The 56,558-nt window shown below is 67.1% G+C and carries 52 protein-coding genes and 1 pseudogene (2 of these 53 only partly in view); 24 read left to right on the top strand and 29 right to left on the bottom strand.

All coding sequences use genetic code 11. The annotated features are described in order from the left end of the window. Positions 1–345, top strand: the final stretch of a protein-coding gene (locus ASE35_RS15585) for a hypothetical protein (RefSeq protein ID WP_057164425.1). 591 nt of this gene lie to the left of the window's left edge; only the last 345 of its 936 coding nucleotides appear in the window; the start codon falls outside the window, past its left edge; its stop codon occupies positions 343–345. A 48-nt stretch (positions 346–393) separates the two neighbouring features. Here ASE35_RS15585 and ASE35_RS15580 read toward each other — a convergent pair whose 3' ends face one another. From ASE35_RS15580 to ASE35_RS15560, 5 genes and pseudogenes are all read right to left on the bottom strand, one after another. Next, positions 394–1,605, bottom strand: a complete 1,212-nt coding sequence (locus tag ASE35_RS15580) for an MFS transporter (RefSeq protein ID WP_057164424.1) — start codon at positions 1,603–1,605, stop codon at positions 394–396. 223 nt (positions 1,606–1,828) lie between these two features. Further along, on the bottom strand, positions 1,829–2,602 hold the full coding sequence (gene tatC, locus ASE35_RS15575) for a twin-arginine translocase subunit TatC (RefSeq protein ID WP_056177626.1): 774 nt from the start codon (positions 2,600–2,602) through the stop codon (positions 1,829–1,831). 145 nt (positions 2,603–2,747) lie between these two features. Beyond that, positions 2,748–2,984 (bottom strand): annotated as a pseudogene (gene tatB, locus ASE35_RS22095) (Sec-independent protein translocase protein TatB); the annotation flags it as partial. 53 nt (positions 2,985–3,037) lie between these two features. After that, entirely contained in the window at positions 3,038–3,262 is a 225-nt protein-coding gene (tatA, locus tag ASE35_RS15565) for a Sec-independent protein translocase subunit TatA (RefSeq protein WP_056177630.1), read from the bottom strand. 99 nt (positions 3,263–3,361) lie between these two features. After that, complete coding sequence (locus tag ASE35_RS15560; protein WP_082576422.1) at positions 3,362–4,204, bottom strand: lipid-binding SYLF domain-containing protein; 843 nt, start codon at positions 4,202–4,204, stop codon at positions 3,362–3,364. Between the two features lie 174 nt (positions 4,205–4,378). Between ASE35_RS15560 and hemH the strand changes: the two genes are divergently transcribed. Then, positions 4,379–5,404: a ferrochelatase gene (hemH, locus tag ASE35_RS15555; RefSeq protein WP_082611310.1), complete on the top strand. Its 1,026-nt coding sequence runs from the start codon at positions 4,379–4,381 to the stop codon at positions 5,402–5,404. A gap of 29 nt (positions 5,405–5,433) precedes the next feature. Further along, the gene (locus ASE35_RS15550; protein WP_057164540.1) at positions 5,434–6,309 is read left to right on the top strand and encodes an alpha/beta hydrolase; all 876 of its coding nucleotides are present in this window, start codon (positions 5,434–5,436) and stop codon (positions 6,307–6,309) included. Between the two features lie 113 nt (positions 6,310–6,422). Here the strand turns inward: ASE35_RS15550 and ASE35_RS15545 are convergent, their stop codons facing one another. The 4 genes from ASE35_RS15545 to ASE35_RS15530 form a co-directional block, all read right to left on the bottom strand. Continuing rightward, positions 6,423–7,217 (bottom strand): SprT family zinc-dependent metalloprotease, encoded by a 795-nt coding sequence (locus ASE35_RS15545; protein ID WP_057164423.1) that lies wholly within the window; start codon positions 7,215–7,217, stop codon positions 6,423–6,425. 628 nt (positions 7,218–7,845) lie between these two features. Beyond that, on the bottom strand, positions 7,846–8,751 hold the full coding sequence (locus ASE35_RS15540; RefSeq protein ID WP_056177633.1) for a recombination-associated protein RdgC: 906 nt from the start codon (positions 8,749–8,751) through the stop codon (positions 7,846–7,848). 51 nt (positions 8,752–8,802) lie between these two features. After that, positions 8,803–9,732 carry a tRNA 2-thiocytidine(32) synthetase TtcA gene (gene ttcA, locus ASE35_RS15535; protein WP_056177635.1) on the bottom strand — a complete coding sequence of 310 codons (930 nt, stop codon included), beginning with the start codon at positions 9,730–9,732 and terminating at the stop codon, positions 8,803–8,805. Positions 9,733–9,888: 156 nt separating this feature from the next. Then, entirely contained in the window at positions 9,889–10,221 is a 333-nt protein-coding gene (locus tag ASE35_RS15530) for a hypothetical protein (RefSeq protein ID WP_057164422.1), read from the bottom strand. 238 nt (positions 10,222–10,459) lie between these two features. Here ASE35_RS15530 and ASE35_RS15525 point away from each other — a divergent pair, with 238 nt between their 5' ends. The 4 genes from ASE35_RS15525 to ASE35_RS15510 all read left to right on the top strand — a co-directional run bounded on the left by ASE35_RS15525 (position 10,460) and on the right by ASE35_RS15510 (position 12,651). Then, entirely contained in the window at positions 10,460–10,666 is a 207-nt protein-coding gene (locus tag ASE35_RS15525; RefSeq protein ID WP_056179808.1) for a DUF465 domain-containing protein, read from the top strand. Positions 10,667–10,796: 130 nt separating this feature from the next. Continuing rightward, a complete protein-coding gene (locus ASE35_RS15520) occupies positions 10,797–11,411 on the top strand; it encodes a hypothetical protein (RefSeq protein ID WP_057164421.1) in 615 nt (204 codons plus the stop codon). Then, complete coding sequence (locus tag ASE35_RS15515; RefSeq protein ID WP_057164420.1) at positions 11,408–12,040, top strand: hypothetical protein; 633 nt, start codon at positions 11,408–11,410, stop codon at positions 12,038–12,040. The genes ASE35_RS15520 and ASE35_RS15515 overlap by 4 nt, the downstream gene beginning before the upstream one ends. Next, complete coding sequence (locus ASE35_RS15510; RefSeq protein WP_057164419.1) at positions 12,037–12,651, top strand: hypothetical protein; 615 nt, start codon at positions 12,037–12,039, stop codon at positions 12,649–12,651. Before ASE35_RS15515 ends, ASE35_RS15510 begins: the two co-directional genes overlap by 4 nt. 31 nt (positions 12,652–12,682) lie before the next feature. Here ASE35_RS15510 and ASE35_RS15505 read toward each other — a convergent pair whose 3' ends face one another. Beyond that, entirely contained in the window at positions 12,683–13,942 is a 1,260-nt protein-coding gene (locus tag ASE35_RS15505) for a hypothetical protein (RefSeq protein ID WP_057164418.1), read from the bottom strand. Positions 13,943–14,050: 108 nt separating this feature from the next. Between ASE35_RS15505 and ASE35_RS15500 the strand changes: the two genes are divergently transcribed. Next, on the top strand, positions 14,051–14,875 hold the full coding sequence (locus tag ASE35_RS15500; protein WP_057164417.1) for a DUF4198 domain-containing protein: 825 nt from the start codon (positions 14,051–14,053) through the stop codon (positions 14,873–14,875). Between the two features lie 168 nt (positions 14,876–15,043). Here the strand turns inward: ASE35_RS15500 and ASE35_RS15495 are convergent, their stop codons facing one another. The 7 genes from ASE35_RS15495 to ASE35_RS15465 all read right to left on the bottom strand — a co-directional run bounded on the left by ASE35_RS15495 (position 15,044) and on the right by ASE35_RS15465 (position 25,166). Beyond that, on the bottom strand, positions 15,044–16,210 hold the full coding sequence (locus ASE35_RS15495; RefSeq protein ID WP_057164416.1) for a hypothetical protein: 1,167 nt from the start codon (positions 16,208–16,210) through the stop codon (positions 15,044–15,046). Positions 16,211–16,306: 96 nt separating this feature from the next. Next, positions 16,307–19,210 carry a glycerol-3-phosphate 1-O-acyltransferase PlsB gene (gene plsB / locus ASE35_RS15490; RefSeq protein ID WP_235570090.1) on the bottom strand — a complete coding sequence of 968 codons (2,904 nt, stop codon included), beginning with the start codon at positions 19,208–19,210 and terminating at the stop codon, positions 16,307–16,309. 97 nt (positions 19,211–19,307) lie between these two features. Further along, positions 19,308–20,216 (bottom strand): hypothetical protein, encoded by a 909-nt coding sequence (locus tag ASE35_RS15485; RefSeq protein WP_057164414.1) that lies wholly within the window; start codon positions 20,214–20,216, stop codon positions 19,308–19,310. Positions 20,217–20,657: 441 nt separating this feature from the next. Beyond that, the gene (locus ASE35_RS15480; protein ID WP_057164413.1) at positions 20,658–21,599 is read right to left on the bottom strand and encodes a 5'-nucleotidase, lipoprotein e(P4) family; all 942 of its coding nucleotides are present in this window, start codon (positions 21,597–21,599) and stop codon (positions 20,658–20,660) included. 515 nt (positions 21,600–22,114) lie between these two features. Continuing rightward, positions 22,115–22,579: a Rid family hydrolase gene (locus ASE35_RS15475; protein WP_082607171.1), complete on the bottom strand. Its 465-nt coding sequence runs from the start codon at positions 22,577–22,579 to the stop codon at positions 22,115–22,117. A 74-nt stretch (positions 22,580–22,653) separates the two neighbouring features. Next, positions 22,654–23,163, bottom strand: coding sequence for a GNAT family N-acetyltransferase (locus ASE35_RS15470; RefSeq protein ID WP_057164412.1), 510 nt, complete (start codon positions 23,161–23,163; stop codon positions 22,654–22,656). A 23-nt stretch (positions 23,164–23,186) separates the two neighbouring features. Continuing rightward, on the bottom strand, positions 23,187–25,166 hold the full coding sequence (locus ASE35_RS15465; RefSeq protein WP_057160071.1) for a UvrD-helicase domain-containing protein: 1,980 nt from the start codon (positions 25,164–25,166) through the stop codon (positions 23,187–23,189). A 133-nt stretch (positions 25,167–25,299) separates the two neighbouring features. On the opposite strand from ASE35_RS15465, the gene ASE35_RS15460 reads away from it, so the two are divergent. The 7 genes from ASE35_RS15460 (at position 25,300) to ASE35_RS21305 (ending at position 35,501) form a co-directional block, all read left to right on the top strand. Beyond that, positions 25,300–26,103 carry a sel1 repeat family protein gene (locus tag ASE35_RS15460; protein ID WP_057160072.1) on the top strand — a complete coding sequence of 268 codons (804 nt, stop codon included), beginning with the start codon at positions 25,300–25,302 and terminating at the stop codon, positions 26,101–26,103. A gap of 422 nt (positions 26,104–26,525) precedes the next feature. Next, positions 26,526–27,275, top strand: coding sequence for a sel1 repeat family protein (locus tag ASE35_RS15455; protein ID WP_057164411.1), 750 nt, complete (start codon positions 26,526–26,528; stop codon positions 27,273–27,275). Positions 27,276–27,529: 254 nt separating this feature from the next. After that, entirely contained in the window at positions 27,530–28,150 is a 621-nt protein-coding gene (locus ASE35_RS15450; RefSeq protein ID WP_057164410.1) for a thymidine kinase, read from the top strand. A gap of 320 nt (positions 28,151–28,470) precedes the next feature. Next, the gene (locus tag ASE35_RS22090; protein ID WP_235570089.1) at positions 28,471–33,507 is read left to right on the top strand and encodes an RHS repeat-associated core domain-containing protein; all 5,037 of its coding nucleotides are present in this window, start codon (positions 28,471–28,473) and stop codon (positions 33,505–33,507) included. Beyond that, complete coding sequence (locus ASE35_RS21315) at positions 33,485–34,006, top strand: hypothetical protein (RefSeq protein ID WP_157489511.1); 522 nt, start codon at positions 33,485–33,487, stop codon at positions 34,004–34,006. Before ASE35_RS22090 ends, ASE35_RS21315 begins: the two co-directional genes overlap by 23 nt. A 445-nt stretch (positions 34,007–34,451) precedes the next feature. Further along, the gene (locus ASE35_RS21310; protein WP_235570087.1) at positions 34,452–34,871 is read left to right on the top strand and encodes a hypothetical protein; all 420 of its coding nucleotides are present in this window, start codon (positions 34,452–34,454) and stop codon (positions 34,869–34,871) included. A gap of 195 nt (positions 34,872–35,066) precedes the next feature. Beyond that, positions 35,067–35,501: a hypothetical protein gene (locus ASE35_RS21305; protein WP_157489509.1), complete on the top strand. Its 435-nt coding sequence runs from the start codon at positions 35,067–35,069 to the stop codon at positions 35,499–35,501. A 615-nt stretch (positions 35,502–36,116) separates the two neighbouring features. Here the strand turns inward: ASE35_RS21305 and ASE35_RS21300 are convergent. After that, entirely contained in the window at positions 36,117–36,374 is a 258-nt protein-coding gene (locus ASE35_RS21300) for a hypothetical protein (protein ID WP_235570085.1), read from the bottom strand. Positions 36,375–36,483: 109 nt separating this feature from the next. On the opposite strand from ASE35_RS21300, the gene ASE35_RS21295 reads away from it, so the two are divergent. Next, the gene (locus ASE35_RS21295; RefSeq protein ID WP_157489508.1) at positions 36,484–36,822 is read left to right on the top strand and encodes a hypothetical protein; all 339 of its coding nucleotides are present in this window, start codon (positions 36,484–36,486) and stop codon (positions 36,820–36,822) included. Positions 36,823–37,000: 178 nt separating this feature from the next. On the opposite strand, the gene ASE35_RS15435 is transcribed toward ASE35_RS21295, so the two are convergent. From ASE35_RS15435 to mutM, 3 genes are all read right to left on the bottom strand, one after another. Beyond that, positions 37,001–39,823 carry a serine/threonine-protein kinase gene (locus tag ASE35_RS15435; protein WP_057164407.1) on the bottom strand — a complete coding sequence of 941 codons (2,823 nt, stop codon included), beginning with the start codon at positions 39,821–39,823 and terminating at the stop codon, positions 37,001–37,003. A gap of 12 nt (positions 39,824–39,835) precedes the next feature. Then, positions 39,836–40,399 (bottom strand): ECF-type sigma factor, encoded by a 564-nt coding sequence (locus ASE35_RS15430; RefSeq protein ID WP_056177672.1) that lies wholly within the window; start codon positions 40,397–40,399, stop codon positions 39,836–39,838. A 95-nt stretch (positions 40,400–40,494) separates the two neighbouring features. Further along, entirely contained in the window at positions 40,495–41,307 is an 813-nt protein-coding gene (gene mutM / locus ASE35_RS15425; RefSeq protein ID WP_057164406.1) for a bifunctional DNA-formamidopyrimidine glycosylase/DNA-(apurinic or apyrimidinic site) lyase, read from the bottom strand. 60 nt (positions 41,308–41,367) lie between these two features. Here mutM and ASE35_RS15420 point away from each other — a divergent pair, with 60 nt between their 5' ends. The 5 genes from ASE35_RS15420 to ASE35_RS15405 all read left to right on the top strand — a co-directional run bounded on the left by ASE35_RS15420 (position 41,368) and on the right by ASE35_RS15405 (position 45,282). Further along, a complete protein-coding gene (locus tag ASE35_RS15420; RefSeq protein WP_057164405.1) occupies positions 41,368–42,261 on the top strand; it encodes a CHAD domain-containing protein in 894 nt (297 codons plus the stop codon). Positions 42,262–42,567: 306 nt separating this feature from the next. Continuing rightward, complete coding sequence (locus tag ASE35_RS15415) at positions 42,568–43,773, top strand: fatty acid desaturase (RefSeq protein ID WP_056177678.1); 1,206 nt, start codon at positions 42,568–42,570, stop codon at positions 43,771–43,773. Between the two features lie 208 nt (positions 43,774–43,981). Continuing rightward, a complete protein-coding gene (locus ASE35_RS21550; RefSeq protein ID WP_057160079.1) occupies positions 43,982–44,575 on the top strand; it encodes a redoxin family protein in 594 nt (197 codons plus the stop codon). Then, positions 44,572–44,745: a hypothetical protein gene (locus ASE35_RS21285; RefSeq protein ID WP_157489505.1), complete on the top strand. Its 174-nt coding sequence runs from the start codon at positions 44,572–44,574 to the stop codon at positions 44,743–44,745. The genes ASE35_RS21550 and ASE35_RS21285 overlap by 4 nt, the downstream gene beginning before the upstream one ends. A gap of 186 nt (positions 44,746–44,931) precedes the next feature. Continuing rightward, complete coding sequence (locus tag ASE35_RS15405; RefSeq protein WP_057164404.1) at positions 44,932–45,282, top strand: EF-hand domain-containing protein; 351 nt, start codon at positions 44,932–44,934, stop codon at positions 45,280–45,282. Positions 45,283–45,300: 18 nt separating this feature from the next. Here ASE35_RS15405 and ASE35_RS15400 read toward each other — a convergent pair whose 3' ends face one another. Both ASE35_RS15400 and ASE35_RS15395 read right to left on the bottom strand, forming a co-directional pair. Beyond that, positions 45,301–45,813, bottom strand: a complete 513-nt coding sequence (locus ASE35_RS15400) for a hypothetical protein (protein ID WP_057164403.1) — start codon at positions 45,811–45,813, stop codon at positions 45,301–45,303. Positions 45,814–45,892: 79 nt separating this feature from the next. Next, positions 45,893–46,516, bottom strand: a complete 624-nt coding sequence (locus tag ASE35_RS15395) for a CGNR zinc finger domain-containing protein (protein ID WP_057164402.1) — start codon at positions 46,514–46,516, stop codon at positions 45,893–45,895. 79 nt (positions 46,517–46,595) lie between these two features. Between ASE35_RS15395 and ASE35_RS15390 the strand changes: the two genes are divergently transcribed. Next, complete coding sequence (locus ASE35_RS15390; protein WP_200957042.1) at positions 46,596–47,696, top strand: arginase family protein; 1,101 nt, start codon at positions 46,596–46,598, stop codon at positions 47,694–47,696. Here the strand turns inward: ASE35_RS15390 and ASE35_RS15385 are convergent. The 4 genes from ASE35_RS15385 to ASE35_RS15370 form a co-directional block, all read right to left on the bottom strand. Next, positions 47,693–48,091, bottom strand: coding sequence for a cupin domain-containing protein (locus ASE35_RS15385; RefSeq protein ID WP_057164401.1), 399 nt, complete (start codon positions 48,089–48,091; stop codon positions 47,693–47,695). The two genes, ASE35_RS15390 and ASE35_RS15385, sit on opposite strands and share 4 nt — an antisense overlap. A gap of 1 nt (position 48,092) precedes the next feature. After that, entirely contained in the window at positions 48,093–48,431 is a 339-nt protein-coding gene (locus ASE35_RS15380) for a DUF2695 domain-containing protein (protein WP_057164400.1), read from the bottom strand. Between the two features lie 198 nt (positions 48,432–48,629). Further along, positions 48,630–50,294 (bottom strand): MFS transporter, encoded by a 1,665-nt coding sequence (locus tag ASE35_RS15375; RefSeq protein ID WP_056177695.1) that lies wholly within the window; start codon positions 50,292–50,294, stop codon positions 48,630–48,632. Between the two features lie 18 nt (positions 50,295–50,312). After that, positions 50,313–51,713, bottom strand: coding sequence for a DcaP family trimeric outer membrane transporter (locus ASE35_RS15370; RefSeq protein WP_056177697.1), 1,401 nt, complete (start codon positions 51,711–51,713; stop codon positions 50,313–50,315). Between the two features lie 257 nt (positions 51,714–51,970). On the opposite strand from ASE35_RS15370, the gene acs reads away from it, so the two are divergent. After that, positions 51,971–53,923 (top strand): acetate--CoA ligase, encoded by a 1,953-nt coding sequence (gene acs, locus ASE35_RS15365; protein ID WP_057164399.1) that lies wholly within the window; start codon positions 51,971–51,973, stop codon positions 53,921–53,923. A gap of 179 nt (positions 53,924–54,102) precedes the next feature. Here the strand turns inward: acs and ASE35_RS15360 are convergent, their stop codons facing one another. Further along, positions 54,103–54,465 (bottom strand): endonuclease domain-containing protein, encoded by a 363-nt coding sequence (locus ASE35_RS15360; protein ID WP_057164398.1) that lies wholly within the window; start codon positions 54,463–54,465, stop codon positions 54,103–54,105. Between the two features lie 89 nt (positions 54,466–54,554). On the opposite strand from ASE35_RS15360, the gene ASE35_RS15355 reads away from it, so the two are divergent. Next, the gene (locus ASE35_RS15355; RefSeq protein ID WP_056177704.1) at positions 54,555–55,223 is read left to right on the top strand and encodes a response regulator transcription factor; all 669 of its coding nucleotides are present in this window, start codon (positions 54,555–54,557) and stop codon (positions 55,221–55,223) included. Between the two features lie 54 nt (positions 55,224–55,277). On the opposite strand, the gene ASE35_RS15350 is transcribed toward ASE35_RS15355, so the two are convergent. Continuing rightward, positions 55,278–56,558, bottom strand: partial view of an alpha/beta fold hydrolase gene (locus ASE35_RS15350; protein WP_057164397.1) — the 3' portion only. Its footprint extends 15 nt past the window's final position; only the last 1,281 of its 1,296 coding nucleotides appear in the window; its start codon lies beyond the right edge, outside the window; its stop codon occupies positions 55,278–55,280.

Below are 56,558 nucleotides of genomic sequence, written 5' to 3'. Positions count from 1 at the left end.
CTGTTCTCGGGCACCGGCCTGGTCGACGCGGTCAAGGCCAGCCTGCGCGCCTCGGTGTCCAACGTCGCCGCCAATCTGCTGGCCGGCGGCCTGTTCATGGCCGGCACGCTGGTCGCCGCGCTGATCGTCGGCATTCTCGGACTGCTGGCGGCCCTGATCGGCAGCTTGATCCATCCCCTGCTGGGCGCTTTGTTGTCGGTGGTGCTTTACGCCGGCTTCGGCGCCGCCATCCTGGTGGTGCTGGTCGGCGGCAGCTATCTGGCCTGGCGCGATACGTTCGGCGACGAGGATGCGCCCACCGCGAAGCCGGTGCCGCAGGCCAGTAACGGCCATATCGAGGCCTGAGCCTCGCCGCGTGGCCGCTCGCGGCCGCGCCGCCGGATCACCTGCCGCTCAGGCCGGCGACTCCAACGGCGCCGCGCGCCGCAGATCGCGACGCGCCCACAGATAGATCAGCAGGCCCGCCACCGCGGTCGCGGCGCCGATGTAACCGGTCGAGGTCCAGCCGTAGCCTGCGGTGATGGCCATGCCGCCCAGCCACGGGCCGAGCGCGTTGGCGGCGTTGAAAGCGGAGTGGTTGGAGGCCGCGGCCAGGGTCTGGGCGTCGGCCGCCACGTCCATCAGATGGGCCTGCAGCACCGGCGCCAGCGCGCCCATGGTGCCGACCGCGATCACCGCAGGCAGGATCGTCCACATCGATTGCGAAGCGATCGGGAACAGCAGCAACACCAGCGTCGACCACAGCAGCACCGCCGCCGCGGCGCGGAACTGCAGGCGGTCGAACAGCCAGCCGCCGGCGAGATTGCCCAGGATGCCGCCGATGCCGAACGCGATCAGCGCGAACGGCGTCCACGACTCGGGCACGCCGGTGACGTGGATCAGGGTCGGGGCCAAGTAACCGAACACGCAGAACATGCCGGCGAAACCGATCGCGCCTATGCCCAGGGTCAGCCACACCGGCGCGCGATTGAAGTCGCGCAGTTCGCGGATCGGGTCCTGGCGCGGCTCGGCCGGATCCGGCGGCAGCAGGCGCGCGACCAGCACCACGGTCAGCACCGCGATCGCGGTGACCAGGCCGAAGGCGTAGCGCCAATCCAGCGCCTGGCCCAGCCAGGTCGCGAAGGGGTTGCCGATCAGCAGCGCGATCGCCAGACCCAGCAACGGCCGGCTGACCGCGACGCCGCGCTGCTCGGGCGGGCTGATCGCCGCGGCCACCAACGCCGCGACGCCGAAATAGGCGCCGTGCGGCAGGCCGGCGATGAAACGGAACAGCAGCATGGTCGGATAGTTCGGCGCCAACGCGCTGGCGACATTGCCCAGCGCGTAGAACGCCATCAGCGCCAGCAGCAGCGAACGTCTGCGCAGGCGCGCGCCCAGGATCGCCAGCAGCGGCGCGCCCACCACCACGCCCAGCGCATAGGCGCTGATCACATGGCCGACCTGCGGCTCGGTCACCGCCAGGCCGCGCGCGATGTCGGGCATCAGGCCCATCACCACGAACTCGCTGGTGCCGATGGCGAAGCCGCCCATCGCCAGGGCGAACAGGATCAGTCCGATCTGGCGCGGCGACAGCGTGGGCGACGTCGGGATGCCGGAGTCGGGCATGACGGGTCCGAGGCAGTGAGGGGTATCGCATTATTGTGCATTGCAGCAATCGCGTCAGCGGCGTGCCTGCATCGCAGCGTCTCGCCGGTGACGCGGGAAGGCGGTACGGGCGCGCGGATGCGCGCTCCGCGGGCGCGGCTTTGCCGAGTGTGGCGATTGCGGGCGGGTGGTGGTGGCGCGGTCGCGGCTCACGCCGCTCCTACCCCAAAGCCTTACGGCGGGATCAACTCTCGGCGGCTTCGCGCGGTTTGATCCAGCTGGCGGCGACGATGCCCAGCTCGTAGAGCACGCACATCGGGATCGCCAGCATCAGCTGCGAGACCACGTCCGGCGGGGTGATCACGGCGGCGATCACGAAGATGCCGACCACCGCGTAGCCGCGCGCCTCGCGCAACTGCTGCGGCGTGACCCAGCCCAGCAGGACCAGGATCACCAGCGCCACCGGCAGCTCGAAGCTGGCGCCGAAGGCCAGGAAGATCACCAGCACGAAGTCCAGGTACTTGCCGATGTCCGGCGTCATCGCGACCACGGACGGGGTGAACTTGACCAGGAAGCCGAACACCGCCGGCAGCACCAGGAAATAGGCGAAAGCGCAGCCGGCGTAGAACAGCGTCACCGCCGAGGCCAGCAAGGGCAGGGCCAGGCGCTTCTCGCGCTTGTACAGGCCGGGCGCGACGAAGGCCCAGGCCTGGTAGAGCAGCCAGGGCACGGTCGCGAACAGCGCGGTGAAGAACGCCAGCTTGACCGGGACGAAGAAGCCGCCGGCCGGATCGGCGGCGATCAGCTTGCCCGACGCCGGCAGCTTGCCCAGCAGCGGGCCGGCCAGTGCGGAGAAGATCTCCGAGGCGAACGGCATCAGCGCCAGGAACACGATCAGCAGGCCGACCACCGCGCGCAGCAGGCGCGCGCGCAGTTCGATCAGATGATCGAGCAGGCGCGGTTCGGCGGCGGCCTCGTCCTCGGCCGACGCGGCGGCGCGCGGGTCAGCGTCGCTCATCGTCTTGGACCGATGCGGTGGAGGCGGCGGGGAGCGCGGTCGGCTCGGCGGTCGGCGTGGAGGCCGGAGCGTCGTTCAAGGCGTCGACGCTGCGTTCGGCGTCGCGCAATTCGCGCTGGACGGTGTCGCGGCTGTCGTGGATCTGGTTGCGCAGGCTTTCCTGTGCCTCGCGCAGATCGGCCTGGGTCTGGCGCAGGCTGCGGCGCAGTTCCTCGTCGGCCAACTCGTTTTCTAGCTCGGACTTCACCGAATACCACTGCGCGCGCGCGCGCCGCACCCACAGACCGGCGAAGCGCGCGGCCTTGGGCAGTCGCTCGGGGCCGAGCACCAGCAGGGCCACGACCGCGATGACGAAGATTTCGGAAAAGCCGATGTCGAACATGACCGCGCGCCGGGAACGCCCTTGAGACCGCCGTGGGGAACGCTAAAGGCGTATCAGCGCGGGGTTTGTTCGTCGTTGCGCGTCTGCGCGTTGGCGTCGTCGCGCCGGGTTTCGTCGGGGAGCTGCGCGGCCGGCTTGTCTTCGTCCTGCACGCCCTTCTTGAAGCCCTTCACCGCTTCGCCGAGGTCCTGGCCCACGTTCTTCAGGCGCTTGGTGCCGAACACCAGCACCACGATCACCAGCACGATCAGCCAGTGCCAAAGACTCAAACCGCCCATGTGTGATTCCGCCAGAGTTGGGACGCTGAGGATACCGCAAGCCTTGTTACGGAACCCGTGACCGCAGGCATGGTGGGCCTGAATGGGCCGCCGCGGCGCTTAGGGCAGCGGCTCGACCTTGGGCTGGTTGGGATCGTTGACCGGTTCGGTCGGCGCAGCCGGCTGGGCCACGGGCGCAGCCGGTGCGGCGGCGGCCGGGGTCGAGGGGTAGACGGTGGCGCCGGTGGCCGGACGCGGTTCTTCCTGACGGTTGGCGCGCGCGGTCGCGCTGGCTTCCTCCAGGCGGTCGCGGAAATCGACCACCGCCTCCGACGGCGCCTGCGCCGAACGGCCTTCGAAGATCATGCGCGGGGTGGTGCCGTTGCCGTACACGACCTGGTTGGCCTGGTCGTCGATCTGCAGCACCGCGCCGTCCAGCGCCACGCCCGCGAACAGGCCGCGCGCGCGCGACCAGGACCAGATCTCGGCCTTGAGCTGGCCGTCGGTGGCGGCCGCGGCGCTGCGCCCGACCGGACCGGCGGCGACGCCGGCATCGGCGCCCAGGGTGACCTTGCCGTTGACGATCGAATCCAGGCCGCGCTCGCCGCGGAACACCAGCACGATGTCGGAGGACTGCACGCCGGCCTGGAAGCCGACGCTGCCGCCGGTGAGCTTGACGAAGCTGGGGTTGGACCAGGTGCCGTCGGGATTCTTGACCGAGACCAGACCATGGCCGCGGCGGCCGCCCACCACCAGGCCGATCTTGAGCGTGTCGGGCACCACGACTATCGCGCGCGCCTCGTCGAACAGCTTGTCGGGAATTGCCGACTCCGGAATCTGCTGGATGTCGCCGAGCACGCGTACCGCGTTGCGCGCACGGGCGTCCTCATCGGGGCCGGCGACGGCGGATGCGGCGAAGCTCAGGCTGAGCACGAGGACGGCGAGACGCGACGGACGGGACATGGACGGACTCCGGCGGGGGAATGCGGGGAAGGCGGACGGACGCAGCGTTCGACCGCGCGAGCGCGCCAGGGTTCAGGCTAGTGACGCGGCGATGAATCGCCACGGAACCGTCGCCAGCGGGCGACGCGACCCGCGCATGCTGCCCGGCCGCGCCGGTGCTGTCATCCTATAGGCATGCCCGCCGACGCCAGCATCGCCCCCGCGACCTCCGACACCCACGCCGCCTCCGTTTCCGGAGCCGCGCCCGACACCGCCGTGCTGCTGGTCAATCTCGGTACGCCGCAGGCGCCGACCGCCGCCGCGGTGCGCCGTTATCTGGCCGAGTTCCTGCACGACCGCCGCGTGGTCAGCCTGACTCGCTGGCTGTGGTGCCCCTTGCTGCACTTCGCGATCCTGCCGCTGCGCTCGTCGCGGGTCGCGCACAAGTACGCCAGCATCTGGATCCCCGGCGAGGACGGCGGTTCGCCGCTGGCCGTGTACACCCGCCGCCTGGCGCGCGCGCTGCAGCGCGAACTGCCGCAAGCGCGCGTGCTCGATGCGATGCGCTACGGCGAGCCCTCGCTGCGTCGCAGCCTGCAGCAGCTGCGCGCCGATGGCGTGCGCCGGCTGCTGGTGCTGCCGCTGTATCCGCAGTACTCGACTTCGACCTCGGCCTCGGTGGCCGACGTGATCGCGCGCGGCGAAGGCCCGACCACGCGCATGGTCGACGACTACTACCGCAGCCCGGACTGGGTCGCCGCGGTGGCCGACTCGGTGCGCGCCCACCGCGAGGCCAAAGGCGCCGGCGAGCACCTGCTGTTCTCCTTCCACGGCCTGCCCCAGCGTCTGGCCGACCAGGGCGATCCCTATCCGCAGCAATGCGAGGCCAGCGCGCGCGCGATCGCGCAGGCGCTGGGCCTGGCCGACGACGCCTGGACCCTGAGCTACCAGTCGCGCTTCGGGCGCGAGCGCTGGCTGGAGCCGGCCACCACCAGCACGTTGGAAGCGCTGGCCGCACGCGGCGTGCGCCGCGTCGACGTGGTCGCGCCGGGTTTCGCGGTGGACTGCCTGGAGACGCTGGAAGAGGTGGCGATGATGCTGGCCGAGGAGTTCGCCCATCGCGGCGGCGAGCTGCGCTACATCCCCTGCCTCAACGACAGCCCCGCGCATGCGGCCGCGCTGGCGACGATCGCGCGCGAGCAGTTGGAGCGCTGGACGTGAGCGGCGACGGCAATCCGGCCGCGCCGGCGCTGCGCGAGTTCGTCGTCGACACGCCGTTCGGCCGCCTCGGCGGCTTGCGCAACAACGTGCACGGCGCGCCGCGCCTGCTCGCCCTGCACGGCTGGCTCGACAACGCGGCCAGTTTCGTGCCGCTGGCGCCGCATCTGGCCGGTTTCGACCTGGTCGCTCCGGATCTGCCCGGGCACGGCGTCAGCGCGCACCTGCCGCCGGCCGCCGAATACACCCTGATCGCCGCCGCGCGTGCCGCATTCGCGGTCGCCGACGCGCTGGGCTGGGACCGTTTCGCCCTGCTCGGTCATTCGATGGGCGGCGCGACCGCCAGCTTGATGGCCGCCGCGGCGCCGCGACGGATCGAGCGCCTGCAACTGATCGAGGCCCTGGGCGGCTTGTCCGAAGCCGAAACCCGCACCGCCGCGCGTCTGCGCGAGGCTTTCGCTGATCAGGCCGCGCTGTCGGGCAAGCAACTGCGGGTGTTCGGCGACATCGCCACCGCGGTGCGCGCGCGCATGCAGGCCAACGGCCTGAGCGAACCGGTGGCGCGGCTGCTGGTGGAGCGTGGCATCGCGCCGGTGCCGGCCGGCCGCTACGCCGACGATGCGGCCGGCGGCTACGTCTGGCGCAGCGATCCGCGCCTGACCCTGGCCACCGCGGTGCGCATGACCGAAGCCCAGGTCGGCGACGTGATCGCGTCCATCGCGTGCCCGACGCGAGTGATCTACGTCGAGCCCGCGTTCCAGTACTTCAACGCCGAGCTGCGCAACGCGCGCCTCGCGCTGCTGCGTCACGGCGAAAGCGTAGCCGTGCCCGGCGGGCATCATCTGCACATGGAAGACCCCGCCGCGGTCGCCGCCGCGATCGGCGATTTCCTGACCCGGCCGCTTTAAGGTGCGGCCTGCTTCCTGTGGGAGCGGCGTAAGCCGCGATTTCGGCGGCCCGCGATCCGGTCCGAAGCTGCGCGGTCGCGGCTTACGCCGCTCCTACCCCAGCGCCGGGGCGGTCAGGTCTTGCCGCACAGCGCGTTCAACGTCGCCTTCAGGGGACGGCCCTCGGCGCGGAAATACTCGCGCTGGTCGCGCCAGCGCGGACAGCGCGCTTCGACTTCGCGCCAGAACGCGCGCGAGTGGTCGGCATGGATCAGGTGGCACAGCTCGTGCACCAGCACGTATTCGAACGCGGCCGGCGGCGCCAGCACCAGCGCCAGGTCCAGCGACAGCGCGCCGTCGGGCGACAGCGAGCCCCATTGCGAGGACATCACCCGCAGGCGGATGCGCGCGGGCGCGCGCGGCAGACCCTGCAGGTATTTCGGCAGCCAGCGGCCGATGTCGGCGCGGGCCTGGGCTTCGTAGAAATCGCGTAGCGCGCGGCGCAGCGCGGCCGGTGCGACCGCCTCGGGCGCGACGATGGCGATGGCGCCGTCGGCGTCCTCGGCGATGCGCAGGTAGCGGCCGACGCTCCAGCGCAGCGGCCGCAGCTCGCCGCGCAGCGGCAGTTGCGCATCCACATGCGGCTGCAGCGCGGCGTGCTCGCTGCGGGTGCTGTCCAACTGCGCGGCCAGCCAGGCGCCGTGCTCGCGCACGAAGCGCTCGCCGGCGCGATCGCTGGCCCGCATCGGCAAGGTCAGGCGCGCGCCGCGTTCGTCGACGCTGAGCTTGAGCCGGCGCGCGCGCGGATCGCGCACGCGCAACAGTTCGACGCTGCGGCCGTCGTCGAGCACGACGGTGATCGTTTCGCGCTCGACGCCGCGCGCGACCGGACGCGACTGGCCGGTGAGCAGGCGCAGCAGGCTGGTCATGGGTGGAAGTCCGCCATGCGAAGAGGATAGCGCGCGGGGATGACGGTTGCGGGGCGGGGTGCGGCCCTCACCCCAACCCCTCTCCCGCGAGCGGGAGAGGGGCTAAAGCGTAGGCACGATGGAAGGCGTAAGCGTGCTGGAAGGCGCAAGCGCGATAGGAGGTTTGCAGTCCCTTCTCCCGCTGGCGGGAGAAGGTGCCCGTAGGGCGKATGAGGGCAGCGCCTGCGGTGGAGGTTCAATRCGCGAGCCGGCCCTCACCCCAACCCCTCTCCCGCGAGCGGGAGAGGGGCTAACGCGTRGGCGCGATGGAAGGCGTAAGCGTGCTGGAAGGCGTAAGCGCGATGGGAGGTTTGCAGTCCCTTCTCCCGCTGGCGGGAGAAGGTGCCCGTAGGGCGGATGAGGGCAGCGCCTGCGGTTGAGGTTCAATGCTCGAGCCGGCCCTCACCCCAACCCCTCTCCCGCGAGCGGGAGAGGGGTTAACGCGTAGGCGCGATGGAAGGCGTAAGCGCAATGCGAGGTTTGCAGTCCCTTCTCCCGCTGGCGGGAGAAGGTGCCCGTAGGGCGTATGAGGGCAGCGCCTGCGGCGGAAGTTCAGCGCGCGGGCCGGCCTCACCACAGGCTCAACCCATCAAGCCTCGGCCTTGCTCAACTTCAACGCCGGCTCCAGCACATTGAACAAGCGCTTGACCTCGCCGCTCATCAGCGCGAAGCGCGCGTCGAGTTCGGCGCGCAGGTCGTCGCGCTCGGTGTTCTCCAGGGTGTCCACCGCGCCGTCGAGCAGCTTGAACTTGCGGATCACCAGGTCTTCGCCGAGCACGAACGACACGTGGTCGTCCAGGTTCAGCGCCAGGCGCGTGACCTGTTTGCCGGTTTCCAGGTGCTTGTTGATCTCGTCGCCCTGCAGCTCCATGCGTTGGCATTTGACCACCGCGCCCTGTTCCATCGGGTCGCGCAGCTCGCATTCCTCGCCCAGGGTCAGGCCTTCGGGCAGCGGTTCGCCGGCGAGCCAGCCGGTCAGGATCGAGCGCGGCGCGACTTCGGCGTTCAAGGGCAGGGCCGGGAAACTGCCGAGCGCGCGCCGGATCTCGCTGACCACGTTCTCGCCGCTCTTGCGGCTGGAGGTGTCGACCACGACGATGCCGTGCTCCAGATCGAGCAGGGCGTCGGTGCGGCTGGGCTTGATGAAGGCGCGCGGCAGCAGGTCGACGATCAACTCGTCCTTGAGCCGCTTGCGGGTGCGGCTGCCGGGCTTGCGGCCTTCCTTCTGCTCGATCTCGGCCAGCTTCTTGGCCAGCATGTCGTTGACCACCGAGCCCGGCAACAGCCGGTCCTCGCCGCCGACGCTGACCCAGATCGCGTCCTGGATGCGGTTGGACATGGCCTCGGCGTCGCGCCCGAACGGCGAGATGAAGCCGCGCGAGGACAACTCTAGCGGGCCGACCGGCTTGAGTTTGCACTCCTCCAGGCCGGCTTCGAGTTCGTCGAGTTTGGTGGTGGTCGGGAAGCGGAACAGCGTCAGATTGCGAAAGAACATCGAAGTCCCGAAAAGTGAGGAAGGGGAACGGGGCGGAGCCGCGGCCGGGTCTTACATGGCCGCAGGCTCGGTGCCCGTTTCCTGTTCGTGCGGTTCGCCGGCCAGCCATGCATGCGCGTCCGGCAGCGGCAACTGGCCGAGGCGGCCCAGGGCGAGAAAATCGAACAGCTTGGGATCGGACAGTTGCGAAGGGCGGATATCGCCCAGGGCGCGGGCGATGGTCTCGATCCGGCCCGGGGTGTCGCGTTCCCAGGCGTCCATCATCTTCTTGACCTGCTTGCGTTGCAGGTTCTCCTGCGAGCCGCACAGATTGCAAGGGATGATCGGAAATTCGCGCGCCGCGGCGTATTGCGCGATGTCGTCCTCGCGCACGTAAGCCAGCGGACGGATCACCACGTGCTTGCCGTCGTCGGACAGCAGCTTGGGCGGCATGCCGCTGAGCTTGGCGTGGAAGAACAGGTTGAGGAAGAAGGTCGCGACCAGGTCGTCGCGGTGGTGGCCCAGCGCGATCTTGGTGAAGCCTTCCTGCTCGGCGTAGGTGTACAGGGCGCCGCGACGCAGGCGCGAGCACAGCGAGCACATGGTCTTGCCTTCGGGCACCACCCGGGTCACCACCGAGTAGGTGTCCTGCTCGAGGATCTTGTAAGGCACGCCCACCGATTCCAGGTAGGCCGGCAGCACGTGCTCGGGGAAATCGGGCTGCTTCTGGTCCAGGTTCACCGCCACCAGTTCGAACCGGACCGGCGCCTTCTTCTGCAACTGCAGCAGGATGTCCAGCAGGGTGTAGCTGTCCTTGCCGCCGGACAGGCAGACCATGACCTTGTCGCCGTCCTCGATCATGCCGAAATCGGCGATCGCGCGGCCGACCTGGTGGCGCAGGCGTTTGCCCAGGCGCTGATGTTCGTGGCCGCGGCGCTGGTCGGCGCGGACGTGGCGCTGGGGTTCGGCTAGGGGCAGGATCGTGCTCATCAGACCGTCCATTCTACGGGCAGCCATGGGGCGGCTGCGATCCGAGCCTGGGCCGCGACCGGTCCGCGCCCAAACGAACGGCGCGGTGGACCGCGCCGTCGTGGCGGCAAAACCGACGCCTGCCGCCGAAAGCCGCCGCCCGTTCTGCGGGGCGGTCGGCGGGAGCGATCATTTGCGCGCGGGTACTTCCTTGCCGCTAACCGGGGCCGGGCTCTCCTCCGCCACCGGCTTCAGCGTCAGCTCGTGGCTGTCGCGCACGGGCGCCTGGGTCGGGGTGATGCTGGGGTCGGGGGCGATCACGATATTGAGCTTGCAGTCGGCGCCCAGCGGAACGCCGGCCGGGAATTGCTTGCAGTCCGGGCCCTTCTTGCCGTCCGGACAACACCAGCGGGTGCCGCGTTCGCCCTGGATGACCACGTTCTTGGCCAGGGCCAGCGGCGAGGCGCAGGCGAGCAACGCGAAAGCGGATATCAGAACCCAGCGATTCGAAAACCGATCCATCGACCTCTCCTTAGGTGCGCGGGCGATCCGCGGTTGCAGGATAGGCAAACGATCTTATAACTAAATATGAACGAAATTTTTACTATTCAGTCGGCGGACAGGCGTCGGCCGCGTGCCGCTCGGGTGCTACGGGTGTGGCGGTTTTACGCATCCGATGCGGCGCGCGGAGGGCGGCGCGTAAGGCGATGAGCGACGGACATATGGCGACGCCATCGCCGCGCGTTAAGCTCAGCGCATGATCGAAAGCGACGATCCCGCCGAAATAGCACGCAAGCTGGCCGAGCTACGGCTGGAACATCGCGACCTGGACGCAGCCATCGATCGCCTGGCCCAGGACACCGATGCCGACGAACTCACGGTCAAGCGTTTGAAGAAGCGCAAGCTGTGGTTGAAGGACTGCATCGCGCGTCTGGAAAGCGCCTTGATTCCCGACGAACCGGCCTAGGCGCCGCTCGCGAAAGCCGCCGCCGGCGCCGTGCGCGCATGGCGGCCGTCGTGCGCATTTGGTGACGTGCGTGGCTGCAGCCGGTCGCTAGCCCTGTGCTACGGTGCGTGCACTCGCAACGGGCTATTGCATGGCGAACAAGGATGAACTGATCGGCGCGGCGCGCAACCCGTGGTGGCAAGCCGCCGCCGCCCTCGCCGCGGTGGCGCTGGTCGTCACTTTCGCACTGGGCGGATTCAAGCGGGCCAAGAGCCAGACCAAGCCCCTGCCGCAGTACTCGGCCGGCCAGCGCGTGCAATCCGGCGCGATGGCGGTGACGCCGCTGCGCGCCTGGGTGGCGCGCTACCGTCCGGGTGGGCAGGTCGAACCGAACCAGCTTTACCTGGTGCTGCAAACCGATATCGAGAACCGCACCGGGCGCAGCTTCGGCGGCTTCGGTTATCCGCACAAGGACCTGATCCTGGTATCGGCCCAGCGCGAGCCGGTGCAGGCCGACAATCTGCTGATGGCCGACGACCACAGCGTGATCGCCGATCTGCATCCGCGCATGACTCAGCGCGTGGATCTGGTCTGGAAGCTGCCGCCGGATTACGTCTACGCGTCGCGCCAGACCTTCGGCCTGTTCGCGCGCGACTACAAGGCCAAGGCCCATCTCAACGACGAGGGCGCCTGGATGCAGGGCGAGCCCTTGGCCAAACTCGATCTGCCCGTGCAGGACCTGCGCGACCGGCGGGTGGCGCCGTGACCGCGTCGCAGCCCGCCGCCGCGCCGCGCCAGCCCCTGCTGCGTTGGCGTTGGCGCGACGCGCTGTGGATCGCGCTGGCGCTGGTCGCGGTGGTCGCGCTGCGCAAGGGCCAGTCCGATTACGAACAGCGCGATGCGCCCCTGCTGCAATCGGCGCCGGCCGCGCGCGCGGTCGGGCGCAATTTCGCGGTCGAGGTCGGCCGGCTCAAGGTCGCCCATGCCTATCTGCTCAAGGGCGACTACGGCGATTCCGAGGACCGCACCCTGCGCAGCCCCGGCGTGTGGCTGTCGGTGCTGGCCAAGGTCGAAGCGATGCAGCGTCCGGGTTACCTGACCGCGCAGCTGCGCACCCGCGACGGATTGGTTTACGTCGCTTCCAACAAGGAACGCCCCAAGCTCAAGGGCTTCAACCTCAGCGAGCGCGAACTGGCGCCGGGCCTGGCCGAGGAAGGCGCGTGGTTCTTCGAGCTGCCGCCGGAGCAGATCGAGGGCGCGCATCTGCAGTTGTATTGGGGCAACGGTTTGCCGGTGGGGGGCGACAGTCTGGTCGATGTCGACTTGGGCTTGGATAAAACCGCCGCCGGCAAGCTGATCGCTGACGCCAAACCCGTATTGGACCTGCGCCTGTGAACGCCACACCGACGACGACGAAAGCTGCCCCCGCGACCGGCTGGTGGCGAGGCAACGCGGGCTGGCTGCTCGGCACCGCCGTGCTGGGCGCGCTGGCGCTGTGGCTGCCTTATCGCGATGCGCTGCGGCAGTATCGCGAACGCAATCCCAGCGTGGCGGTGACCGCGGCCAAGGGCGATTGGACCGCCTTCGCCGGCGCGCGCTGGAAGTTGATCTCCGCCGAGTCGATGATCGCCGGCGATCCGCGCCTGCGCGGCCCGCTGCGCAAGGATGCCGAGGTGCTGCTGCTGCGTTACGAGGTGATCCCCGATCCCGACACCAAGATCAGCGATCTCGACCTATGCCGCGGCGCGATCGTGGATGCCCAGGGGCGGCGCTGGGACACCGGCGGCGCCGCGCTGCCGCGCCTGTCCGGGCCGCGCCTGCCGGAGACCTGCGGCAGCGGTTACGACGACGCGTTCAAGCGCGTGATCGCGGTGCCGGCGCAGCCGTTCGCGTTCCAGCACGCATTCGTGCTGCCGCGCGGTCAGCGCCCGGACGCGCTGCGCGCGCGCATCGAGTTCAAGAACACCAAGAAAGCCGACGGGCGTTATCTCGATTTTTCGTTGTAAGAGCGCGGCGCGAAGTCCGTGAGCGATCGTTTCAGCCCGCGCGCGGCAAGCGCGCGATCGCGCGGTCGAAGGTCGCCGCCAGCAGTACCACGCGCAGCACGTCGGTCAGCAGCGAGGTGCGGAACGATAGCGGCGTGTTGAGGAACACCGCGTAGATCTGGCCTTCCACGCTCTGCCAGGCCGGATCCTTGGGGCCGACCAGCTGCTGCATCCAGCGCCACGACCACGAATCCAGATACGCCAGCAACTGCCAGCACACGCACAGCGTCAGCAGCGCCGGCAGGCCCGCGCGCAGCACCAGGCGCAGGCTGTTGACCACCGGCACGCCCTTGCTGGTCCAGCCCGCGCTGGCCTTGTCGGCGAGCATGCGCAAGGTGAAATGCATGGACTTGAAGCGCGCGACCGCGCGCTCCAGCGGCGCATCCGCCTGGTCCAGGCGCTGGGCCTTGCGCAGATCGATGCCGTACACGATCGCGGTGATCGCCAGCCAGATCAGCGGCAGCGCCACCGCGCCGGCGGCGGTGGTCAGGAAATCCCACAGCGGCGCCAAGGCGCGCTTGGCCGGCGCCAACAGTTGGAACAGCGCGGTCGGGCTTTCCCACCATTCGCCCACCGCCACGTACACCGCGCGTTCGTGCCACCAGTCCTTGCCGGTCTGGATCGCCTGGCCGATCGCGGCCACGCCCACGAACACCCAGTAGGCCTCGCACACCGTCGCCAGTACGTTCCACGAGACATGGCCGGTGGCCTTGACGCGGCGCTGGCTGAACCAGCGCACCGCCCAGGCGATCGCGAGCGCGATCCACAGGCCCTTCAGGCTGAGCACGTGCAGCAGGTCCTCGCGTTCCCATACGCTGAAGAGGTAGGCGGTGGCGAAGTAGCGGCGCAGGCCTTCCAGCAATCCCCAACCCACGTAGTAGGCGAAGAACGGCAGCAGCGCGATCGCCAGCGCGGTGATCCATTGCTTGCGCACCGCCTTGGTGTCCGGCGTGACCGCTCCGTGGGCCAGCATCGGCAGCGACGGGCGCAGCGACTGGAACATGAAGATGGTGCCGACCAGCTGGGTCACGATCAGCACCGACAGCGCGGCGAAGGACATCAGCACCGAGCGTTCGCCCAGCTTGACCGCCAGGTTCATCAGCAGGTCGTAGCAGACCCGCTGGGCGAAGAACCAGAACGCCAACGCCGGCCAGTGCCGCCACAGCAGGCGCGCGGACAGCAGCGGGATTTCCAACCAGGTGTGCTGCGCGGGTGCGCGCTCGGCGACCGGGCTGGCGGTGGAAACGCTCATCGGATCCTTCCTGGCGGGCGACGTCGCATCCTAGCAAGCGCGCACCGAGCTTGGGCCGACCAGCGTCTAGAATCGTCGGCGCGATTCCCTCCCCATTCCGGACCCCCCATGACCCGATTGAAGACCGCCTTCGGTGGCCTGGCCCTGTGCCTGGCGACCGCGTCCGCCGCCGCGCACGTGCCCTTCCTCAAGCCCAACCAGTTCAACGTGCTCAACCCACGCGTGCAGGTGGAATCGGCCTTCACGGAGTTTCCGTTCCAGGCCGACTTCGCGATGGACTCGCCGAACTTCTCGATCACCGCCCCGGACGGCACGCAGGCGGCGATCAAGGCCAGTGCGAAAACCCGCGGTGCGGTCTATCTGGAACCGACCCTGGCGCACGACGGTACCTACCGGATCAGCACCGGCGTGCGTCCGGGGCCGACGTACAAGGCCGTGGAAACCGCGGACGGCAAGCTCTATTTCTCCGACGACATCGCGCGCAAACAGGGCGCGGCCACGTCGCTGAAATACTTCAGCAGCGCGGACACTTATCTTGCCAAGGGCGAGCCCGCGTACACGCCGCGTCCGTCGAACGCCGGCGTGGAGATCGTGCCCTTGTCCTCACCCAACCGTCTCATGCTGGGCGGCAAGCTGCGCCTGCGCGTGCTGCGCGACGGCAAGCCGGTGCCGAACGCGCGCATGGTGGTGGTGGCGGACAACGAGCACTACGTCACCCACCGCGACGGCGATCTGTACGACGTGGAAAACGCGCGCGACAGCAACCTGCGCTCCGACGCCGCCGGCGAGATCGCGTTCCGTCCGAGCCAGGCGGGCCTGTACCTGCTGTTCGTGACCCTCCACGAGAAGATCGATCCGACCTTGTGGGAAAGCCACAACGCGTCGCTGACGCTGGAAGTCGGCCTGCCCGAGGCGAAGGCGGCTCATCCCTGAGGGCGCGCCGCGCCGGCGACGATCGCAACGTAAGGGCGTCGCCGGACTCTCTCCCGCGGACGATGCCTCATCCTGGAAGCCGGCGTGTTCCAGCGCCGGACCCAGCCGGTACCGCAAGACTGCGATGGATGCATAGCGGCGAAGGCAGGCGCGCCGCGACCATCGGCATCAGTCGGGCATCAAGTAATGGCGGTTAGCCAAGTCCACGGCGAGCTTCTCGTTGCGGGAAACGTACAGCCCGCCAGGAAGTGCATAGATATAGCGCTGGCCCGACGAGGTGGCCGCTTGCGTGGCTTCCGCTGGCGCTTTTTCCAGCGGGAGTTTCTGCGCGTACAGGGCGCCGAGCATCCGACTGATCTCCTCCGTGTTGCGCACCAACGCGTCCCGCGTGCGCGCACAGTCGTTCTCCGCCCACAGTTGGCTGCTGCGCAATCCCCTCGCGTCCGGCGACCATTCGGTTTCCGCGGAGACCTTCAGGTTCTGCTTGTGCATCGTTGCAGCCACAGTGGCCTTTCGTCGCTCGGTCTTCTCGGCGTAGAAGCCCGCGTTGTTGACTTTTCTGACCAGGGCCTCATTGCCCGTGAGGGCGTAACGGCTGTACTCGGCCCGGGTCATGGCGTCTATGTCCGCGGTTGTTTTCGCATCCAGCTGTATCGGATCCGAAACCGCCACGAAGCTGTAAAGCCATCGGGATTCGCGCTTCCAGGCAGAGCCGGAACCTTCGGGAGCGTAAGCGAGCACGTCCACAGTGGTCATCAGATGGGCGAAGTCGACGGAAAAGCCGGCGCCTACGACGAAAACCAATCTGGGTTCATCCTTGGGAGGCAAGCGCTTGCGGTCGAGCGAGCCGTCGACGAAAAAGTCGGTTTTCGCATTGGTCGTGGCGCCCCATGAGGATCGTCGTATGGAGTCGACCACCGCCCTCTGCAGGTCATCGACCGGTAGATCGCAGCGGGCTTGCTGGACCGCGTCGAAATTGCGTTGCGCGCGTCCGCGGCCTTGTTCCATTATGACCGCAGCCGAGAGCACTTGCGCCCCAGCGCCGGCGCCCACGAGGGCGCTCAGGCTGGCGGCCTCGGCGGGCGGGAATCCGGTGATGGTGAAGTTTCCGATATGGCCCATGCTTGACGCATGCGGACCGGACACCGAGGTGATGAACATCTGAGGGCGCAGGCGCGGGTGCTGCGGTATCACATAGACGGGCAAGCTTGCGGCCAGCCGCGTTTGCTCCTCCGTAAAGCCGTGTTGAGCGTCGTCGTTGGCGAGCGCTGGCGAACAGGCCGCGAACGCATACAGCCCAATGACGGGCGCGACAAGAGCCACGAGTCGTTTCATAAGGTCCCCATTGATCTGCGCACGCTGAAGGGCGCAATCGTATGTCGAATCGTTGTCATCGAGGCTTCGCGCGCGAAACGAAGCCAGCACGCTTTCTTAGGCCGGTTCGACGTTATCCGTCGCGGCCGGCTTGGCCATCTCGGGGCTGATCTTCTCGATGGTGTGGCGCAGTTCGCGGCCGAGGATGACCTTGGCGTCCTTGGCCCAGGCATCCAGACGCGCGTCGAAGGCGAGCTTGCCGTTGCTGTCGGGCCAGACCAGCTTGAGCTCGCGCAGCTTCTGGATGAAGCCGCGGAACAGGGTCTTGTCGAAGAACTCCGGGGCGGCCGGCGCGTACAGCAGCGACAGGCGCTGCGCGGCCAGCTGGCACTGGCTTTCCAGTTCGCCCGCCGACATCGTGCCCGGGCCGTTCTTCACCAGCACCGAAATGGCGATGTAGTAGCGCTCGAAGGCTTGTTGCAGCGAGTGGCCGATCGCGCGCAGGCGGAACACTTCGTCGGTCTGGCCGGCGTTGCGTGCCAGGATGCCGCCGTCGTCGTCGCTCACGCGTTCCAGCAGGCCTTCGCGGATGAACACCTCGACCGTCAGCGTCAGGCGCTGGGCGAATTCGTCCTCGGTCCAGGGCAGGAACAGCTCGGCCTGCAGGAACGGGTACACGCTGCGGCCCAGGCGCAGCACGCCGGCCAGGCTCATGCGGCGGTTGTGCTGGAAGCAGCACGCGATCCACGACGCCCCGGTGAACAGGTGCAGCACATTGTTGCGGAAGTAGCTCAGCAGCACCGCTTTGTCTTCGCCGTCCACGCCCAACACGTCGCCCAGCGGATGGGCGATGCGCTCGAGCACGTTGATCTCTTCGCCGTGGGCGACGATTTCCTGCGGCGTGTGCGGGGTGACGGTGACGCGGTCGGAATACGGCAGCTCGGCCAGCAGGGTCTTGGACAGCGCGATCTGGGCCAGCAGGTCGGCCTCGCCCATGGCGTGCTTGGGCGTGGACAGCAGGGCCAGCGCCAGCAGGTTGATCGGATTGACGTCGGCGGCGCGGTTGACGTTGACCTGGATGCGTTCGGCCAGCGCGGCGACGGTGTCCGACAGCCACTGCGGTTTGTCGTCCTCGCCGACCGGTCGGCCGTCCCATTCCGGCGCGTGCTCGGCGAGCACGTCGTTGAGCCGGATCGGCTCGCCGAAGTTCACCACCACCTGGCCGTAGTTGGAGCGCAGCACCTTGGGGATGCCCCACAGCAGCTGCCAGATCGATTCCTTTTCCTTGGGCTTGCCGGACAGCTCGTCGAGGTAGCTGTTGCCTTCCATCAGCTTCTCGTAGCCGATGTAGACCGGCTGGAACAGCACCGGCCGGGTGGGCTGGCGCAGGAAGCCGCGCACGGTCATCACGATCATGCCGCCCTTGGGCGGCAGCAGTCGGCCGGTGCGCGAGCGCCCGCCTTCGATGAAGTATTCGATCGAATAGCCGCCCGCGACCAGCTGCGCCACGTATTCGGAGAACACCGCCGAATACAGCGCGCTGCCGCGGATGCTGCGACGCAGGAAGAACGCGCCGCCCTTGCGCAGGATGGTGCCGACCACGGGCAGGTTGAGATTGGCGCCGGCGGCGATGTGCGGCGGCACGATGCCCTTGGTGTAGAGCAGGTAGCTCAGCAGCAGATAGTCCATGTGGCTGCGGTGGCAGGGCACGTAGACCACTTCGAAGCCGGGCGCTTCCTGCTTGAGTTTGTCCAGGTGATGGACCAGCACGCCGCGGTAGATGCGGTTCCAGACCGGAGTGAGCAGGAAGCTGGCCGAGCGCACCACCGGATGCGAATAGTCGGCCGCGATCTCGTAGGCGATCGCGTGCGCCTTCTTCCAGGCGTCGACCGGCGAGCTGTTGTCGCGTCGGGCCTGGTCGGCGATCGCGTCCTTGACCGGTTCGGACGCGAGCACCTGATCGACCAGCAGGCGGCGGGTCGACAGATCCGGGCCGATGACCGCGGCGCGGATGCGGCGGAAGTGGGTGCGCAGCACGCGCGAGAGTTTGCGCACCGTGCGTTCGGCCGGCAGGCCTTCGCCGACGATGCCGCGCAGCGAGACCGGCGGCGAAAACCGCACCAGGGTATGGCGGCCGTTGAGCAGGATCGCGAGCAGGCGGCGGAAGCGGCCGACCAGGGTCCAGTTTTCCGAGAACAGCACCGAGAACCAGCCCGTGCTGCGATCGGGCGCACGACCGACGAAGATCGACACCGGCACCAGTTGCACGTCCAGTTCCGGATCGGCGCGGTGCGCATCGAGCAGGCGCGCGAGCGAGCCGGAGTGGGTCTTGGCCGGCGGCGGTTGCGGCGTGGCCGCGCCCAGCGATTCGCCCAGGGATTGCAGCGGCGCCAGGGTGCCGCCGGCGTTGCGGCGCGACAGCGCGACATAGGCGCGCTTGCGGCCGAGCGGATCGCCCGGCAGCGGTTGCAGCGGCGAGGGCAGGCCGCTCTCGCGGCAGGCGCGCTCCAGGATCAGCGCATTGGACAGGCCGTAGTCCTCGAGCACGTAGCAGACCGGGCGGCCGTTCCATTCCTCGGCCACATGCTCGGACGGCGACTTGGGCTCGATGGTCAGCTGCACCCACGGCGCCATCAGGCGGCCCAGCAGCTTGGCCCACCAGGGGCGGCGCGCCGGCGGCAGCGCACGCGTCTCGACCACGGGCGGCGGAGGCGGCGGCATCGGCAGTTCGGGCTGGTCCGGGTCGTGCTCGGTAGCAGCGCGGTCGGCGGCTGCGATTTCGGCGGCCGGCGGCCGCTCGGCCTCTGCCGGGGCGTGCTCTGGCGCTGCGGCGTCCGCGCTTACGTCGGCCAACGTGCCGGCTTCGGCGGTGAAGATGTCGGCTTCGCTGGCGTCAGGCGCGGTCGCCGGGTCGGCTCCGGGCTCGACCAGACTGTCGTCGGCGGTGGTCGCGCTGGGCGTGGCGCCGTCCGGACGGGCCGGCTCGGCGTTGGGGAAAGGCAGGGGCGTTTGTTTCGGCATCGGCGCCATTATGCCCATTCGGATTGGGGCTGCTCGCGGGGACGCGACGGCGTCGCGCGACGCGGGCATCGCCATGCGCGCGCTGGCCGCGCGCGACCTAGGGCGCGGTCTTGGCGACGGGCGCGTGCGGCTGGGCGCTGCGCGCGCTGGCGGTGCGGCTGGCCTCGGCCTCGGCGTGGCGCAGCACGTCGCTGAGGTACCAGCGGCCGTCGTGGCGTTCGACCCGCACATAGGCGTCGATCGGTTGGTCGGCCATGGTGTAGCGGATGCGCACGCGTGCTCGCTCGCCGGTTTGTTCGGCCAGGGTCGCCTCGACCCGGTCCAGGCTGGCGTCGATGTTCAGCCCGTAGCCGACCAGGGTCTGCTTGAAACGGCCGAAGAACGGGCCCAGCCGTTCCAGGCTGCGGTCCATGCCGGTCAGGCGCAGCGCGTCGGCGCCGGTCAGGCCGGTCTGGCGCGCGGCCGCGGCCAGCTGCGCGATCGCGACGCGCGCGCGCTTGGGATCGCCCAGCGGCGCGCGCTGGCCCCAGGCGCTGATCGCGCCGATCAGCTGGGCGTAGTGGTCGCGTTCCTCGGTGCTGTAGTCGCCTTCGCTGCGCACGTACTGGGTCGCGAACAGGCCCAGGGTGGCGGCGGCCGAGCGCAGTTCCGCGTGAGCGCCGGCGAACTGGCGCTGGTAGACGGCCTGCAGTTTCTTCTCCGCGCCGGGCGCGGCCAGGGCCTGCAGGAAGCCGGGCAGGCGATCCTCCAGCGGCAGCTCGGTCAGCGGCCAGGTGGTGCGGCCCTCGCGCCAGGCGGTTTCGAGGCGGTCGTGCAGGGCCGGCGGCACCGCATGGCGCGCATAGCCGGCCAGATCGTTGCGGCGCAGGTCGCGCACCAGTTGCTGCACCGCTTCGGCGGGCAGCTTGGGCGGCGCGTCGTGATCGCTCAGCGGCGCGCGATCGCAGCCGCCGCAGGCGACGACGATCAGCAGCAACGCGGCCAAGGCGCGTCGAATCGGTGGCATGAGGCGGCTCCCCAGTCGCAAGCGGCATCTTGGCCGGCGCCGGGGTCGGCCACAAGCCAAGTCGGTTCCGGATCCTGGTCCGCGCAGGCGACACAGGCATTGCCGACGGATTGGGCAAGGTCGGCGCTCGCATTCGACTAAAAGCAGCCAATGGCGGCCAATGGCGCAGATTTTTCGCCGATCGTCTGTCTTCGTGGCGACCAAGCCGGAGCGTCCCGGGTCCGCCTCGTGGACGTCGCGCATAAAAAAAGGAGGCGCTGGGCCTCCTTATAAACCGGCCGAGGCCGGGATTTCGAGTTGTGGCATGGCTCCGGCCGAGGCCGGACGGGAGCAGACTACGTCGCCCACGAAGTTAATGCAATACCTGAAATTAAGTCCGCTAAAACATTGATTTTAAATGGCGGCGCCATGCTGCGATGCGCCAAAGCCGGCGCCGTGGCCTCAGGGCGCGACGTTCAGCGCCGCGCGCTTGCTGGCCCGACGCGCCTCGCTGGGCTGGTCCCAGGCGTTGTTGAACAGCGCCGGCTCCCAGGAACCGTAGGTCGGGTTGGGCAGCATCCACCAACGCTCGCCGAACCAGTCGTGGTACTGCTCCAGCAGCTGGTTGCGGCCGTCCGGAGTGTTGGCCACCACCTGCACGAAGTCGCCGAACTGGTCGCCGAACTGCATCAGCACGCGGTACTTCTGCCCGGCCAGCTTGCGCCGGCAATTCTTCTCGCTGCCGTTCTGCTCGCAGCCTTCGACGAAGGTGCCCAGACCGAGGAAGACGCTGTCGTCCTTCACCGGCATGCCGACCGCGCGCAGGTTGGCCAAGGTGGCGGCCTGCAGGTGCTCGGCGCGGTTGGACAGATACAGCACGGTCACGCCCTTGGCGTTGGCGGCCTTGGCGAAGTCGACCACGCCCGGCAGCGGCTTGGCCTTCTTCTCAGCGACCCAGGCGTCCCAGCTGACTTCGTCGTATTGCTTGCCATCGCGGACCAGCCGCGCCTGGTAGGGCGAGTTGTCCAGCACGGTTTCGTCCACGTCCATGACCACCGCCGGCGCCAGGCCGGTGGCGGCGTTGCCGCGTTCGTCCGGTACCAGGGCGTCCCAGTTCTTCTGCTTCAGCGCGACGTCCAGCTTGTCGGCGGCGGCGCGGTAGACGGTTTCGGTAGCGGCGCGGTACTCGGCCGAAGTCTGCACCCAGAGCACGGCGTTGAGGTTGTCGTCGGCGCCGGGGCCGGCCGGCGTCGTGGGTGCGGCGCTGGCAGCGGCGTTAGCCGGCGCGGCGGCCACTGCGGGCTCGGCCGGTTTGGCGGATTCGGCGGCGGGTTCGGTGCGTTTGCAGGCGCCCAGGGCGAGGGCGCAGGCGAGGACGGAGAGGGTGAGGGCGCGGGTGTGCATGCGCGATCCGGGGCTTGGAAAGGGCTGAAGTGTAGCCGAGGTGTGGGGTGGGTCATGCGCGGGACGGCTGGCCGCTCTTGTTCTTTGGGCGTTGGCTCCATCCATCGGAAATGCTGACCCCTCTTGCTCCTAGCTCCCTCCTTTGTAAAAGGAGGGTTGGGGAGGATTTGCTGTTGCTTTGCTGTCGCCTCTTTCTGGATTCCCTTCGGTCAAAAGTAACCAAAGAGAAGGGCTAGCGTGACCAACCCTCCCCTGCGAGTTCGAGGCTTTCGCCGGGATTTTTCGAATGGACGTCCCTGTCGATTCGAAAAACGGCGCGCGTCTTGCGCGCCGCCCTGCGGGTCTACGGCTGTTTGTGTGAGTACGGTGCTTTTGGATTTCAATGCAACGGCAACGGCAACGGCAACGGCAACGGCAACGGCAACGGCAACGGCAACGGCAACGGCAACAGCGATTGCAGTTGCGGCGCTGCCGTTCGTGTGCTCGTGAGCTGCTGGCTAGCTAGCGGCGCAACGTCAGCGCTTGGGCGCTTGCGCGATGCATTCCACTTCGACGCGGGCGTTCATCGCCAAGCCGGATGCGGCCAACGCGCTGCGCGCCGGGTACGGGGCCTGGAAGTGGCGGCGATAGACCTCGTTGAAGGCCGGCCATTCCTTGATGTCGGCCAGGAACACGGTGCACCTGATCACGTCGCGCATCGAGGCGCCGTGGCGTTCCAGGACTTCCTGGATGCGTTGCAGGGTGCGGTCGGATTCGGCGGCGATGCCGCCGGGGACGAGTTCGTTCTTGCCGGCGGCGGTGCCGATCTGACCGGACAGGAACAGCAGGTCGCCGCTGCGTACCGCTTCGGAGAACGGCAGGCTGGCGGCGGCGGGGTCGGGGGACTTCAGGAACTCGGGGCGTTCGCCGCTCCAGGCCGGACTGGCGGCGAGCAGGGCGATAACGAGAGCGCTACGCGACAAGACGGCGGGAACAGGCATGCTCGTGTCCAAACCGGGGGCAGGGATTCGCACCATCCCGCAACCGTGATTGCGGCGCAATCCCATGCGCGCCGCTAGAGCGCGGCGATCTGCAGCGAAACCTGTTTGCGGCCCTCGGCCACCCACTGCGTGCCGACTTCGCTGAAACCGAATTTGGCGTGGAAACGACTGGAGCCCTCGTTCAGGGGCTGGCTGTAGAACTCGCAGGCGACCGCGCCGGTGCCGCTGGCCCGCGCGAACGCGAACAGGTCGCGATACAGCACCGCGCCCAGTCCGCGCCCCTGCTGCGTCGAAGACACCGCGATCCGATCGATGTACAGAAAATGCGGGTAGTGAGCCTGGAACCAGCGGTAGTTCGGGCTGTCGTAGCCGCAGCCCTCGCGAAACGCGAGCAGGAAGGCGAGCACGCGATCGCCGTCGTCGACCAGCACGCGATGGTAGGCCGTTTCCTGCAGCAGCTCGAGCAGGCGCGCGCCGTCCATCGGGCTCAGCAGCGCCTCCGATTCCAGATTCAGCGCCAGCACCGCGGCGTGGTCGCCGGGTGCGATGTCGCGGATGCGCAGCGCGTTGCGATCGTCGGTCATGGTGATGCTCGATCTTGCGCGGCTCAGCCTTCCAACAGCGCCTTGATCGCGGCGAAGCCGGCGCTGGCGCGCTCCTGCTTGCGCGCCGCGTCGGCGACCGGGTCGGCGCCGTCGCGCTGCAGTTCGCCCACCGGCAGTTCTTCGATGAAGCGGCTGGGCTGCAGGCGGATGCGATCGCCCCAGCGCTGGGTCTCGCGCGAGTGCGACAGGTACAGGGCTTCCTTGGCGCGGGTGATGCCCACGTACATCAGGCGACGTTCCTCGTCGAGGCGGCCTTCCTCGATGCTGGCCTCGTGTGGCAGATTGCCTTCCTCGACGCCGACGATGAACACGTAGCGGAATTCCAGGCCCTTGGCGCCATGCAGGCTCATCAGGCGCACCTGGTTGCCGGCCTCGCCCTTGTCGGCGTGCGACAGCAGCGCGAGCTGCGCGGCCAGTTCGCCCGGGCCGGCGCCTTTGCCACCGTCGAACCAGTCCGACAGTTCTTCCAGGTTCTGCTTGCGACGCTGGAAGCTGGCCTCGTCCTTGCATTGGGCGCGGATGGATGCGAGCAGGCCGCTGCGCTCGCCCAGCACGCGCACCAGTTCGGCCGGGCTGATGCGCTGGGCTTCGCCGCGCAGCGAACGCACGATGTTGACGAAACCGTCCAGCGCGTTGGCCGCGCGCGGCGGCAGCTGCTTGAGCGCGCCCACCGACTCGGCCGCGCGCGACATCGGCATGTGCGCCTGCTGAGCCAGCTCGGCGAGCTTGGCCAGCGTGGTCGCGCCGACTTCGCGCTTGGGCGAGGTGACCGCGCGCAGGAACGCGGCATCGTCGTCGGGATTGGCGATCAGGCGCAGCCAGGACAGCGCATCCTTGACCTCGTGGCGCTCCAGGAACGCGGTGCCGCCGCTGAGGTGGTAGGGCACGCGCAGCAACTGCAGCGCCTTCTCCAGCGCGCGGCTTTGATGGTTGCCGCGGAACAGGATGCAGAAGTCGCTCCACGGCGCGCTGTGCTTCTGGGCCAGGAAGTGGATCTCGCTGGCGACCTTCTCGGCCTCGTGGGCGCTGTCGCGGCATTCCCAGACCCGGATCCGCTCGCCGTCGGCCTGCTCGCTCCACAGCGTCTTGGGGTGCTCGTGCGGATTGTTCGCGATCAGGGTGTTGGCCGCGCGCAGCACGCGGTTGCTGCAGCGGTAGTTCTGCTCCAGCTTGACGATCTCCAGCGTCGGATAGTCCTTGCCCAACTCCAGCAGGTTGTCGGGATTGGCGCCACGCCAGGCATAGATCGACTGGTCGTCGTCGCCCACGCAGGTGAACAGGCCGCGCGTGCCGGCCAGGCACTTGAGCAGGCGGTACTGGGCGTCGTTGGTGTCCTGGCACTCGTCCACCAGCAGGTAGCCGATGCGCTCGCGCCAGGCCAGCTGCAGGTCTTCGTCGGCTTCCAGCATCTGCACCGGCAGGCGGATCAGATCGTCGAAGTCGACCGCGTTGAAGGTGCTCAGGCGCTGCTGGTAGCGCTGGTACAGCAGCGCGGCCTCCATCTCGCGCGGGCTGGCGGCCAGGTTCAGCGCCTCCTCGGGCGAGAGGCCGGCGTTCTTGGCGCGCGAGATCAGGTTGCGCATGTTGTCCAGCACGTCGGGCTTGCTGCCGGGCGGCAGCAGGTCCTTGATCTGGGCGGCGGAGTCGTCGCTGTCGAACACGCTGAAGCCGCGCCGCAGCCCGGCCTTGGCGTGGTCGATCTGCAGGAAGCGCAGGCCCAGGGCATGGAAGGTGCAGATGGTCAGGCCTTCCGCGGCGTCGCCCTTGATGCGCTTGGCGACGCGCTCCTTCATTTCCTTGGCGGCCTTGTTGGTGAAGGTGATCGCCGCGATGCGCTTGGCCGGCATCCGCCCGGAGGCGATCAGGTGGGCGATCTTCTCGACGATCACGCGCGTCTTGCCGCTGCCCGCGCCGGCGAGCACGAGCAAGGGGCCGTCGGTGTGCAGGACGGCGGCGCGTTGGGGGGGATTGAGGCCGTGCATCGTTGTCATCTTTCGGCCGGTGGGCCGGTCTATCTAGCCCATGAGTTTACCCGCTTGGGCCGCCGAGACCGGCTACCCTGGTTTCCCTAGGCCCGTCCCCTGGACCCCCAGACCGTAAAAAGGAATTGATGTGATGCGTAAGACGATCCTGCTGTTGGCCCTGCTGCCGCTGTCCCTGGGGGCCATCGCGGCCGAGAAGAAGGCCGCGCCGCCGCCGGACCCGGTCGAAGACCCGTTGCTCATCACCGCGGGCTTCCTGACCCACCATCCCGACCTGAAGTACCGCATGCTGGGCATGGACGCGTACAAGGAGAAGCGTTTCGACGACGCGTTGCGTTATTTCCGTCGCGCCAGCTTCTTCGCCGACAAGCCCTCGCAAGGCATGGTCGCCGAGATGTACTGGAACGGCGAAGGCGCGCCGCAGGACCGCGCGCTGGCCTATGCCTGGATGGACCTGGCGGCCGAGCGCGGCTATGCCGGCTTCCTGGGTCTGCGCGAGCGCTACTGGAACGCGCTGAGCCCGGCCGAACGCGAACGCGCGACCAGCGAAGGCCAGGGCGTGTACGCCCGCTTCGGCGACGAGGCGGCCAAGCCGCGCTACGAATTCCAGCTGCGCACCGGCCGCCGCAACGTCACCGGCAGCCGCACCGGCTTCACCGGCAACCTGCAGATCCTGGTGCCCGGCCCGGCTGGCGAACAGTCGATCCCGGGTTCGAAGTTCTACGACGAGCGCTACTGGGACGCCAAGAAGTACTGGGCCTGGCAGGACAACGTGTGGATGAAGCCGGCGATCGGCCGCGTCGATGTCGGCGACGTCGAAGTGGTACGCGAAGGCGAGCCGCCCAAGGTCGATTCGCGCATTCCGGAAACCCGTCCGCAGGTCGACGCTCCGGTGCCGGAAGTGCCCGAGGAACCGGCGCCTAAGCCCACGCCGTAAACCGTTCCGCCGCCGCGCCGACCGTGAGTCGGCGCGGCAGCGCGAAAAGCGCGTGGCAGGCAGGGATTTGCCTCGGCGCCGCTGTCGAACCTGCCGGCACAGACGCAGCCGCGGCGACTACCGCAATCAGCCCGTGGCCATCAATGACGCACCGGTCCACGGCGCCTTCGCGGTCGGCGCCGGCCGCCCATGCCGCAGCGGCCACGCTGGGCTCTACGGCAAACAACGCGACCTACATCGGCTTAACGCGCACTGGAAGGAACTGGACCGCTAACCCGACCAGGGCGCGGTCGAGGTCGGCGCACCGCGAAAGGTGCGCAATCCGTCGGAACGTCAGCCCGGCGGTGGCGATACACTGCGGCGAGATCGCCGTCCGTCTTGTCATCGCTGCGTCGCGAGCCCCTATCCACAAGGAGCCGTAGATGAAAGTCCGCCCCTTGTTGTTGTTCTCCCTTCTGCCCCTGGTCGCCGTGGCCGCGCCGGTCGCGCAGGAGCGCGAGCGCGCCACCAATCTCGATATCTACCAAGCCGCGATCCTGCAATCGGCGGGGCATCCGAACGAACTGCATCGCTGGCACGGCATCTGGGCTTACGACAACGGCCGCTACGACGAAGCGATCAAGCAGTTCAGTCACGCCGCGCGTTACGCCGACAAGTACTCGCAGCACTTCCTGAGCATGATGTATTGGTTCGGCGAAGGCGCGCCGTCCGACCGCGTGCTGGCCTACGTCTGGGCCGACCTGGCGGCCGAGCGCGGCGACAATCCCGCACTGCTGGCGATGCGCGAGAAGATCTGGGAATCGCTGACGCCGGAGCAGCAGGTGGCTGTCGCCGTGCAGGGCGAGGGCTACTACGCCCGCTATGGCGATACGACCGCGCTGCCGCGGATCAACTCGCACATCCGCCACTTCGCCCGCAATCAAACCGGCAGCCGCGTCGGCGCCCAGACCGCACGTCTGGAGGTGAGCCTGGGCCGGCCCGACATCTGGGCCGGCGGAGGCGGCAGTGCGGTCTCGACCCAGGCCATGCGCGGGGTCAGCCCCGGCGAGTTCTACGGCCCGCACCGCACCCGCACCGACGCCTACTGGAAGGACCAGGGCCTGCTACTGCGCACCCTGACCGGCCAGGTCGAGGTCGGCGAGGCCAAGAAGGTCGAGACGCCGGCGGATTGAGGGCTCGTTAAGAGCCTGCCCCCCTTGACCCCGGCTTTTCCAGAGGGGGGAGGGCACGGCCACGATCGACCCCTGAGTCACCTCTCCCTTGCCCGCGGTTCCCCCCCCTTTGAAAAAGGGGGGTTAGGGGGGATTTGCTCTGCGCTCACCGAACTACCCAGCAGCAGGAAAGATCCCTATGCCCCTCCCACAAGCACGCCACCGCCCCACCGCGCAATCTCGGAACTTGCGCCGCGGATGCCTACACTAGGCGCATGGCCAAGCTCTATTTCTACTACTCGGCGATGAACGCCGGTAAGACCACCACCCTGCTGCAGTCCGCGCATAACTACCGCGAACGCGGCATGCGCGTGGCGATCCTGACCCCGCGCCTGGACCACCGCGCCGGCAGCGGCACCGTGGCCTCGCGTATCGGCCTGAAGGCCGACGGCATCGGCTTCGGCCACGACCAGGACCTGGAGGCGCTGATCCGCGCCGACATCGCCGCCCACGGCGCGCTGCATTGCGTGCTGGTCGACGAAGCCCAGTTCATGACCCGCTCGCAGGTCTGGCAGCTCAGCGAAGTGGTCGACCAACTGCGCATCCCGGTGCTGTGCTACGGCCTGCGCACCGATTTCCGCGGCGAACTGTTCGAAGGCAGCCAGTACCTGCTGGCCTGGGCCGACGAACTGACCGAGATCAAGACCATCTGCCACAGCGGCAAGAAAGCCACCATGACCGTGCGCGTCGACGAACGCGGCCGCGCGGTGCTGGACGGCCCACAGGTGGAGATCGGCGGCAACGACCGCTACATCTCGGTCTCGCGCGCGGAGTACAAGCGGGTGATGCGCGGCGAGGGGACGATCGAGCCGTTGCAGGCGTCGTTGCCGTTGTAGTGCTCTGCGCCGCCGCATGAAAGGCCGGCGGCATATCTGTAAGGCCTATTTTCCACGCGATTTGCGTAACTTCGCCACTCGAAGCGCGCGCTCGTTCGCTCGCGTCGTCTCAATGTTTGCGAGCGCTCTGTTCTAGACTTCACACTATCGTTAGGGGAGCCGGTCGCGCCGGCTTGAGTTCAAGCGCAAGAGTCCACGCCGGTCTGCTCGGCGAGAGTATCCACGATATGCAATCCCGTTCTGACCGGATAGGCGCGGTCGCTGCCGCCGCCGTTTCGTTTCACTCTGTCGCGCCGTCTATTGCCATTGGAAATCGCGCCATGTCGTTCCTGCTGCGCGGTATCCTAGCGCTATTCTTGTGCGCCGCCGGTTCTATGGTCATGGCACAGGAAGCTGCGCCATGGCAGGAGTACGACCAGGCGATCAAGGCTTCGCAGGAGGTGTCCGCACTGAGCTCCGGCATGTTCGGGGAGAACATCAGCGGCTACGACGGCTCCACGTACTTCCGCACGGTCGACATCGACCTCCTCGGGAACAATTCGCTGCCGGTTCGGTTGGGGCGACGCCATGTCGTTGAAGATCGGTTTGGCCGTAATTACCTCGGGGGCTTCGGCAACTGGGAAGTCGAGGTTCCCTACATCGAGGGCACATTCGCCAGCGCCTGGGGTTGGACCGTTGCCAACCCCACGTCGCCTCAGCGGTTCTCGCGGTGCTCGATCCCCTCCGAGCCGTACATCAACCATACGAACTTCACGTCCGATGAGGTGTGGAGTGGCTATCACCTGTATCTCCCGGGCAGAGGGGAGCAGAACCTGCTCAAGTGGGTGCCAAGCACCTACAAAGCGCCTGCTGATGGTGTCGTTTATCCATGGACCACCCGTGACCTGGGGCGCCTGAGTTGCCTGTCTGCGATACAGAACGGCTACGCGGGAGAGGGCTTCATGCTTCTGACGCCGGATGGCGTGAAGTATCGATTCGATTGGGCGGTGGAACGCTCAATGCGCAGTCTTCGCAAGGCTAACGGGTTCGAGTATGTCCTGCCGCGTAAGCGTGTCTATCTGCTCGCGACTCGTATCGAAGACAGGTTCGGAAACTGGGTTAACTACGCCTACTCCGGAGACAAGCTTACGGGCATCACCAGCAGTGACGGTCGCGCGATTTCCCTCGCCTATCAAGGGGACAAGATCGTAACGGCCACCGCTGCCGGGAAGTCCTGGGCTTATACCTATGTCGGCGTTGACCTGTATCAGGTCACGCAGCCCGACGGCTCGCGCTGGAGCTATGGCAGCTCGGGCGAGTTGCGTGCCAATTACGACGATCCGGACATGCTGGAAGTCAACGACTTCAAGGCGACATGCGATTCGTCGACGATGGGCAACGGCCACTATGAGTACGTCGTCACGCATCCCAGTGGTGCCCAAGGCAAGTTCGTTTTCGACTTGGACCGGCACTATCGGGTCCATGTGCCGTTCCGCTGCACATTGGACATTGTTCGCAACTCCACAGGCACCTCCAGCACTCATGTGCAGGAAATGACCCTGACGGATCCTGATATCTATAATCAGGCTATCAAAGACGGCCACTCCGACAGCTACGCAACGGCCATCTCCTCCTACAAGACCTTCGTGCGGGTTGCCAGCGCGCCGACCACCTTGGGCAGTGGTGAAACGGGGCATGACAGGCTGTTGGTGCCCAACTATTTCGAGAACTTCTCCCTGACTAACTCGACCGTGTCTGGCCCAGGTGTTTCTGCGCTGGTCACGCAGTACGAGTACGGAAGGGTCTGGCCGCTCGGCTTCTGCGGGCGAACACCGGAAACGCCTCAGTGCATCGGAAACCGATGCGTTCCCGCGTCGCCGGATTGCCCGGGACTGACATCGAAGTGGAATACAACGACGTTGCCGGACGGCAGAAAGTTGCGCCAACGCTTCGGCGTTGCCTATGAGAAGAACGAAGGTTACTTAATCGAGACCAGGGAACTGGACGCGGCCGGCGTGACGCTGCGTACGACCTTGAACGACTATGTTCCCGACGATGAGCTGGCAACGCAGGCCTTCTCGTCGAAAATCGGTTTGAGCCTGACCCAGGAAAGAATGGGGGCGCGGATTCAGCCTGTTACCCGCACCACCATCAGCCAGGATGGCGTGAGCTACAGCAACGCAGTCAACGCATTCGATGAGTTCGCTCGCCCGAAGACGGTGACGCGTTCGAGCAACATCGGCCAAGGCTATGCGCGCACCGACGCCACGACATTCCACGACAACCTGTCGAAGTGGGTGCTGGGCCAGATCGCCTCGGTATCCAGCGGCGTCACGATTCCTACCTCGGCCACGTATGACCCCGTCACCGCCTTGCCTACGGATTTCTATACGTTCGGTATCCGCAAGCGGACCCTGACCTACAACCCCGACGGTACCGTCGCCACGGTCAAGGACGCCAACAACAACATCACTACCCTGTCGAGCTGGAAGCGCGGCATTCCGCAGACCATCCAACACCCGGCCACGCCCGAATCGCCCTCGGGCAGTACGCAGACCGCCCAGGTCAACGACAGCGGTTGGATCGACTGGGTGGCCGACGAGAACGGCTACAAGACCAACTATGGCTACGACGCCATGGGCCGCGTGTCCTCGATCGCCTATCCCGTCGGCGACAGCGTCAACTGGAACACGCTCACCCGTGCGTTCGTGCAGGTGAATCAAGCCGAGATGGGCATCCCCGCCGGCCATTGGCGCCAGTCCACCGTCCAGGGCAACTACGAGAAGCAGACCTTCTACGACGCCCTATGGCGCCCGGTCGTGCAGTACGAGCGCGACGTCACCAATAACGACCAGACCTATCGCATCACCCTGAGCGCTTACGATCACGAAGGCCGACAGACCTTCGCCTCGTATCCGCGCAATCCGTACGCGGACGGCAATTGGGCGATCGATACCGGCACCTGGACGCAGTACGACGCGCTCGGCCGCGTGACCAAGCTCGAGCAGGACTCCGAGCTGGGCAAGCTCACCACCACCACCGCCTATTCGACGGGCGGCGACATCGTGGTCACCGACCCGCGCGGCCAGCAGACCCGCACTCGTTACGCGGCCTGGGACCAGCCGACCACCGACTATCCGATCGAGATCATCCAGCCGGCCGGCGTCACCACCGTCATCGATCGCGATCCGGCCTATTTCCTGCGGCCCAAGTCGGTGCTGCGCTCGGGCACCTACGCCGGCCAGCCCGTGCAGGCGCTGCGCAAGTACTACTACGACGGCGTCAATCGCCTGTGCCGCACCGACGAGCCCGAGACCGGTTCGACGGTCATGGGCTACGACAACAACGACAACCTGAACTGGTCGGCCGCAGGCCTGTCGGGTTTGAACACCGTCGACTGCGACCATGTGGCGGCCTACAACGGTGGCCGCACCGTCACCCGCAACTACGACGCGCGCAATCGTCTCACCCAGCTCGGCTTCCCCGACGGCCTGGGCAATCAGACCTGGACTTACACGCCGGACGGCCTGCCGGCCACCATCACCACCTACAACGGCTACAACAGCACCTGGCCGTGGGTGAACGCCTACCACTACAACAAGCGGCGCTTGCTCGACGGCCAGGGCGACAGCATCAGCCAGCCCGGCTGGTACGCCTGGTCCCTGGGCTACGGCTACGACCCCAATGGCCACTTGTCGGTGCAGACCTATCCGACGGGTCTGACGGTGACCTATGCGCCCAACGGACTGGGCCAGCCGACGCAGGTGGCCACCACGCCCACCAGCACCACCCAGGGCACCTACGCCTCCGGCGTCAGCTACTACCCCAACGGCGCGATCAAGCAGTTCACCTACGGCAACGGCGTGGTTCACACCATGTCGCAGAACGCCCGTCAGCTGCCGGATACGGTCAGCGACATCGGCGTGGCCGGTTACACCTACACCTACGACAAGAATGGGAACACGACGCAGATCGTCGACAACGGCCAAGGCGCCAACTTCAATCGATACCTGAGCTATGACGGCCTGGACCGCCTGACGTCGGCCGGCTCGGCGATGTTCGGCGGCAGCACGCACTACATCAACTACGCCTACGACCCGATCGATAACCTGCGCAGCGTCAGCCACCCGGGCGTGCGCGAGCACACCTACTGGTACGACGCCAAGAACCGCCTGACCAATGTTCAGAACGCCGGCGGCGCCACCGTCACCGGCCTGGGCTACGACGTCCAGGGCAACCTCAACAACAAGAACGGGCAGGGCTACGAGTTCAGTTACGGCAACCGCCTGCGCGCCGTAACCGGTAAAGAGAGCTACGCCTACGACGGCCTGGGCCGTCGCGTGCAGACCATGCAGGCCGACGGCACGGTGCGCCTGTTCCAGTACAGCCAGGCCGGGCAGTACCTGTTCGGCTACACGCAAGCCACCGCCGGCGCACAGACCACCCACGAGAACGTCTACCTGGGTGGCAGCCTGATCGCGACCATCGACCACAACTGGCCGAGCAACACGGTCATCGCGACCAAGTACCACCACACCGATGCGCTAGGCAGCCCGGTGGCGACGACGAACACCAGCGGCGCGGTGATCGAGCGGACGAACTACGAGCCTTACGGCAGCCCGATCAACAAGACGATCAACGGCATCGGCTACACCGGCCACGTGATGGATGGGGCGACCGGGCTGACGTATATGCAGCAGCGGTATTACGATCCGACGTTGGGGCGGTTCTTGTCGGTTGACCCAGTGTCTGCTGTAGAGAGGGGCGATCTGAGATTGCTTAATCGCTATAGCTACGCCTACAACAATCCTTACAAGTTCGTTGACCCGGATGGGCGCCTCGGGCAAGTGGCCGGTCCGGTCATCGTGGGCGGGCTAATTTGTTTGAGAATATCAAGTTGTCGACGCACGCTAGTGCGTTGGGGTGGGGCTGCGATCGCGGCGGCTGCGGGGGCATGGGCTGGCTCGCAAGGAAATGTGTTGCCCGTTGCCCAGCAGTCAGCAGAGGCGGATGTGGAGACTGGGGGGGAGGGTGCGTCGGCGGATTCCGACTCCACAGGCTCGCCAACTGGAAAGGTAGATTTACCTTCCGGTCTAGTTGGCGATCAAGGCAGTCCTCTGGCCGGTCCGAATAGCACCGGGAAGCGCCATACCAGCGGAACACTGGCGCCCGAGCACGGCGGTCAAGGAGATTATGAGAAAGATCTAGAGACGCTTACAGGCGGCGTTCGTCCCTGGGCACCCGGTGACAAAGCCCCTCCAGGAAGTATGGTCGGTGAGAACGGAGTTTTTGGCAGGCCAGTAAATAGCTCTGGTGGTAAGAGTATCGATATTCCCGCTAATGGAGATAAGCCACATGAAACCCTTCACTACGATTGAAACGCTCCGGAACGGGAAGTTCAAATTTTTAGCCCAGATCGAAGGCGTGACTCGTGAACGAATTGCTCAGGAGCTTGCCGGAGAGTCTGTTGTTTCCTATCGCGTACCAAACGGACAGTCTCTCGAAAGCGTTTGGTTCTTGCAGTTATTCTTAGGGTCTGGCTTGGTTGTCGAGATAACGGCATCGAGTACACAAGTAGAGAACTGGCAAGAATTTGGAACAATAAATATAAATATTTGTGAGGGCGCCAAGCAGTCTAAACTGGAAGGAGTAATGGTCGGTATTGAGTCATTCGAAATTGAGGGAGTTAATTTACTCTTGCATGAGGATGAAAAATACTTGATTGAGTCGGGGATCGTTCTAAGGAGCTCTCAAGCGAAAGAGATTATGGTCGCGGCCGGCGAGTACCCTGGATCTCTCACTGTACAGGCGCCATTCTCAGGCGGAGGGTTTGAGCCGCAGTTTCCGGACGCATACCATATGGGAGCACTGCTTTAAGGTGCAGATTGAGCTTGGCACTGTCCGTCAATCTGGAACATCTCAGGGAATGCTTTGGGCAGGTCCCTGACTTCATGTGAGCTGTACGGGAAGCAAGGGGGTAGGGTCGACTTTCAAAAAAGCCTACTCTGACCCTAGTTTCGGTAGATCTTGTTCACGTCACCTCCGCAGCGAGTCTGCGGGGGCAATCGCTAGGCGACTTTCGCGAAGAAACTGGACATTCCTATTCTTCACTAATGAGCGAAGATTTCACGGCGCACGCGATTGGCGGAGCTTCTCGTGACTTTTCGAATAAGGGGGCGGCCGTCGGGCAAATGCTGAATCGCCTAGGGCCTCTCATAGAAAAAGAAGCCACGGAGGCACTGAAGCCATGATTAAGTCAATTCTCTTTGCGGCATGCCTTGCTACTTCTACTGTTGGTTGTGTTCGAGAGCCAGAAGTAAGCGTGGCCACCAATTTGAAGAAAAATCTTGCGTATTCAAACGGCGATGTCACTTTCGATATCGACAAGGAGGTTGTGGAAGCCCGCAAATCCTCCGGATTTGAAATTATTGCGTTCGTAACGGCGCACGATAAGACGGGCACGCTTAAGTGCACTCCAATCGAGGAAGCCCAAGCGAGGACGTCGGTATGGCTGGATCCCCTAAAGAATCCGTGGGTCAAATTGCATGATCGGGCCAAAATTTCATATGCCCGTGCTGGGGGTGAATTGATTGTTGCAATCGATGATCTCAAGATTTCGCGCTGCGAAATTGGAGTGCGCTTGGATACTTGGCTTCATGTGCACTTTGATGCTTTGCCAAAACCCTGGCATTGGTCCGGTGACGGCATGTTTGGCTTAGATGTTTCTCTTCCGAATGAATGACGGCCGTGCGGCGGTCGCGAACAGGGCTCAGAGTGCAGTTCTGACTGACGGCCGCGCCTTGGTCTCGGGCCAGGCGGGAAGAGGAGTTGACCGCGCTCAGGCTCTAGCCAAACGCCAGCGCTAACTCGGATCAGACAGTTTTCAATCGCAAGCCGCGCGCATTCCGTGGCATGCTGTTCCATAAGGTAACAGTCAATGAGCTCTAATATTGTTACTAGCTCCGACTTATATGAGCATATTGATGCTGTGCTCAGTACGGGCTATTTCGACGAAAACACTAGCCTTGTGCCTCAAGCTGCTATTGCATTTTGCAGGCTATTGTGGGACTCGCTGGACGCCACGCAAAGAGATGGTGTGGCGGCTGCGCAAAATTTTTTGAACGGGAAAGAGGAGTCCTATGCAATTCAACTCAATGTGTTCTCAAGACGGATAGATCAGGATCCTTCGTTAAGTGAAGGTGGACGACCGGTGGCGCTGAACCGATTGGTCTGGACTGCACTAAACGCGAATACAGGACTGTCTGATCTTGCTGGTGAATTTTTGGTTGAGCTAGGACTCGCGGCCGGTTTGAGTCCTGAGCAAATAGCGACGGTATTCGCTGATCTCGTTCCCGGCTTCGAACAGGAATAAGAGTCGGGCCGGAGTGGGCAGAAACATGGACATTCACTTGCATCTGATCGTGCGAAACAGGGGTTAAAGTCGACTTTCTAGAAGCCCACTCTAACCCGTGCTCCAGACGCTGCCTGCCAAGGATCAACCGAAGGGAGCTGCAGATGATTAGTAGAAATGAGCATCAACGTGGTCTGCCCTTGTATCTTCTTGGCCTGCTACTGCTGAGCAGCACTAGTTGTGCGCTATCTACCGATAGGCCGGTATTGGCTTCCGCTGAGCTGAGCGGAGTGAAGTTTAGGAGTGGCCATCCTAATGTGGGAGAGAGCTTCGAACATGCAGCGATGGAGCCCGCAGCCGATCAAGTAAAACGCCTGCAAACAGACGTAAATGCGTTCAAGGAAGCTCCGATGCTTCACGCTGAAGTGTTGGGCTTTACTGATAACGCAGAGTGTTTAGGGGCTGAATGCGACGAGCTATCGCTGCGCCGTGCTCAAGTCGTGTACGAATGGCTAGTAGCTCATGGGGTGCCGAGAGCGAATTTGAAAGCGCCTAAGGGGCATGGTTCTGCAATGCCAATCGGTAGCAATGAGACAGAGGAGGGCAGAAGCCTGAACAGAAGGGTCGAGGTCAACATCATTCCTTCAAGCTACCCGGATTATTAACGCGAAAGCTGGCTGCCGAGTCAGAAGCTGCCACGGCTAAGCCTACGACCTGATCAACAACCTGCGCAGCGTCAGCCATCCGTGCGTGCGCGATCACAACTACTGGTACGACGCCAAGAGCCAGCTGGCCAATGTCTAGAATGTCGGCAGTGCCATCCAAAGCTACCTCAACAATAAGAACGAGCTGGGCTAAGAGTTCAGTTATGTGCCGGGAACCTTCCATGTCCATGTCCATGTCCGTCCATGGGGTCAGCTTCATACGGATAGGCAAATGCATTGAGCCAAGCCGGCATGGTGGATAGGCGCGGAAGCGTTCTGGGTGGAGCGGGATAGAGATGATGAATAAATACGATGAGGTCGCATCGATTTCTAGGCGCGAAGTTGCTGAGGCGCTAGCTTCCCAAGATGCTAGTCGAGTTTGCCGAGCGCTGGTGTCTATCTCTTTCTACGATGAGGATTGGCGCTGGGTCCAAGAAACTTGCTTAAGTTATCTTGCGGACAGTGATCCTCAGATTAGTGGCGTCGCAGCTACTTGCTTGGGGCATGTTGCGCGTATTCGCAATGTGCTCGACAAAGAGAAAGTATTGGCGGCCTTAAGTGCCCGTGCATCGGAGCCGGAAATCGCGGCAAGGATTGCAGACGCCATCGACGACATCGAGATGTTTGTTCGGACTTAGCGATTGGAGTGCGGAATAGGGGTCAGAGTGCAGTTCTGACTGGCGGCCGCGCCTTAGTCTCGGGACCAGCCGGGAAGAGGAGCAGACCGTGCTCAGGCTCTAGCCAAACGCCAGCGCGAACTCGGATCAGACAGTTTTCAATCGCAAGCCGCACGCATTCCGTGGCATGACGCGCCGACTAGCCCCCGCAATTCGCCCGAATCCCATCGATCTCCCGCCCGATCGTGCTTCCATCCGGCCGTTGCGTCGCCAAGGTGCGATGCAGCACGTCGAGGCGTTCGCGCGCCTGTGCGCGAGCCGGGCCGATGCAGCGCACGCGTGAGGCGTAGGCCTGGGCCAGCCAGCCGATCTTGCGTAGCTCGGCGTCCGAGTTCGGCAGCGCCGATAGCGCATCCAGTTGCGCGAGCGCGTTGGCGTCGCCGGCCAGGGCCTGGACGTAGGCCAGGCTGAGTTCGGCGCGGCGGGTGTGCGAATGCGCGCTGCCATAGCCGCTGCGGGTCTGGCGCACGGCTTCGCCCAGCAGGGCCATGCCGCGGTCGCGTTCGCCCAGGGACAGTCGCACTTCGCCTTCGAGGCGGTCGGTGTCGCCGAGCAGGGGATGGTCGACGCCGTAGCGTGCGTCGCGCAGGCGGCGCGATTCCAGCAGCAGGGCCAGGGCTTCGCGATCGCGGCCCTGTTCGTGCAGCACCATCGCCAGGTTGAACAAGGTGCCGGCCAGGCGGCCGGTGTCGCCGTGTTTGCGCGCGATCTCGATCGCGCGGCGCAGGGCGTGCACCGCTTCGGGCAATCGGCCGCGTTCCCAGGCGATTACGCCCAGGCTGTTATAGGTGGCGCTGAGGTCGGTGTGATCGGCGCCCAGGCGCGAGGTCAGCAGGTCGCGGATCTCGCGGAATTCGTCTTCGGCCAGGGCGAAGCGGCCCTGGTCGACGTGGATCGCGGCCAGCTGGCGGCGCGCGGCCAAGGTGGTCGGGTGCTGGCTGCCGTTGACCTCCAGCGCGATCGCCAGCGCGTTGGCGGCTTCGCGTTCTGAGGCATCGGTCATGCCCAGGTCGCGTTGGCGCGCGGCGATGTTCCAACCGATCTCGACCAGCAGCGGATGTTTTTCGCCGCCGCTATGGCGCAGTTGGGTGCGAGCGCGCTCGAAAGCTTCCAGTGCGGCGCGGGTCTCGCCGACATCGGCCTGCAGGCCGGCCAGGTCCATCAGGTTTTCGACTTCGCCGACGTCGTTGTGCAGCACTTCGCGGCGCAGCGCGAGCGAGCGTTCGAACAGCTGGCGCGCGCCCTGACGCTCGCCGTTGATGCGGCGGCAGCGACCGAGCTGGGAATAGAACTCGCTGGCCTGCGTCGGCAGCTGCGCCTGTTCGCGGCGCGCATTGTCCAGCCAGGGTTGCATCAGTTCGATGCAGGTGCGCGATTCGCCGAGCAGGCGCAGCACCTGGCCGCGCTGGGTCAGCGATTCCAGGCGCAGGCTGGCGGGGATGTCGTCGGTGAGATCGATGATGTTGGCCTGACGATCCAGCAGGATCTTGGCTTCGTTGTAGTCGCCCAAGCCCGTGCGCAGGCGCGCGACCACGCCCAGCAGTTCGGCGCGCGCGCGCGGTTGCCGCGCGAGTTCGCGGTTGCCGCGTGCGACCGAGGCGTCGAGCAGGCCGCGCAGGTCCAGGGCCTCGCCTTCGGGCGTGCCGCGCGCGTTCTCGAACAGGCCGACCATGAAATCCTGCATCGCTTGCGCGCGGCTGGCTTCGCGCACCGCCTGGCGGGCCTGCCAGGCCACGATTGCCAGCGCCGCGCCCAGCACCACGGTCACCAGGGTCGCGGTGGCCAGCGCCCAGCGATGGCGCTGCACGTACTTGTGGAAGCGATAGCCCAGGCTTTGCGCGCGCGCCTGTACCGGGCGCCCGGCTTCGAAACGCTGCAGATCCAGCGCCAGCGCTTCGACCGAGGGATAGCGTTGCTCGGGGCGCTTCGACAGCGTCTTGAGGACGATGTTGTCGAGATCGCCGGCGAGCTGGCGCGCGTGCCGGCGCAGCGCCGCGCTGTCCGGCGGCGGGCCTTCCTCGCCGGTGCTCTCGGCGTTGCGCAACACGGTCTGCGAGGGGCGCAGCGGATCGGCGGCCAGGATCGCCTCTTCCCACTCGGCGTCGGTCTGGCGCTTGAGCCGGTAGGGCTTGGTCTCGGTCAGCAGTTCGTACAGCACCACGCCCAGCGAGTAGACGTCGGTCATGGTGGTGACCGGCTCGCCGCGCACCTGTTCCGGCGCGGCATAGTGCAGGGTGAAGGCGCGCACGCCGGTGCGGGTCTGCTCCGGTATCGGCACGTCGGTGTCGAGCAGTTTGGCGATGCCGAAATCGAGCAGACGCACGTCGCCGCCCGGCGTGACCATGATGTTGGACGGCTTGAGGTCGCGGTGCACGATCAGGTTGGCGTGGGCGTGGCTGACCGCGTCGCAGATCTGCTGGAACATGTGCAGCCGCTTGTCCAAGGGCGTGGACTGGTTGCGGCAGTAGTCGGTGATCGGCTCGCCTTCGACGTATTCCAGCGCCAGGTACGGCAAGCCGTCGGTGCTGATGCCGGCGTCGAGCAGGCGCGCGATGTGCGGATGCGCGAGGCGCGCCAGGATCTGGCGTTCGCGGGTGAAGCGGATACGCAGGTTGGTGTCGGCCAAGCCGGGGCGCAGCAACTTCAGCGCGACGCGGCGTTGATAGAGGCCGTCGGCGCGCGAGGCCAGCCAGACCTGGCCCATGCCGCCTTCGCCGAGCAGGCTTTCCAAACGGTAGGGGCCGACGGTGCTGCCGGCGCGCGCACCGGCTGGCGGTGCGACCAAGGGCTCGGCCAGGAAGTCTTCGTGACCTTCCTCCAGCGCGATCAGGGTCTGCAGTTCGTCGGCGAGCGCCGGGTCTTCATCGCGCAGTTCGCTCAGGCGCGCCGCGCGCGCCTGCGGTTCAAGCTCGAACAGGGCGTCGAGCAGGGGGGACAGCCGTTGCCATCGCTCGGCGTCCACGGGCGGCGATGCTCAGCTGTCTTTGAGCGACGCCAGCAGGAACAGGCGGGCTTTCTGCCAGTCGCGGCGGATGCTGCGTTCGGAGCGCTGCAGCAGCGCGGCGATCTCCAGTTCCGACAGCCCGGCGAAGTAGCGCAGCTCCACCACGTGGGCCAGGCGCTGATCGACCGCGGCCAGCTTGGTCAGCGCGGTGTCCAGGCCCAGCGTCTCCTCGTCCAGGCGCAGGCCGCCTTCGACGTCGTCGGGCAGTTCGGTGACCCGGTGCAGGTCGCCGCCGCGCTTTTGCGCCAGGCGCTGGCGGGCGTAGTCCACGACCACGCTGCGCATGGCCGAGGCGGCGTAGGCGAAGAAATGGGCGCGGTCGTCGAACTGGGCCTCGCGGCGTCCGACCAGCTTGAGGTAGGCCTCGTGCACCAGGGCGGTCGCGTCCAGGGTCTGCCCGTGCTGGCCGGCGAGTTGGCGCCGCGCCATGGTGTGCAGTTCCTGGTACAGGGTCGCCAGGACGCGGTCGAGCGCCCCCCGGTCGCCCTCGCGTGCGGCATCCAGCAATAGGGTGATGTCAGCGCTTTCGGCCATCGTGTTCCCCGGGGCAAGGCGCGACTATAACGTGTTCATCTTAGGCCGGCGCATTCGCCGGTTGGCATCAAAATTGCCTAGAAGGCTGTACCCAGTCAACGCTGGCAGTGCCCGCACCAGACCGTCGTGCGCTGGCCCACCGAGGCCTGTTTCAGGGCCCGGCCGCAGCGCGGGCAGGGCTCGCCGCCGCGGCCGTAGGCGGCCAGCTCCTGTTCGAAGTAGCCCGGCGCGCCATCGGGGCTGATGAAGTCGCGCAGGGTGGTGCCGCCGCGCTGGATCGCGTAGCCCAGGATGGTCTTGATGGCGCCGGCCAGTTCGCCGTAGCGCTCGCGCGAGACCTTGCCTGCCGCGCGCAGCGGGGAGACTCCGGCCGCGAACAGGGCCTCGGCGACGTAGATGTTGCCGACCCCGACCACCACGCTCTGGTCCATGAGGAAGCTCTTCACCGGCGCCTTGCGGCCGCGGCTGAGCTCGAACAGATAGTCGCCGTGGAAGTCGTCCGACAGCGGTTCCGGGCCGAGCGCGCGCAACAATTCGTGGGTCTCGCCCAGGCGCTGCCAGAGCAGGCAGCCGAACCGGCGCGGGTCGTTGAAGCGCAGCACGCGGTCGGAATCCAGCAGCAGGTCGACGTGGTCGTGCGCGCGCACCGGCGTGTCCGACGGCAGCACGCGCAGGCTGCCGGACATGCCCAGGTGCAGCAGGGCGCTGCCGATCGCGGTGTCCAGCAGCAGGTACTTGGCGCGCCGGCGCACGGCCGCGATGCGCTGGCCGGGCAGGTCGGTTTCGATCTCGTGCGGGATCGGCCAGCGCAGGTCGGGCCGGCGCAGGATCGCGGCGACCACTTCGCGGCCTTCCAGGTGCGGCGCCAGGCCGCGGCGGGTGGTTTCGACTTCGGGCAGTTCGGGCATGGCGCAAGCGTACTATCGTCGCGGCGGACCGCCAGCGTCGCGGTCGTCACCGGAGCTCGCGTGCCCGATCCCGCCACAGACAGCGCCGCCGTCGCGAACGCGCTGCGGGACTACGCGCTGCGCGAGCTCGACGCCGCCGCGGCCCAGCTCGCGCGTCGCGGCGGGCAGCTGCACGAAGGCGTGCATCAGGCGCGCAAGAGCCTGCGCCGCGCGCGTGCGGTCCTGGCCCTGGGCGGCGCCGCCTTGGGGCCGGGCAGACCTCTGATCGATCGCGAACTGCGCCGTCTCAATCGCGGCCTGTCGTCGCTGCGCGACGCCCATGCCCTGGTCGAAACCCTGGACCGGCTGCTCGCGCGCAGCCCGGACCCGGACGCCCTGCGGCTGCTGCGCCGCGCCCGGCGGGCGGCCGCGAGCGCGCGTGCCGAACACGCGCGACAGGCCCTGGTCGCCGACCCCGAGCTCGGTGGCCGCCGGGCGCTGCTGGCGGTGCTGCGCGCGGGCGCCGCCGCCTTGGATTGGCCGCTGCTGCAGGCCGAGCCGCTGCAGCAGGCGGTCGCCGCCAGCCGCGCGCGCATGGATCGTGCCGGCGTGCGCGCCCGCGAGCGGGGCGATGACGAGGCCTGGCATCGCTGGCGCCGGCACGCCCGCCGCCTGTCGCAGCAGCGGCGCGCGCTGAAAACCGCCGGGCTGACGGTGCGCGCCCCCGATCTGGACCGGCGCATCGCCGAGCGCCTGGGCGTGGCCCAGGACCTGGCTTTGTTGCTGGGCCACTGCGGCCGCGACTCGCCGTTCGCGTCGGACGACCGCAAGGCGCTGCGCCGCTACGGCCGCGATCAGCAGGCGCGCGCGCGGCGGCGGATCGAGGCGGCGCTGGCGGCGTCGGCCGGCTCCGAGCGCGACGCCGACCCGCCGCCGCAGTCGCCGGCCGGCGAATCGGAAGGGCGCGGCAGCTAATTAAAAATGGCGGCATGTTCACGCACTAATGGCCGGAGATGGCGGGCGTTCGCCATCCAGCCACCCGCGGCCAAGGGCGGTGGCGCTGCCGCGAGCCCCTACGCCGACTGAAACCGGTGCCTCGAGCAGCCCGCTTCCGTCTTGCGCCCAGACCCGGCGACCCCCATCACAGAACCAGCCCGTACCGGCGCGAACGGTACGGTAGGGGTGGCATCATCCCGCGCGGGAGCGTGCTTCGCGGCACCTCCTCCTCCGGCCCGCACGCGGGCCGGTCGTCGATTTCAGATCCGCCCCGGAGTTCCACCCATGCTCGCTTCCTTGCTCGATTTCCTCGCCGGCGGCCTGATCCAGGCCAGCTTCTGGGAACTCGTCGTCTATTTCCTGGTGGTCACCCAGCTCACCATCATGTCGGTGACGCTGTACCTGCACCGCTCGATGGCGCACCGCTCGGTCGACTTCCATCCGGCGTTGGCGCACCTGTTCCGCTTCTGGACCTGGCTGACCACCTCGATGATCACCAAGGAGTGGGCCGCGATCCATCGCAAGCACCACGCCAAGTGCGAGACCGAGGAAGACCCGCACAGCCCGCAGTTCAAGGGCATCGACACGGTGATGTGGCGCGGCGTCGAGCTCTACCGCGCCGCGCGCGGCGAGCGCGAGGACATCGAGAAGTACGGCAAGGGCTGCCCGGACGACTGGATCGAACGCAAGCTCTACACCCCGCACGCGACCAAGGGCCCCACCCTGTTGCTGCTGATCAGCTTCGCCCTGTTCGGCTTCGCCGGCGTGGCGATCTGGGCGCTGCAGATGCTGTGGATTCCGTTCTGGGCCGCCGGCGTGGTCAACGGCCTCGGCCATTGGTGGGGCTATCGCAACTTCGAAACCGCCGATACCGCGACCAACCTGACCCCGTGGGGTTTCTGGATCGGCGGCGAAGAGCTGCACAACAACCACCACGCTTTCCCGAGCTCGGCCAAGTTCGCCCTGCGCAAGTGGGAGTTCGACATCGGCTGGTTCGCGATCCGCGGTCTGGAAAAGCTGCGCCTGGCCAAGGTGCTGCGGGTGGCGCCGTCGCTGGATGTGCGCCCGAACATCGCCATGCCGGACGCCGAAACCCTCAAGGCCCTGCTCGCGATCCGCTTCCAGGCCATGACCGATTACTACCGCAGCGTCACCCTGCCGGCGCTGCGCGAAGAAGCCGGCAACGCCGGCGACCGCATGCGCGCGCTGCCGCGCAAGCTGCGCAAGGGCCTGGCCGACGGCGGCCGCTGGCTCGACGGCGACGCGCGCGAGCGTCTGCAGAACTGGGTCGCCGAGCGTCCGCGCATGGCCACCCTGGCCGATTTCCGCCAGCGCCTGGCGCAGGTGTTGGATGATCGTTCGCACGATGCCCAGGCCACGCTGCAGAAACTGCACGCTTGGTGCGCCGAGGCCGAGGCCAGCGGCATCCAGGCCCTGGAGGCGTTCTCCGCACGCCTCAAGGGTTACGCACTGGCGCCCGCGCGCGCCTGATCCTGCCGCGCCGCAGCACGCCCTGAAGCCCGCGCAGCGATGCGCGGGCTTTTGTTTGCGCGCCGCGCGCCGCCGCATCTTCACACCGAAGTCTCACTGTGACGCGTTCGGTTGCGGCGCTCGCGTCGGCGGTGTTAGCTTCGATGCAGGACGCGATCGGCGCGGCATGCGCGCGATACGCAGGCGTAAGCCACAGGGAGGTGCGTGTATGCGCAGGGAGAGCTATGCCTATGTCGCCTTGGCGCTGGCCTGCGCGTTGGTCGTGGTGCTGGGCGTGCAGAATCGCCAGCTGCGCCGCGACTACGCCGCACTGATCGACGAAGGCGTCCGGCCGCAGGTCGGCACCTGGCTGCCCAGCGCCGACGCCACCACCCTCTCCGGTCCTTCCGTCGTGCTCGGTCGTGCCGTCGGCGAGCGCCAGGTGCTGTATTTCTTCGATCCCAGCTGCCCGGTTTGCGAGGCCTCGGTGCCCGCGATTCTCGACCTTGCGCGCGGCTTGCAGCGGCTAGATCCCAAGCAGGTACAGATGCTGGGCGTTGCGCGCCCGGACGCGCCCGGCCTGGGCGCTTATCTGCGCGCGCGCGGCTTCGGTTTTCCGGTCGCCTTGTCGACGCCGAAGATCCGCGCCTTGTTCAAAGTCAACCTGGTGCCGCTGCTGGTCGTGGTCGACCGCGACGGCCGCGTCGTCTATTCGCATGTCGGGAAACTCGATACCAAGGAGCAGGTGCCCACCATCCTGACCGCGTTGCGCGCCACGGAACGGCATGTCGCGGTTGGATCATCGCAATGGAGAGAACGATGAAGAACCTGAACAAGCGTCTGCAGGCGGTCGTGTTCGCGATCGCGATCGTCGGCACGCTGGGCTTCGGTGCCGCACAGGCGTTCGGCACCGATCCCGACACCGGCTGCCCGACCAAGCCGGGCTGCAAGTACGGCGGCTACCGTACCGGCGGCTGCTGCGTGTTGCCGTAAGCGATTCGATCAGCTCCCCCCGGGCGATTCCTTGTTATCGCCCACGTGCGGCCGGCCCCCGGGCCGGCCGCACGTCCTTACGGGTGCGTCGCCGGCTGAATCGTGCCCCACGCTGCGCGTTACCGGACTTGTCTGCGCCGCGCCCGCAGGTCAGGCTGCGCAGCATCCCGATCCGGTTTCCCGCGCATGCGTCGTCCGCTGCTTCCAGCCCTCGCGCCCTGTCTGCTCGCGCTGCTGCCCGCCTTCGCTGCGGCCCAGGTGCGTTCCACCGGCGACTACCTCTCGCGCATGGACACCGACGGCGACGGCAAGGTGTCGCTGCTCGAGTACCAGGACTGGCTGAGTTACGGCTTCGACGCGATGGACAAGGACCGCAACGGCGTGCTCGATCCCAATGAGTTCCCGCCTGGTCGTCGCGGCGGTACAGCGCTTACCCGCGAGCAGCACCGCGCCCAGCTCGCCGAAACCTTCCGCAAGCAGGACCGCAACCGCGACGGCTCGTTGGACGCGCGCGAGCTGGCGTCGCCGCCGCAATAGATCCGCTGCCCGCGCGGCTCAATCGCAGCCGTCGCGTTCGCCGTCGAAGTAGGTCTCGACCACGCGCCCGTTGCCGTCGACGCGTTGGATCGATAGACGCTCGTCGCGGGCTTTGACCACGATCCACTCCTTCGCGCCATCCTGCGCATACGCGGCGACGTGGCCCGGGCCGCTCAGCAGCGCGGCGCCCACCTGCGGCACGCGCGCATAGTGGCTGAGCAGGCGCGCGTCCAGCGCCTGGTAGTTCGGCACCGGCCGACGCAGCCCCAGCGTGCTGCCGTCGCGCGCGAACATCAGATCCAGACGCGACACGGGCGGATCGCCGTAAGCGCTCATCGCGTGGCCGCTAAGCGCGCCTTCGATCTCGCGATCGGGCAGCAGGCGCAGGAAACCGTCGACCGGGCCGCCCGGTGTCGCGCGCGTGGCCCAACAGCCGCGCACGAAGTCGATGTCGTCGGCGGCCAAGGCCGCGGCCGGGCAGACGCCGATCAGGATCGCGATGGACAGCAGGGCGGTGCGGATCGGGGCCATGGCGTACTCCGGAATCTGCGCACCCTAGCACCGGCATCGTCGCGCGGCGTTGACGCGCATGCGCTTCGCCTTGCGTCGTTCAGCGCGCGGTCGCGCCGCGTTGTTGATGCCGGCGCGCCTTGGCCACGTTGCCGCAGGTGGCCATGTCGCACCAGCGCCGGCGCCCGTTCTTGGACGTGTCGATGAAGACCCAGCCGCAGTCGTGGCCGTCGCAGATGCGCAGGCGGTCGAGCTGGGCGTCCTTGAGCAGATCGATCGCATGCGCGACCACCGTGTGCGCGATCAGATCCGGTCCCGAGCGCTCGACCGACCACTCCGCCTGCAGACGGCCCTGGCGCGCGACCAGGCGGGCCGCCGCCGACGCGGCCAGGCGCGCCTTGTCCAGCACCGCCAGATCCTCGGCGGGAGGCGCGGCATCTTGCGAGAGCGCGTACAGGATCGCGCACAGGGCTTCGCGCAAGGTCTTGCAGCGGCCCAGCGCGGCCGCCGCCTTGGCCGGTTCGGCCTGGCTCAGGTCTTCCAGTTGGGCCAGGTCGGTGCGCGTGTAGTGGCCGGATTGACGCGCCCAGCGCAGCAGCGCGTCGTAGTCGTCCAGCCAGTCGCGCGGCTGCGTGTCGCGCGCGGTGACCGTATTGACCAGGTCGAGCGCGAGGTGGCCGGCGACCAGGTCGGCGGGCTTGAACGCGTGGTGTTCGATGCGCATGCGTAACCTGCTAAGCGATATTGACAGGTTATGCTTGCGCGCATATAACCGTCAAAACATATTTCAAGAGTTATGCGCCATGGGCCGGAATCTGCGCCTCGCGCGCCGCTGCCTCGAAACCGGTCTGCTCGCCGCCAGCATGGGCGTGGCCACCGGCGCCTGCGCGCCCATCGCCTCCGCCGACGATGCCTCGAACCCCACCGCCAAGGCCGCGCCCATGACCCGCATCGTCGTCATCGACGCGCCCAGCAATCTCGGCCTGCGCCCGCCCGCACCGGGCGTCGAACCGGGTGCGCGCAAGCTCGCCGCGGCCCTGCGCGACACCGGCCTGGTCGCGCGCCTGGGCGCGCGCGAGGGCGGCCGCGTCGACGCGCCCGCGTACTCGCCCGATCCCGACCACGCGGTCGGTTTCCGCAACGGCACCGCGTTGGCTGCGTACTCGCGCACGCTGGCCGACCGCCTGGAACCCTTGCTGGGCCGCGACGAGTTCGTGCTGGTGCTGGGCGGCGACTGCAGCGTGCTGCTGGGCTCCAGCCTGGCGCTCAAGCGCCGCGGCCGCTACGGCCTGGCCTTCGTCGATGCGCACGACGACTATTCCTACGCGCGCGACCGCAAGCGCTATCGGGGCATCTACACCGCCGCCGGCCTGGACCTGGGCCTGGCGACCGGGCACGGGCCGGCGGCGCTGACCGATATCGACGGCCGCTCGCCCTATCTGCGCGAGTCCGACGTGGTCCAGCTGGGCCTATCGCGCACGCCGGCGGACAGCGAGTTCGCGGCGACCGAGTCCTACGACGCATCCGGCATCCACACCCTCGGCGTCAACACCATCCGCCGCGACGCGCACGCGGCCGGCGCCGAGGCGCGCGCCCGCCTGGAGGCGGCCGACACCCAGGGCTACTGGATCCACGTCGACGCCGACGTGCTGGATGCGCGGGTGATGCCGGCGGTGGATTCGCCCAACGAGCGCGGCCTGAGTTTCGGACAACTGCGCGCCTTGCTGGCGCCATTGCTGGCCAGCCCGAAAGCGGTGGGACTGGAGCTGACCATCTACGACCCCGACCTCGATCCCGACGGCCGCTACGGCGCGCGCCTGGCGCGCACCATCGAGGCCGCGTTCGCGGACAGCGGGCGTTTCACGATCAAGGCCGACCGCGCGCCGCGCGGCGCGCGACGCTAGGCATCGTCGAAGCTGCAGGGCAGCGGCGCTTCGTCGATGTCCTCGTAGGCCTCGGGCCGGAAGCGCGGCGAACAGATCGCCAGGAACACCAGATCGCCGTGGCCCAGGTTGGCGATGCGTTGGCGGCAGTCGGGCGGAATCAGCACCACGTCGCCCGGTCCAACCTCCTGCGGCGGCAGGTCGCCGATCTCGGCGCGCCCGTGGCCCTCGGCGATCACATAGCGCTCGGTGGTGCCGCGCAGGCGATGCCAGCGCGTGGTCACGCCCGGCGCGACGCGCGCCCGCGCGATCGACACCTCGGCATCGTCGGCGCTGTTGGACAGCTCGACGATGTGGCATTGCTCGGAGATGTAGAACTCGGTGGACGGGTCGTAAGGGCGGATCGCCGGTTTCATGTCAGGCTCCGGTATCGGCCGCGGCCGCGCGGTCGCGCGACTCCAGCCAGTGTTGGTGGGTGTTGGCCGCGATCTCGCAATCGCAGTGGCCGCCGTAAGCCTGACACCAATCGAGCAGGGCGTTCGCCTCCTCGTCGCTCAGCGCCATCGCATCGATGCATTGCATCGCATGCCGCGTATCGTGGAAGCAACCGTGTCGCGCGCGCAGGCGTTCGACCCCGTCGAAAAACAGGCGCAGGCGCGCGTCCGGCAACGGGAACTCGGCTTGGGCGCGCTGACGCTGCGCCTGTTTCCAGGCCTTGAGCTGGGCCTTGCGTGCGGATTTGTCGCGGTCGCTCATGCGTCAAGGGCTGCCGGTCATCGTAAGCATCGATGGACCAGGAGCATAAGCGCGCGTCGAATATGCGCCAAGCCGCGATGCGGCGGAACGGTGCGGCGCGAACGCGCGGACCGACGATGGCGGCGTCGCAAAGAACAACGCCGGCTTGCGCCGGCGTTGTCCCTACCGCATACGACGTGGGGTCGTTCGGGGGCGACCTCAGTCGCGGATATCGACGTTCTTGGTTTCGGGCAGGAACAGCGCGCCGATCACCACCGTCATCGAGGCGATGATGATCGGATACCACAGGCCGCTGTAGATGTTGCCGGTGGCCGCCACGATGGCGAAGGCGGTGAACGGCAGGAAGCCGCCGAACCAGCCGTTGCCGATGTGGTAAGGCAGCGACATCGAGGTGTAGCGGATGCGGGTCGGGAACAGCTCGACCAGCCAGGCCGCGATCGGTCCGTAGACCATGGTCACCAGCAGCACCAGGAAGGTCAGCAGCGCCACCACGACCGGGGTATTGACCTGGGCCGGGTCGGCCTTGTCCGGGTAGCCGGCGGTCTTGAGCGCTTCGGTCAACTGCTTGCCGAACGCGTCGGACTGGGCCTTGAACTCGTCCTTGCCCAGCGCCTCGCCTTCGAAGCTGCTCAGGTTGGCGCCGCCGATCGACACCGTGGCCACGCTGCCGGCCGCGGCCGGGGCGTTGATGTAGGGGATGCCCTTCTTGGCCAGCGCCGCCTTGATGATGTCGCAGGATTGCTTGAACGTCGCCTTGCCGACCGGGTCGAACTGGAACGCGCAGCGCTCCGGGTCGGCGCTCACCGTGACCGGCGACTTCGCCACCGCCGACTCCAACGCCGGATTGACGTTGTGGGTCAGGGCTTTGAACACCGGGAAGTAGGTGACGGCGGCGATCAAACAGCCCGCGAGCACGATCTTCTTGCGTCCGATCTTGTCCGACAGCCAGCCGAAGAAGATGAAGCCGCCGGTGGCCAGTGCCAACGCGATCGCGATCAGGATGTCGGCGCGGTTCGGATCCAGGCCCAGGGTCTTGGTCAGGAAGAACAGCGAGTAGAACTGGCCGCCGTACCAGACCACGGCCTGGCCGGCGGTGGCGCCGAGCAGGGCGAGCAGGGCGATCTTGCCGTTCTTGGAGAAGAAGCTCTCGGTGATCGGCGCCTTGGAGGTCTTGCCCTCGGCTTTCATCTGCTGGAACAGCGGCGATTCGGCCAGCTGCATGCGGATCCACACCGACACGCCCAGCAGCACCACCGAGACCAGGAACGGAATGCGCCAGCCCCATTCTTCGAACGCTTCCTTGCCCAGGTAGTTGCGGCAGCTCCAGATCACCAGCAGCGACAAGAACAGGCCCAGGGTCGCGGTGGTCTGGATGAAGCTGGTGTACAGGCCGCGCTTGCCGTTGGGCGCATGCTCGGCCACGTAGGTCGCCGCGCCGCCGTACTCGCCGCCCAGCGCCAGGCCTTGGGCCAGGCGCAGCGTGATCAGGATGATCGGCGCGGCGATGCCCATGGTCGCGTAGCTGGGCAGGATGCCGACCAGGAAGGTCGCCAGGCCCATGATCACGATGGTGACCAGGAAGGTGTACTTGCGCCCGATCATGTCGCCGAGGCGGCCGAACACCAACGCGCCGAACGGACGCACCGCGAAGCCTGCGGCGAAGGCCAGCAAGGCGAAGATGAACTGGCTGGTGTCGTTGAGGCCGCCGAAGAACTGCTTGCCGATGATGACGGCGAGCGAACCGTACAGATAGAAGTCGTACCACTCGAACACGGTGCCCAGGCTGGACGCGAAAATTACTTTTCGGTGGCCCTTGGTGAGTTCGCCGGAGCCGGGCGAGGCGGTAGCGGTGACGCTGGACATGATGCGTTCCCCTAGAGGTTAGAAGCTGTACTTGACGTGCGTCTGCAGGCGGTTGAGTTCGCCGGAGTCGCCGTTCTCGAGTTCGCGCTTGCCCCAGATCAGCTCCGCGCCGACGTCGAGCTTGGGCAAGGGAGAATAGATCAGGTTGATATGCGCCGACTGCGCCGACTTGGTGATGCCCAGGCCGGTCAGCGCGGTCTCGTTGTCGTACTGCGCGCGCGAATAGAAAACGTTGCTGCGCAGCTTCGGGCTGAACACGTGGCGCCAGCCGACGAAGCCGCTGATCAGGTCGATGTTCTCCAGATCGCCGTTGGCGTCGAGCACCGCGTCGTTGTTGAGCGCCAGACCGACATAGCGGCCGATGCCGCTGCCGGCGGTGACCATGTAGCGCAGGTCGTCGCTCTTGCCGAGGTTGAACTTGCCCGAGACGCTGGCGCCGTAGCCGGTGCTGCTGTCGTTGGCCGGGCCGTTCTGGTACTTGAGCTGGCGCGCGAGCAGGCCGACGCCGAAGTGGCCCCAGTCGCCCTTGGCGGTGTAGCGCGCGGTGATGTCCGGCATCGTGCCGTCGTCGCCGGCGACCTGGGCCATGTTGCCGCGGAACGGCGTGTACACGGTCTCCGGGTTCTCGATCGAGAACGACCACGGGCCCTTGGTGTAGCGCAGCTGGGCCTGGCGCACGAATACGGTGCCTTCGGTGGGGCCGAGGAAGTCGACGGTGTCCGGCAAGGCCGCGGTGTCCTGGAAGTTGGACCAGGCCTGGCCGGCCAGCCAGTTGTTCCAGGTCACATAGGCCTGGCGCAGAGTGAGCGCGTAGGTGTTGGTGGCGATCTCGTTGCCGGTGAAGGCGGTGGTGCCGCCGCCGAACAGGTCGAACTCCAGGTAGGCCTTGAGCTTGTCGCCGCTGTCCAGGTCGGTGTCGGCCGCGAACCAGAAGCGCGAGAAGTTCGCGCCCATGTCGGTGTCGGTGCCGCCCTCGCGGGTGCGGCCGCCGCCGACCGGGATCGCCTTGGGCACGTAGAACAGGCGTCCGACCGAGCCGTCGGCGATGTCGCCGTCGTTGGTCTGGGTGACCGAGGCGTCGAGCTTGATGAAGCCGCCGTAGCTGAAGCGGGTGCCCGGATTGGCGCCGGGCGTGATCGCCGCGGTCTGCAGCGCGGGCTTGCCGGGCGCCGCGGCCGGTGCCGCCGGCGCGCTGGCCTGAGCGGTCTTGACCTCGGCGATCTGGCTTTGTTGCTGCTGCTGTTGCGAGACCAGCTGCTGGACCATGGCTTCGAGCTGGGCGACGCGCGCCTCCAGCTCCTTTTCCTTCGCCGTCTGGGCGTAGGCCATACCGGGCAACGACAGTGCGACCAGCAATGCCGCGGCCAGCGGGCGCCGCCGGATCGCGCTCCCCGCCGGCGATGCGATGCGAATGGACATGATTCCCTCCCGAGGAATGCCGCGCAGGACGCGCGACTGCGGCCAGCCTGCGCGCCAGGCCGGGGAGGGGCCATTCGCCATTGGTCGTAAAAAGCCGTGTTCAGATGGCACATACGACCATGGTCTAAACCACGGTCACGGCGGCTATCGTGGCGGATGCGGCACACTGGAGGTTCGCCCACGCCTGCGCGCGAACCTTAGTCGGCCCACACCCCGTCCACACTGACCCGTCCCACGTCCAACCGCCGGAGCGCCCCATGAACCAACCCGCCACCGTCTATCCCGTTGTCGCGGACTTCGCCGCCCAGGCGCGGATCACGCGGGAAGACTACGAGCGCCTGTACGCCGAATCGGTGCAGCAGCCCGAGGCGTTCTGGGCCCGGGTCGCGCAGCGTCTGGACTGGTACACGCCGCCGACCAAGATCAAGGACGTCAACTACGCCCTCGACGATTTCCGCATCCGCTGGTACGAGGACGGCGAGCTCAACGCCAGCGTCAATTGCCTGGACCGCCACCTGGCCACGCGCGGCGACAAGACCGCGCTGCTGTTCGAGCACGACGATCCGAACCTGCCGGCCGAACACGTGACCTACCGCGAGCTGCACGCGCGGGTCTGCCGCCTCGCCAACGCCCTGCGCGCACTGGGCGTACGCAAGGGCGATCGCATCACCATCTACCTGCCGATGATCCCGGAGGCCGTGGTCGCGATGCTGGCCTGCGCGCGCGTCGGCGCGATCCACTCGGTGGTGTTCGGCGGCTTCGCGCCCAATTCCATCGCCGACCGCGTCGCCGACTGCAGCAGCAAGCTCATCATCACCGCCGACGAGGGCCTGCGTGGCGGCAAGAAGATCCCGCTCAAGGCCAACGTCGACGCCGCGCTGAAGATGCCGGGCACCAATTCGGTCGAAACCGTGCTGGTGGTGCGCCATACCGGCGCCGCGGTCGACATGCAGATGCCGCGCGACCGCTGGTACGACGCGGTGGTGCACGGCCAGCCCGAGATCTGCGAGCCCGAGCGCATGAGCGCGGAAGATCCGCTGTTCATCCTCTACACCTCCGGCAGCACCGGCAAACCCAAGGGCGTGCTGCATACCACCGGCGGTTATCTTGTCTACGCCAGCTATACCCATGAGGCGGTGTTCGACCTGCGCGAGGACGACATCTACTGGTGCACCGCCGACGTCGGCTGGGTCACCGGCCACAGCTACATCGTCTACGGCCCGCTCGCCAACGGCGCGACCGCGCTGGTGTTCGAGGGCGTGCCCAACTATCCGAATGTGTCGCGTTTCTGGGAAGTGATCGACAAGCACCAGGTCACGATCTTCTACACCGCGCCGACCGCGATCCGCGCCCTGATGCGCGACGGCGACGAGCCGGTCGCGCGCACCTCGCGCAAGTCGCTGCGCCTGTTGGGTTCGGTGGGCGAGCCGATCAATCCCGAGGCCTGGCGCTGGTACCACGAAGTCGTCGGCGATTCGCGCTGTCCCATCGTCGACACCTGGTGGCAGACCGAGACCGGCGGCATCCTGATCACGCCGCTGGCCGGCGCGATCGACCTCAAACCCGGTTCGGCGACCAAGCCCTTCTTCGGCGTGCAGCCGGCCCTGGTCGACGCCAACGGCGCCGTGCTCGAAGGCGCGGCCGAGGGCAACCTGGTGCTGCTGGATTCCTGGCCCGGCCAGATGCGCACCGTCTACGGCGACCACGCGCGCTTCATCGAGACCTACTTCAAGACCTATCCCGGCAGCTATTTCACCGGCGACGGCTGCCGCCGCGACGCCGACGGCTACTACTGGATCACCGGCCGCGTCGACGACGTGATCAACGTCAGCGGCCACCGCATCGGCACCGCCGAGGTCGAGAGCGCGCTGGTGCTGCACCCCAAGGTCGCCGAGGCGGCGGTGGTCGGCTTCCCGCACGATCTCAAGGGCCAGGGCATCTACGCCTACGTGACCCTGATCGCGGGCGAGGCGCCCAGCGAGGAGCTGCGCAAGGAACTGGTCGCGTGGGTGCGCAAGGAAATCGGCCCGATCGCCACCCCCGATCACCTGCAGTGGGCGCCCGGCCTGCCCAAGACCCGTTCGGGCAAAATCATGCGCCGCATCCTGCGCAAGATCGCCGAGAACGCGCCGGACCAGCTGGGTGACACCAGCACCTTGGCGGACCCGTCGGTGGTGGAGAGCCTGGTCAACGACAGGTTGGGGAAGTGACGGGGAGGGGCAACAGCAAATCCCCCCGAACCCCCCTTTTTCAAAGGGGGGGATCTGGTGCGTCGCTGTTCGTTGCCTCGCGCAGTTCCGCGCACATCGCATTGCTGCCGAATCCGCCTTTGCCTTTCCCCCCTTTGAAAAAGGGGGGCAGGGGGGATTTGCTTTCCCACCACTCGAGGTCAACGCATTCGCTCCCTGACCGCCGCCCAAATCGCAGCCATCACCTCCTCGGTCTCCAACAGCACCTGCCGGTTATCGAATCGCAGTACCCGCAAGCCCATCGCCGCCAGCGCCTCCTCGCGTATCCGGTCGGCCGCCAACGCCTCCGGCTCGAAATGCTGCCCTCCATCGACCTCCACCACCAACATCGCGGCGGCGGCGTAGAAGTCCACCACATAGATCGCGAGCGGCTTTTGCCGATAGAACCGAACACCCTCGATCTGCCGTCGCCGCAAACGCAACCAAAGGCGCTGTTCCGCGGCGGTCATCGCGCCGCGCAAACGATGAGCGGGTCGTTTCAGGTCTTTTCGATACGGCAACATGCAGGTATTGAACCGTTCGCGGCACCTATCGCGACAGACGGCCGATGCCGCGTCGTAGCGCAGGAAAACCCCTACCCAGGAGCGCAGCCATGGCTACCCTGCTGATCGCCGACGACCATCCGCTGTTCCGCGAAGCCCTGCGCGGCGCGGTGGCGCGGGTGCTGCCCGATGCGTCGCTGCGCGAGGCCGACAGCGTGGATGCACTGTATGCGCTGGTCGAAGCGGAGTCCGACGCCGACCTGCTGCTGCTGGATCTCAACATGCCCGGTGCGCAGGGATTCAGCGCTCTCGTGCATCTGCGCGCATTGCACCCGCAGTTGCCGATCGTGGTGGTGTCGGCGCGCGAGGAGCCGGCGGTGATGCGACGCGCGCTGGATCATGGCGCGGTCGGCTTCATCCCCAAGTCGGCCGACGCGGCCACCCTGGGCGAGGCGATCGCCAGCGTGCTCGCCGGCGATCGCTGGGCGCCGGCCGCGGCCTTGTCGGCGCCGGCCGCCGCCGATGACGAACACGACGCCGCGCAGCGCCTGCGCGATCTGACCCCGCAACAATTCCGCGTGCTGCAAATGCTGGGCGCGGGCTTGCTCAACAAACAGATCGGCTACGAGCTGGGCGTGTCCGAAGCGACCGTGAAGGCGCACGTGACCGCGATCCTGCGCAAGTTGGGCGCCAACAACCGGACTCAGGCGGTGCTGATCGCCGGACGTCTGGCCTTGGACCCGGGCGCGATCGTGCTGCCGGCCGAAGAGGGCGAGTAGCGAAGTGTCCATCGCGGCGCAGGCGCGGGACGCCTCCGCCGGACTCGATCGCGATCAAGCCTCGGCGTCGTCGATCGGCGCGAACCGCCGGTCCAGCCAATCGCTTATCGTCGCCAGTGCCAGCGGCGAAAAGGTCTCCTCGATGATCGGATACTCGTAGGCCTCGCCGCTGATGCAGGACTGGAACAGATGATTCAGTCCCGGCAGTTCCCGCAGGGTGCAGTCGCGATGTTGCGTGGCGCCGAGCGTCCGACCGATCGCCTCCAGATTGGTCCTTGCGGGGACCTGCACGTCGCGTTCCCCATTGAGCGCCAGCACCGGCGCCGAAATGCGCGCCAGCGTTCGCGCCGGGTCGAAGCGCAGCGCCGAGCGGAACCAGACTTGGTTGTAGCGCGCCAGCCAGTCGCCGGCGTTCGCCTGCGCGGTCGCGTCGGCGCCGTGCGCATGGGCGATGGCGACGATGCGCTCGGCGTCGATCGCCGCATCCGCCGGCATATCGGCGAGTTCGCGGAACAGCGCGCGAGCGAACGCGATATGACGCTCGACGACGTCGGTCGTCGCGCCGCTGCGTCGCAGGGCCTCGCCCTCACGTAGCGCCAGTACCTCGCCCATCGGCAGTCCTGGGCCGGCCATCGAAATCAGGAATGCCGTCTCCTCGCGCTCCGCCGCGAGCCATTGGCCGATCGCGCCGCCCATGCTGTGACCGATCAGGCCGACCGGCGCGGATCGCAGCTCCTGTCTTGCCAGCAGGAAGTCGAATGCAGCGGCCATGTCCTGCGCCTCGTCGGCCAGCGTGATCGCCGACCGCTCGCCGCCGGATTCGCCGACGCCGCGGTCGTCCAGCCGCAGCACGGCGTAGCCGCACCGGCTCAGATGGTCGGCCAGCACCCAGAAAGGTTTGTGGCCGAACACGGTTTCGTCGCGGTCCAACGCGCCGGATCCGTTGATCAGCAGCGCCGTCGCCCGCCGGGTGCCCGCGCGCGGCATCGTCAAGGTTCCGGCCAGCTGTATGCCGGCGCGGCGGTTGGCGACGCGGATCGCTTCGATGGCGTAGTCGAAAGGCGGTTGCGGCGTTTGCGGCCGCAGCGGCGGCGTCGGCGCCACGTCGCCCGCCTCCAAGCGCATCGGTCGGCGCTGGTCCTGAAACAGAAACTCGCCGTCGATACGGCTGCCATCCACGCTCAGTTGACCTCGGTACCGGCCTAGAGAGCGGCTATTGAAACTGAGCAGGCCCTGCAGGTACTGGGCTTCGGTAAAGACGAAACCGCCGCGTCCTTGTTGCGGAAAATCCGCGGTGATGGCGATACCGTCGCCCGACGATTCGATCAGCAGGCG

Source organism: Lysobacter sp. Root916 (assembly GCF_001429785.1).
Taxonomy (GTDB): domain Bacteria; phylum Pseudomonadota; class Gammaproteobacteria; order Xanthomonadales; family Xanthomonadaceae; genus Lysobacter.
This window is presented reverse-complemented; position numbering and strand designations above follow the sequence as displayed.

Coding starts and splice junctions, on each gene's coding strand:
- ASE35_RS15545 (WP_057164423.1), bottom strand. CDS start 7,217: ATGACCAGCCTGCTGCGCCTGCTCACCGGCCAGTCGCGTCCGGTCGCG.
- ASE35_RS21300 (WP_235570085.1), bottom strand. CDS start 36,374: ATGGACATGGAAGGTTCCCGGCACATAACTGAACTCTTAGCCCAGCTC.
- ASE35_RS21315 (WP_157489511.1), top strand. CDS start 33,485: ATGAAACCCTTCACTACGATTGAAACGCTCCGGAACGGGAAGTTCAAA.
- ASE35_RS15415 (WP_056177678.1), top strand. CDS start 42,568: ATGCTCGCTTCCTTGCTCGATTTCCTCGCCGGCGGCCTGATCCAGGCC.
- ASE35_RS15405 (WP_057164404.1), top strand. CDS start 44,932: ATGCGTCGTCCGCTGCTTCCAGCCCTCGCGCCCTGTCTGCTCGCGCTG.
- ASE35_RS15375 (WP_056177695.1), bottom strand. CDS start 50,294: ATGTCCAGCGTCACCGCTACCGCCTCGCCCGGCTCCGGCGAACTCACC.
- ASE35_RS21285 (WP_157489505.1), top strand. CDS start 44,572: ATGAAGAACCTGAACAAGCGTCTGCAGGCGGTCGTGTTCGCGATCGCG.
- ASE35_RS15370 (WP_056177697.1), bottom strand. CDS start 51,713: ATGTCCATTCGCATCGCATCGCCGGCGGGGAGCGCGATCCGGCGGCGC.
- ASE35_RS22090 (WP_235570089.1), top strand. CDS start 28,471: ATGTCGTTCCTGCTGCGCGGTATCCTAGCGCTATTCTTGTGCGCCGCC.
- ASE35_RS15485 (WP_057164414.1), bottom strand. CDS start 20,216: ATGCCACCGATTCGACGCGCCTTGGCCGCGTTGCTGCTGATCGTCGTC.
- ASE35_RS15505 (WP_057164418.1), bottom strand. CDS start 13,942: ATGAGCGTTTCCACCGCCAGCCCGGTCGCCGAGCGCGCACCCGCGCAG.
- ttcA (WP_056177635.1), bottom strand. CDS start 9,732: ATGGACGGTCTGATGAGCACGATCCTGCCCCTAGCCGAACCCCAGCGC.
- ASE35_RS15480 (WP_057164413.1), bottom strand. CDS start 21,599: ATGCACACCCGCGCCCTCACCCTCTCCGTCCTCGCCTGCGCCCTCGCC.
- hemH (WP_082611310.1), top strand. CDS start 4,379: ATGCCCGCCGACGCCAGCATCGCCCCCGCGACCTCCGACACCCACGCC.
- ASE35_RS15470 (WP_057164412.1), bottom strand. CDS start 23,163: ATGACCGACGATCGCAACGCGCTGCGCATCCGCGACATCGCACCCGGC.
- ASE35_RS15400 (WP_057164403.1), bottom strand. CDS start 45,813: ATGGCCCCGATCCGCACCGCCCTGCTGTCCATCGCGATCCTGATCGGC.
- ASE35_RS21305 (WP_157489509.1), top strand. CDS start 35,067: ATGAGCTCTAATATTGTTACTAGCTCCGACTTATATGAGCATATTGAT.
- ASE35_RS15460 (WP_057160072.1), top strand. CDS start 25,300: ATGCGTAAGACGATCCTGCTGTTGGCCCTGCTGCCGCTGTCCCTGGGG.
- ASE35_RS15385 (WP_057164401.1), bottom strand. CDS start 48,091: ATGAAACCGGCGATCCGCCCTTACGACCCGTCCACCGAGTTCTACATC.
- tatC (WP_056177626.1), bottom strand. CDS start 2,602: ATGAGCGACGCTGACCCGCGCGCCGCCGCGTCGGCCGAGGACGAGGCC.
- ASE35_RS15430 (WP_056177672.1), bottom strand. CDS start 40,399: ATGGCCGAAAGCGCTGACATCACCCTATTGCTGGATGCCGCACGCGAG.
- acs (WP_057164399.1), top strand. CDS start 51,971: ATGAACCAACCCGCCACCGTCTATCCCGTTGTCGCGGACTTCGCCGCC.
- ASE35_RS15530 (WP_057164422.1), bottom strand. CDS start 10,221: ATGGATCGGTTTTCGAATCGCTGGGTTCTGATATCCGCTTTCGCGTTG.
- tatA (WP_056177630.1), bottom strand. CDS start 3,262: ATGGGCGGTTTGAGTCTTTGGCACTGGCTGATCGTGCTGGTGATCGTG.
- plsB (WP_235570090.1), bottom strand. CDS start 19,210: ATGCCGAAACAAACGCCCCTGCCTTTCCCCAACGCCGAGCCGGCCCGT.
- ASE35_RS15500 (WP_057164417.1), top strand. CDS start 14,051: ATGACCCGATTGAAGACCGCCTTCGGTGGCCTGGCCCTGTGCCTGGCG.
- ASE35_RS21295 (WP_157489508.1), top strand. CDS start 36,484: ATGAATAAATACGATGAGGTCGCATCGATTTCTAGGCGCGAAGTTGCT.
- ASE35_RS15560 (WP_082576422.1), bottom strand. CDS start 4,204: ATGTCCCGTCCGTCGCGTCTCGCCGTCCTCGTGCTCAGCCTGAGCTTC.
- mutM (WP_057164406.1), bottom strand. CDS start 41,307: ATGCCCGAACTGCCCGAAGTCGAAACCACCCGCCGCGGCCTGGCGCCG.
- ASE35_RS15465 (WP_057160071.1), bottom strand. CDS start 25,166: ATGCACGGCCTCAATCCCCCCCAACGCGCCGCCGTCCTGCACACCGAC.
- ASE35_RS15495 (WP_057164416.1), bottom strand. CDS start 16,210: ATGAAACGACTCGTGGCTCTTGTCGCGCCCGTCATTGGGCTGTATGCG.
- ASE35_RS15455 (WP_057164411.1), top strand. CDS start 26,526: ATGAAAGTCCGCCCCTTGTTGTTGTTCTCCCTTCTGCCCCTGGTCGCC.
- ASE35_RS15520 (WP_057164421.1), top strand. CDS start 10,797: ATGGCGAACAAGGATGAACTGATCGGCGCGGCGCGCAACCCGTGGTGG.
- ASE35_RS15360 (WP_057164398.1), bottom strand. CDS start 54,465: ATGTTGCCGTATCGAAAAGACCTGAAACGACCCGCTCATCGTTTGCGC.
- ASE35_RS21550 (WP_057160079.1), top strand. CDS start 43,982: ATGCGCAGGGAGAGCTATGCCTATGTCGCCTTGGCGCTGGCCTGCGCG.
- ASE35_RS15395 (WP_057164402.1), bottom strand. CDS start 46,516: ATGCGCATCGAACACCACGCGTTCAAGCCCGCCGACCTGGTCGCCGGC.
- ASE35_RS15355 (WP_056177704.1), top strand. CDS start 54,555: ATGGCTACCCTGCTGATCGCCGACGACCATCCGCTGTTCCGCGAAGCC.
- ASE35_RS15540 (WP_056177633.1), bottom strand. CDS start 8,751: ATGTTCTTTCGCAATCTGACGCTGTTCCGCTTCCCGACCACCACCAAA.
- ASE35_RS15475 (WP_082607171.1), bottom strand. CDS start 22,579: ATGCCTGTTCCCGCCGTCTTGTCGCGTAGCGCTCTCGTTATCGCCCTG.
- ASE35_RS15580 (WP_057164424.1), bottom strand. CDS start 1,605: ATGCCCGACTCCGGCATCCCGACGTCGCCCACGCTGTCGCCGCGCCAG.
- ASE35_RS15390 (WP_200957042.1), top strand. CDS start 46,596: ATGGGCCGGAATCTGCGCCTCGCGCGCCGCTGCCTCGAAACCGGTCTG.
- ASE35_RS15450 (WP_057164410.1), top strand. CDS start 27,530: ATGGCCAAGCTCTATTTCTACTACTCGGCGATGAACGCCGGTAAGACC.
- ASE35_RS15380 (WP_057164400.1), bottom strand. CDS start 48,431: ATGAGCGACCGCGACAAATCCGCACGCAAGGCCCAGCTCAAGGCCTGG.